At 72.2% G+C, this 56,704-nt stretch carries 51 protein-coding genes, 1 pseudogene and 1 riboswitch (1 of these 53 running past the window's edge); of the genes and pseudogenes, 34 read left to right on the forward strand and 18 right to left on the reverse strand.

What is annotated here, in order from left to right; translation table 11 throughout:
• Both metK and ADK65_RS03695 read left to right on the forward strand, forming a co-directional pair.
• Positions 1-7 carry the 3' end of a methionine adenosyltransferase gene (gene metK, locus ADK65_RS03690; RefSeq protein WP_053668327.1) on the forward strand. The gene continues 1,202 nt to the left of window position 1, outside the view, so only the last 7 of its 1,209 coding nucleotides appear in the window; its start codon lies off the left edge, out of view; it ends in the stop codon at positions 5-7.
• A 132-nt stretch (positions 8-139) separates the two neighbouring features.
• Positions 140-2,308 carry a primosomal protein N' gene (locus ADK65_RS03695; RefSeq protein WP_053668328.1) on the forward strand — a complete coding sequence of 723 codons (2,169 nt, stop codon included), beginning with the start codon at positions 140-142 and terminating at the stop codon, positions 2,306-2,308.
• A 253-nt stretch (positions 2,309-2,561) separates the two neighbouring features.
• Here the strand turns inward: ADK65_RS03695 and ADK65_RS03700 are convergent, their stop codons facing one another.
• Positions 2,562-3,107 carry a hypothetical protein gene (locus ADK65_RS03700; RefSeq protein ID WP_053668329.1) on the reverse strand — a complete coding sequence of 182 codons (546 nt, stop codon included), beginning with the start codon at positions 3,105-3,107 and terminating at the stop codon, positions 2,562-2,564.
• Between the two features lie 328 nt (positions 3,108-3,435).
• On the opposite strand from ADK65_RS03700, the gene fmt reads away from it, so the two are divergent.
• Positions 3,436-4,368 (forward strand): methionyl-tRNA formyltransferase, encoded by a 933-nt coding sequence (fmt, locus tag ADK65_RS03705; protein ID WP_053668330.1) that lies wholly within the window; start codon positions 3,436-3,438, stop codon positions 4,366-4,368.
• A gap of 98 nt (positions 4,369-4,466) precedes the next feature.
• The gene (locus ADK65_RS03710) at positions 4,467-5,885 is read left to right on the forward strand and encodes an RsmB/NOP family class I SAM-dependent RNA methyltransferase (protein ID WP_053668331.1); all 1,419 of its coding nucleotides are present in this window, start codon (positions 4,467-4,469) and stop codon (positions 5,883-5,885) included.
• Here the strand turns inward: ADK65_RS03710 and ADK65_RS03715 are convergent.
• On the reverse strand, positions 5,866-8,007 hold the full coding sequence (locus ADK65_RS03715; protein ID WP_053668332.1) for an MMPL family transporter: 2,142 nt from the start codon (positions 8,005-8,007) through the stop codon (positions 5,866-5,868). The genes ADK65_RS03710 and ADK65_RS03715 overlap by 20 nt on opposite strands.
• A gap of 155 nt (positions 8,008-8,162) precedes the next feature.
• Between ADK65_RS03715 and rpe the strand changes: the two genes are divergently transcribed.
• The 7 genes from rpe to ADK65_RS03750 all read left to right on the forward strand — a co-directional run bounded on the left by rpe (position 8,163) and on the right by ADK65_RS03750 (position 15,599).
• Positions 8,163-8,849 (forward strand): ribulose-phosphate 3-epimerase, encoded by a 687-nt coding sequence (gene rpe, locus ADK65_RS03720; RefSeq protein ID WP_053668333.1) that lies wholly within the window; start codon positions 8,163-8,165, stop codon positions 8,847-8,849.
• 78 nt (positions 8,850-8,927) lie between these two features.
• Entirely contained in the window at positions 8,928-9,971 is a 1,044-nt protein-coding gene (locus ADK65_RS03725; RefSeq protein WP_078955796.1) for a sugar-binding transcriptional regulator, read from the forward strand.
• Between the two features lie 3 nt (positions 9,972-9,974).
• Positions 9,975-10,346 carry a barstar family protein gene (locus ADK65_RS03730; protein WP_199825564.1) on the forward strand — a complete coding sequence of 124 codons (372 nt, stop codon included), beginning with the start codon at positions 9,975-9,977 and terminating at the stop codon, positions 10,344-10,346.
• Positions 10,347-10,454: 108 nt separating this feature from the next.
• Positions 10,455-11,897 carry a GuaB1 family IMP dehydrogenase-related protein gene (locus tag ADK65_RS03735; protein WP_053668397.1) on the forward strand — a complete coding sequence of 481 codons (1,443 nt, stop codon included), beginning with the start codon at positions 10,455-10,457 and terminating at the stop codon, positions 11,895-11,897.
• 435 nt (positions 11,898-12,332) lie between these two features.
• Positions 12,333-13,802 (forward strand): amino acid permease, encoded by a 1,470-nt coding sequence (locus ADK65_RS03740; protein ID WP_053668335.1) that lies wholly within the window; start codon positions 12,333-12,335, stop codon positions 13,800-13,802.
• A 10-nt stretch (positions 13,803-13,812) separates the two neighbouring features.
• Entirely contained in the window at positions 13,813-14,265 is a 453-nt protein-coding gene (locus tag ADK65_RS03745) for an Lrp/AsnC family transcriptional regulator (RefSeq protein WP_053668336.1), read from the forward strand.
• A gap of 137 nt (positions 14,266-14,402) precedes the next feature.
• Positions 14,403-15,599, forward strand: a complete 1,197-nt coding sequence (locus ADK65_RS03750) for an MFS transporter (RefSeq protein WP_053668337.1) — start codon at positions 14,403-14,405, stop codon at positions 15,597-15,599.
• Here the strand turns inward: ADK65_RS03750 and ADK65_RS03755 are convergent.
• On the reverse strand, positions 15,568-16,107 hold the full coding sequence (locus ADK65_RS03755; protein WP_053668338.1) for a hypothetical protein: 540 nt from the start codon (positions 16,105-16,107) through the stop codon (positions 15,568-15,570). The two genes, ADK65_RS03750 and ADK65_RS03755, sit on opposite strands and share 32 nt — an antisense overlap.
• A gap of 309 nt (positions 16,108-16,416) precedes the next feature.
• Here ADK65_RS03755 and ADK65_RS03760 point away from each other — a divergent pair, with 309 nt between their 5' ends.
• Both ADK65_RS03760 and ADK65_RS03765 read left to right on the forward strand, forming a co-directional pair.
• Positions 16,417-17,205: a carbon-nitrogen hydrolase family protein gene (locus ADK65_RS03760; protein WP_053668339.1), complete on the forward strand. Its 789-nt coding sequence runs from the start codon at positions 16,417-16,419 to the stop codon at positions 17,203-17,205.
• Positions 17,206-17,252: 47 nt separating this feature from the next.
• Entirely contained in the window at positions 17,253-18,950 is a 1,698-nt protein-coding gene (locus ADK65_RS03765; RefSeq protein ID WP_053668340.1) for a flavin monoamine oxidase family protein, read from the forward strand.
• A 4-nt stretch (positions 18,951-18,954) separates the two neighbouring features.
• Here the strand turns inward: ADK65_RS03765 and ADK65_RS03770 are convergent, their stop codons facing one another.
• Positions 18,955-19,665: a DUF5995 family protein gene (locus ADK65_RS03770; RefSeq protein ID WP_053668341.1), complete on the reverse strand. Its 711-nt coding sequence runs from the start codon at positions 19,663-19,665 to the stop codon at positions 18,955-18,957.
• A 175-nt stretch (positions 19,666-19,840) separates the two neighbouring features.
• Here ADK65_RS03770 and ADK65_RS03775 point away from each other — a divergent pair, with 175 nt between their 5' ends.
• Entirely contained in the window at positions 19,841-20,983 is a 1,143-nt protein-coding gene (locus ADK65_RS03775; protein WP_053668398.1) for a glycoside hydrolase family 6 protein, read from the forward strand.
• Here the strand turns inward: ADK65_RS03775 and ADK65_RS03780 are convergent.
• Together ADK65_RS03780 and ADK65_RS03785 are read right to left on the reverse strand one after the other, a co-directional pair.
• Entirely contained in the window at positions 20,947-22,341 is a 1,395-nt protein-coding gene (locus ADK65_RS03780) for a uracil-xanthine permease family protein (protein WP_053668342.1), read from the reverse strand. The two genes, ADK65_RS03775 and ADK65_RS03780, sit on opposite strands and share 37 nt — an antisense overlap.
• Positions 22,342-22,443: 102 nt before the next feature.
• Positions 22,444-23,649 (reverse strand): MFS transporter, encoded by a 1,206-nt coding sequence (locus tag ADK65_RS03785; protein WP_053668343.1) that lies wholly within the window; start codon positions 23,647-23,649, stop codon positions 22,444-22,446.
• Positions 23,650-23,785: 136 nt separating this feature from the next.
• On the opposite strand from ADK65_RS03785, the gene ADK65_RS03790 reads away from it, so the two are divergent.
• Positions 23,786-25,030, forward strand: coding sequence for an ROK family transcriptional regulator (locus tag ADK65_RS03790; protein ID WP_053668344.1), 1,245 nt, complete (start codon positions 23,786-23,788; stop codon positions 25,028-25,030).
• 38 nt (positions 25,031-25,068) lie between these two features.
• Here ADK65_RS03790 and ADK65_RS03795 read toward each other — a convergent pair whose 3' ends face one another.
• Both ADK65_RS03795 and ADK65_RS03800 read right to left on the reverse strand, forming a co-directional pair.
• Positions 25,069-25,845, reverse strand: coding sequence for an SDR family oxidoreductase (locus ADK65_RS03795; protein ID WP_053668345.1), 777 nt, complete (start codon positions 25,843-25,845; stop codon positions 25,069-25,071).
• A gap of 102 nt (positions 25,846-25,947) precedes the next feature.
• Positions 25,948-26,832, reverse strand: coding sequence for an RNA polymerase sigma-70 factor (locus ADK65_RS03800; protein ID WP_053668346.1), 885 nt, complete (start codon positions 26,830-26,832; stop codon positions 25,948-25,950).
• A gap of 304 nt (positions 26,833-27,136) precedes the next feature.
• Positions 27,137-27,267: riboswitch (FMN riboswitch) on the forward strand.
• Positions 27,268-27,411: 144 nt separating this feature from the next.
• Here ADK65_RS03800 and ADK65_RS03805 point away from each other — a divergent pair.
• From ADK65_RS03805 to ADK65_RS03845, 9 genes are all read left to right on the forward strand, one after another.
• Positions 27,412-28,020, forward strand: a complete 609-nt coding sequence (locus tag ADK65_RS03805) for a riboflavin synthase (RefSeq protein ID WP_053668347.1) — start codon at positions 27,412-27,414, stop codon at positions 28,018-28,020.
• Positions 28,017-28,658, forward strand: a complete 642-nt coding sequence (locus ADK65_RS03810; protein WP_053668348.1) for a nicotinamide mononucleotide transporter family protein — start codon at positions 28,017-28,019, stop codon at positions 28,656-28,658. The genes ADK65_RS03805 and ADK65_RS03810 overlap by 4 nt, the downstream gene beginning before the upstream one ends.
• Entirely contained in the window at positions 28,655-29,944 is a 1,290-nt protein-coding gene (locus ADK65_RS03815; protein ID WP_053668349.1) for a bifunctional 3,4-dihydroxy-2-butanone-4-phosphate synthase/GTP cyclohydrolase II, read from the forward strand. The genes ADK65_RS03810 and ADK65_RS03815 overlap by 4 nt, the downstream gene beginning before the upstream one ends.
• A gap of 19 nt (positions 29,945-29,963) precedes the next feature.
• Positions 29,964-30,449 (forward strand): 6,7-dimethyl-8-ribityllumazine synthase, encoded by a 486-nt coding sequence (ribH, locus tag ADK65_RS03820; RefSeq protein ID WP_053668350.1) that lies wholly within the window; start codon positions 29,964-29,966, stop codon positions 30,447-30,449.
• A 34-nt stretch (positions 30,450-30,483) separates the two neighbouring features.
• A complete protein-coding gene (locus tag ADK65_RS03825; RefSeq protein WP_019983911.1) occupies positions 30,484-30,756 on the forward strand; it encodes a phosphoribosyl-ATP diphosphatase in 273 nt (90 codons plus the stop codon).
• 47 nt (positions 30,757-30,803) lie between these two features.
• A complete protein-coding gene (hisG, locus tag ADK65_RS03830; protein ID WP_053668351.1) occupies positions 30,804-31,652 on the forward strand; it encodes an ATP phosphoribosyltransferase in 849 nt (282 codons plus the stop codon).
• Between the two features lie 14 nt (positions 31,653-31,666).
• Entirely contained in the window at positions 31,667-32,122 is a 456-nt protein-coding gene (locus tag ADK65_RS03835) for a PH domain-containing protein (RefSeq protein WP_053668352.1), read from the forward strand.
• A gap of 247 nt (positions 32,123-32,369) precedes the next feature.
• Positions 32,370-33,704, forward strand: a complete 1,335-nt coding sequence (locus tag ADK65_RS03840; protein ID WP_053668353.1) for a hemolysin family protein — start codon at positions 32,370-32,372, stop codon at positions 33,702-33,704.
• Positions 33,701-34,777 carry a hemolysin family protein gene (locus tag ADK65_RS03845; protein WP_053668354.1) on the forward strand — a complete coding sequence of 359 codons (1,077 nt, stop codon included), beginning with the start codon at positions 33,701-33,703 and terminating at the stop codon, positions 34,775-34,777. Before ADK65_RS03840 ends, ADK65_RS03845 begins: the two co-directional genes overlap by 4 nt.
• A gap of 120 nt (positions 34,778-34,897) precedes the next feature.
• Here ADK65_RS03845 and ADK65_RS03850 read toward each other — a convergent pair whose 3' ends face one another.
• Together ADK65_RS03850 and ADK65_RS03855 are read right to left on the reverse strand one after the other, a co-directional pair.
• On the reverse strand, positions 34,898-36,757 hold the full coding sequence (locus ADK65_RS03850; RefSeq protein ID WP_053668355.1) for an AAA family ATPase: 1,860 nt from the start codon (positions 36,755-36,757) through the stop codon (positions 34,898-34,900).
• Positions 36,758-37,189: 432 nt separating this feature from the next.
• Positions 37,190-37,847: pseudogene (locus ADK65_RS03855) on the reverse strand (uridine kinase family protein).
• A 193-nt stretch (positions 37,848-38,040) separates the two neighbouring features.
• On the opposite strand from ADK65_RS03855, the gene ADK65_RS03860 reads away from it, so the two are divergent.
• The 3 genes from ADK65_RS03860 (at position 38,041) to ADK65_RS03865 (ending at position 40,384) form a co-directional block, all read left to right on the forward strand.
• On the forward strand, positions 38,041-39,420 hold the full coding sequence (locus ADK65_RS03860) for a peptidase C39 family protein (protein WP_053668357.1): 1,380 nt from the start codon (positions 38,041-38,043) through the stop codon (positions 39,418-39,420).
• 91 nt (positions 39,421-39,511) lie between these two features.
• Positions 39,512-39,652: an SCO1431 family membrane protein gene (locus tag ADK65_RS37860; protein WP_107092206.1), complete on the forward strand. Its 141-nt coding sequence runs from the start codon at positions 39,512-39,514 to the stop codon at positions 39,650-39,652.
• 75 nt (positions 39,653-39,727) lie between these two features.
• The gene (locus ADK65_RS03865) at positions 39,728-40,384 is read left to right on the forward strand and encodes a TetR/AcrR family transcriptional regulator (RefSeq protein ID WP_078955797.1); all 657 of its coding nucleotides are present in this window, start codon (positions 39,728-39,730) and stop codon (positions 40,382-40,384) included.
• Positions 40,385-40,431: 47 nt separating this feature from the next.
• Here ADK65_RS03865 and ADK65_RS03870 read toward each other — a convergent pair whose 3' ends face one another.
• Positions 40,432-41,700: a glycoside hydrolase family 18 protein gene (locus ADK65_RS03870; RefSeq protein ID WP_053668359.1), complete on the reverse strand. Its 1,269-nt coding sequence runs from the start codon at positions 41,698-41,700 to the stop codon at positions 40,432-40,434.
• A 332-nt stretch (positions 41,701-42,032) separates the two neighbouring features.
• Between ADK65_RS03870 and ADK65_RS03875 the strand changes: the two genes are divergently transcribed.
• A complete protein-coding gene (locus ADK65_RS03875) occupies positions 42,033-43,205 on the forward strand; it encodes an acyl-CoA dehydrogenase family protein (protein ID WP_053668360.1) in 1,173 nt (390 codons plus the stop codon).
• Positions 43,206-43,619: 414 nt separating this feature from the next.
• Here the strand turns inward: ADK65_RS03875 and ADK65_RS03880 are convergent, their stop codons facing one another.
• Entirely contained in the window at positions 43,620-44,048 is a 429-nt protein-coding gene (locus ADK65_RS03880; protein ID WP_053668361.1) for a hypothetical protein, read from the reverse strand.
• Positions 44,049-44,317: 269 nt separating this feature from the next.
• On the opposite strand from ADK65_RS03880, the gene ADK65_RS03885 reads away from it, so the two are divergent.
• From ADK65_RS03885 to fxsA, 4 genes are all read left to right on the forward strand, one after another.
• Entirely contained in the window at positions 44,318-44,758 is a 441-nt protein-coding gene (locus ADK65_RS03885; RefSeq protein ID WP_006136660.1) for an Lrp/AsnC family transcriptional regulator, read from the forward strand.
• A gap of 96 nt (positions 44,759-44,854) precedes the next feature.
• Positions 44,855-46,456: an amidohydrolase gene (locus ADK65_RS03890; protein ID WP_053668362.1), complete on the forward strand. Its 1,602-nt coding sequence runs from the start codon at positions 44,855-44,857 to the stop codon at positions 46,454-46,456.
• Positions 46,457-46,988: 532 nt separating this feature from the next.
• Entirely contained in the window at positions 46,989-47,792 is an 804-nt protein-coding gene (locus ADK65_RS03895) for a polyprenol monophosphomannose synthase (RefSeq protein WP_053668363.1), read from the forward strand.
• Positions 47,793-47,880: 88 nt separating this feature from the next.
• Positions 47,881-48,456 carry an FxsA family membrane protein gene (gene fxsA, locus ADK65_RS03900; protein ID WP_053668364.1) on the forward strand — a complete coding sequence of 192 codons (576 nt, stop codon included), beginning with the start codon at positions 47,881-47,883 and terminating at the stop codon, positions 48,454-48,456.
• 150 nt (positions 48,457-48,606) lie between these two features.
• On the opposite strand, the gene ADK65_RS03905 is transcribed toward fxsA, so the two are convergent.
• From ADK65_RS03905 to ADK65_RS03920, 4 genes are all read right to left on the reverse strand, one after another.
• The gene (locus ADK65_RS03905; RefSeq protein ID WP_030247095.1) at positions 48,607-48,981 is read right to left on the reverse strand and encodes an RNA polymerase-binding protein RbpA; all 375 of its coding nucleotides are present in this window, start codon (positions 48,979-48,981) and stop codon (positions 48,607-48,609) included.
• 266 nt (positions 48,982-49,247) lie between these two features.
• A complete protein-coding gene (locus ADK65_RS03910; protein ID WP_053668365.1) occupies positions 49,248-50,594 on the reverse strand; it encodes an MFS transporter in 1,347 nt (448 codons plus the stop codon).
• 48 nt (positions 50,595-50,642) lie between these two features.
• Entirely contained in the window at positions 50,643-51,410 is a 768-nt protein-coding gene (locus ADK65_RS03915; protein ID WP_053668366.1) for a glycerophosphodiester phosphodiesterase, read from the reverse strand.
• Positions 51,407-52,060 (reverse strand): YczE/YyaS/YitT family protein, encoded by a 654-nt coding sequence (locus tag ADK65_RS03920; RefSeq protein WP_053668367.1) that lies wholly within the window; start codon positions 52,058-52,060, stop codon positions 51,407-51,409. The genes ADK65_RS03915 and ADK65_RS03920 overlap by 4 nt, the downstream gene beginning before the upstream one ends.
• 99 nt (positions 52,061-52,159) lie before the next feature.
• Between ADK65_RS03920 and ADK65_RS03925 the strand changes: the two genes are divergently transcribed.
• Entirely contained in the window at positions 52,160-53,659 is a 1,500-nt protein-coding gene (locus ADK65_RS03925; protein WP_053668368.1) for a PLP-dependent aminotransferase family protein, read from the forward strand.
• Positions 53,660-53,735: 76 nt separating this feature from the next.
• On the opposite strand, the gene ADK65_RS03930 is transcribed toward ADK65_RS03925, so the two are convergent.
• The gene (locus ADK65_RS03930; RefSeq protein ID WP_078955799.1) at positions 53,736-55,475 is read right to left on the reverse strand and encodes a hypothetical protein; all 1,740 of its coding nucleotides are present in this window, start codon (positions 55,473-55,475) and stop codon (positions 53,736-53,738) included.
• Between the two features lie 52 nt (positions 55,476-55,527).
• Positions 55,528-55,722, reverse strand: a complete 195-nt coding sequence (locus ADK65_RS03935) for a hypothetical protein (protein ID WP_030843336.1) — start codon at positions 55,720-55,722, stop codon at positions 55,528-55,530.
• Between the two features lie 297 nt (positions 55,723-56,019).
• On the opposite strand from ADK65_RS03935, the gene ADK65_RS03940 reads away from it, so the two are divergent.
• Positions 56,020-56,412, forward strand: coding sequence for an ankyrin repeat domain-containing protein (locus ADK65_RS03940; protein WP_053668369.1), 393 nt, complete (start codon positions 56,020-56,022; stop codon positions 56,410-56,412).
• Positions 56,413-56,704 lie beyond the last annotated feature (292 nt).

The following is a 56,704-nucleotide window of genomic DNA, read 5'->3' on the forward strand; positions in this document are numbered from 1 at the left end:
GCTGTAGGTCCCGGATCTGCCGCGGGGCTGTAAGTCCCGGATGTGAGGCCCGGCCCCTCGGGGGCCGGGCTTTGCCGTGTCCCGCGGGTGCCCTCCCGGGAACCCCCGGTTGTCAGCGGGGTTTGGTAAGAATGCAAGCGTGAGCAGCGAGAACGAACAAGCGGGCGGGGGCGCGGAGGGTGCGCCGCCGCCCGAGCAGCTCGCGCTCATCCGGGACAGTGTGCGCAAGGCGAAGACACCCCGGGCCAAGCCGCGGACCTGGCGGGGGGCCGCCCTCGCCAAGGAGCTGCCCGTCGCGCGTGTCCTCGTCGACAAGGGCGTGCTCCATCTCGACCGGTACTTCGACTACGCCGTGCCCGAGGAGCTGGACGCGGAAGCCCAGCCGGGCGTGCGCGTGCGGGTCCGGTTCGGGGCCGGGCGGCACCGCGTGCGCGAAGGGCGGCGCGAGGGCGGCGGACTGATCGACGGCTTCCTCGTCGAGCGGCTGGCCGAGTCCGACTACTCCGGGCCGCTGGCCGCCCTCGCCCAGGTCGTGTCGCCCGAGCGGGTGCTGAGCGAGGAGCTGCTGGGGCTGGCCCGGGCGGTCGCCGACCGGTACGCGGGCAGCCTCGCCGACGTCCTGCAGCTCGCCGTCCCTCCGCGCAACGCACGGGCCGAGCAGCGCCCCTCACCCGACCCGTTGCCCCCGCCCCCGGCGCCCGAAGCCGGAAGCTGGCAGCGGTACGAGCGCGGGGCGGCCTTCCTGGAATCCCTGGTGTCCGGCGGAGCGCCCCGGGCCGTGTGGAACGCGCTGCCCGGGCCCCAGTGGAGCGAGGAGCTGGCCCGGGCCGTCGCCGCGACGCTGGCCTCCGGGCGCGGGGCGCTCGCCGTCCTGCCCGACGGACGGGCGGTCGCACGAGTCGACGCCGCGCTGACCTCCCTGCTGGGGAAGGGGCGGCACGCGGTGCTCACCGCCGACGCCGGCCCGGAGAAGCGGTACGCGCAGTGGCTCGCGGTGCGGCGCGGTTCCGTCCGGGCCGTGATCGGGACCCGAGCCGCCATGTTCGCGCCCGTCCAGAACCTCGGCCTGGTCGCGCTCTGGGACGACGGCGACGACAGCCACAGCGAGCAGCACGCCCCGCAGCCTCACGCCCGCGAGGTGCTCCTGCTGCGGGCCGCCCAGGACAAGTGCGGCTTTCTGCTGGGGAGCTGGGGCTGCACGGTGGAGGCCGCCCAGCTCGTCGAAAGCGGCTGGGCGGGGCCGCTCGTCGCAGGCCGGGACCAGGTGCGGGGGGCCGCCCCGCTCGTCCGGACCGTCGGGGACCAGGATCTCGCCCGCGACGAGGCCGCCCGGGCCGCCCGGTTGCCGACACTCGCCTGGCAGGCCGTCAGGGACGGCCTCAAGCACGGCCCGGTGCTGGTGCAGGTGCCCCGCCGGGGGTACGTCCCGCGCATGGCGTGCGCCCACTGCCGGGCGCCCGCGCGCTGCCGGCACTGCTCCGGGCCGCTGGAGGCGCCGGACGGCGGTGCCCTGAACTGCGGGTGGTGCGGACGCGAGGAGAGCGGCTGGCACTGCCCCGACTGCGGTTCCTTCCGTCTGCGCGCCTCGGTCGTGGGGGCTCGCCGGACCGCCGAGGAACTGGGCCGGGCCTTCCCCGCCGTCCCGGTGCGCACCTCGGGGCGGGAACACGTGCTCGACACAGTGCCGTCAGCGCCCGCGCTGGTCGTGAGCACGCCGGGGGCCGAGCCCGTCGCCGAGGGCGGATACGCGGCGGCACTGCTGCTCGACGGGTGGGCCATGCTCGGGCGGCCCGATCTGCGGGCCGGGGAGGACGCACTGCGGCGGTGGATCGCCGCCGCGTCCCTCGTCCGGCCGCAGCCGGCCGGGGGCACGGTGGTGGTCGTGGCCGAGCCGACGCTGCGGCCCGTGCAGGCGCTCGTCCGCTGGGACCCCGTCGGCCACGCGGTGCGGGAACTCGCCGAGCGGGCCGAGCTGGGGTTTCCGCCGGTGTCGCGGATGGCTGCCGTGTCGGGCCCGCCGGAGGCGCTGGCGGGATTCCTCCGTGCGGCCGCACTGCCGCCCGAGGCGGAGGTGCTGGGGCCGGTTCCGTTGCCGGTCACCGCGCCCGGGCGGCCTCGCCGGGCGGGGGCGCCGCCGCCCGGCGAGCAGTGGGAGCGGGCGCTGCTGCGGGTGCCGCCGGGCAGGGGCGCCGCGCTGGCCGGCGCGCTCAAGGCCGCGCAGGCCGCGCGGATGGCCCGGGGGAGTGGCGGTGGGGCGGGAACCGGCGCCGGGGTGTGGGTGCGGATCGATCCTGCCGACATCGGGTGAGCGTCGCCTCGGACCGGCACGGTGATGGGAGCCTCGCCTCGGACCGGCACGGTGATGGGAGCGGCACGAGAAGTGGGCCGGTACGAGGAGTGGGTCGGCACGAGAAGTTGCTGCAGGCGACATGCGGTCGGGCGCGCCGCTGACGCTCGATCAGGCGCCGCAGGTGGCGGCGGGAGCCGTCCAGCGAGTGCGGCCCGATGCGCGGCCGCCCTCCCGGGAGCGGTCCGGGAGGGCGGGGCGAAGGGCGCGGGCGTCAGCCGTTGCGCGGCCCCGGGAAAGCCGTCGGCCTGACCTCGTCGCGCAGAGCGGAGCTGCCTGCCGTCGGCTGCGTGGGCATGGAACGGGCCGCGGGGACCGTCGGAACCGAGGGCAGGCCGGTCGTCACATGGACCGAGCGGCCGACCGTCGGCTCCGGCGTGCGCTCGGGCTCGGGCGCGGCCGACTGGGTCGTGGCGCGGCGGGCGCCGTAACGGCGGTGGACCGCCTGCTTGGTGACTCCGAGCGCGGAGCCCACCGCGTCCCACGAGAAGCCGAGGGAGCGGTCGAAGTCCACGGCCGCGGTGACCAGGGTCTCGACACTGTCCCGCAGTTCCTGGGCGAGCCGTACCGTCGGGGCGGGAGCGCGTCCGTAGACGACGAAGCCCGTGGAGGGGCCGGAGCGGCGCGGGCGGTAGACATTGCCCAACTGGGCGGTGAGGGTGCGCAGTGCGTCCACCTGCCGGCGGACCCGCTCGATGTCCCGCACCAGCAAGTGCAGGCTGGCCCGAGCCTGGGCGTCGTGGGTTGCGTGGTCGGCCATGAACAAGCCTCTCGAACCGGCGTTGAAAGGAATTGGGCCGCGATCGCGGCCCGTTGTGGTCAACTCTGTCTTGACCAACGCGGATTCGCTCCGCGGGTCACGGTGTGGGGGCGCGGGATTAGATGTGTGCGCCTTTCTGCGCGGGGTGTGCGCCTCGGCCTCCGGCCGTTGGCTCGTGTCTCCCGCCCGCGCACCGCCCGTAACTGTCAGCCGACAGGCCCGGGTCTCCCGTGGGGGCCCAGCGCCGTCGGCGGCTTTCCGCTTCCGGCTCATAGACTTGGGCGTTGCCCGTTGTCGATCCCCGCCCCCGAGAGGCCCCCACCACCCCATGAAGCTGGTCTTCGCCGGTACACCCGAGGTCGCCGTTCCCGCTCTGGACGCTCTGCTCGCCTCCGGGCGGCACGAGGTGGCCGCCGTCGTCACGCGGCCCGACGCGCCGGCCGGGCGCGGACGCAGGCTCGTCGCGTCGCCCGTCGCCGAGCGGGCGGAGGAGGCCGGGATCGAGGTGCTGAAGCCCGCGAAGCCGAAGGACCCCGAGTTCCTGGAGCGGCTGCGTCAGATCGGGCCGGACTGCTGCCCCGTCGTCGCCTACGGGGCGCTGCTGCCCCGGGTGGCCCTCGACATCCCCGCGCACGGCTGGGTCAACCTGCACTTCTCCCTGCTGCCGGCCTGGCGCGGTGCCGCGCCCGTGCAGCACGCCATCATGGCCGGCGACGAGATCACCGGGGCGTCCACCTTCCTGATCGAGGAGGGGCTCGACTCCGGCCCGGTGTACGGGACGGTGACGGAGGAGATCCGGGCCACCGACACCAGCGGGGACCTGCTGACGCGGCTCGCCTTCGCCGGTGCCGGGCTGCTGGCGGCGACCATGGACGGCATCGAGGACGGCACGCTGAAGGCCGTACCGCAGCCGGCCGACGGGATCAGCCTCGCTCCCAAGGTCAACGTCGAGGACGCGCACCTGGACTGGAGCGCGCCCGCGCTGCGGGTCGACCGGATGGTGCGGGGCTGCACCCCGGCCCCCGGCGCCTGGACGACCTTCCGCGGTGAGCGGCTCAAGCTCATCCAGGTAGCCCCCGTGCCCGACCGGACGGACCTCGCCCCGGGGCAGATCGCCGCCCAGAAGAACAACGTGTACGCCGGCACCGGCTCGTACGGTGTCGAGCTGCTGTGGGTGCAGGCGCAGGGAAAGAAGCCGATGCGGGCGGCGGACTGGGCGCGCGGGGTGCGGATCGGAGAGGGCGAGCAGCTCGGAGGATGAGCCGGTGCGGGGCGGTCCCTGAGGCGGCCGGCGCCCGACCGTACCCGGCGGCGTAGGCTGGACGGCGCACTTCCTCTCACCACCGGAGCACCTTTTTCGTGAGCGAACAGCCCCGCCGAGCCCGCACTTCGGGCAAGCCCTACCGCAGGCCCAAGAAGGACCCCGTCCGCATCCTCGCCTTCGAGGCGCTGAGGGCCGTGGACGAGCGGGACGCCTACGCCAACCTCGTCCTGCCACCGCTGCTGCGCAAGGCGCGGGAGAACGGCGACTTCGACGCCCGGGACGCCGCACTCGCCACCGAGCTGGTGTACGGCACGCTGCGCCGGCAGGGGACGTACGACGCGGTCCTGGCGTCCTGCGTGGACCGGCCGCTCGGAGAGGTCGACCCGCCGGTGCTGGACGTGCTGAGCCTCGGCGCGCACCAGCTGCTCGGCACCCGTATCCCGACGCACGCTGCGGTGTCCGCCACCGTCGAGCTCGCGCGGGTCGTGCTCGGCGACGGACGGGCCAAGTTCGTCAACGCCGTGCTGCGCAAGGTCGCGCAGCACGATCTGGACGGCTGGCTGGAGCGGGTCGCGCCCCCTTACGACGAGGACCCCGAGGACCACCTCTCCGTCGTCCACTCCCATCCGCGGTGGGTCGTGTCCGCGCTGTGGGACTCCCTCGGCGGCGGGCGCGCCGGCATCGAGGAGCTGCTGCGCGCCGACAACGACCGGCCCGAGGTCACGCTCGTGGCCCGACCCGGACGGGCCACCGCGGAGGAACTGCTCGACGAGGACGCCGCCGTGCCCGGCCGCTGGTCGCCCTACGCCGTGCGGCTGACCGAGGGCGGGGAGCCGGGCGCCATCGCCGCCGTGCGGGACGGACGCGCGGGCGTGCAGGACGAGGGCAGCCAGCTCGTCGCGATCGCCCTCGCGGGCGCGCCCCTGGACGGGCCCGACCGGCGCTGGCTGGACGGCTGCGCGGGACCCGGCGGCAAGGCCGCGCTGCTCGGCGCGCTGGCCGCCGAGCGGGGCGCCCTGCTCGTCGCCTCCGAGAAGCAGACGCATCGCGCCGGCCTCGTCGCGAAGGCGCTGGACGGCAATCCAGGGCCCTATCAGGTGATCGCCGCCGACGGGACGCGCCCGGCATGGCGGCCCGGGAGCTTCGACCGGGTGCTGGTCGACGTGCCGTGCACGGGCCTCGGTGCCCTGCGCCGCCGTCCCGAGGCACGCTGGCGGCGCCGCCCCGAGGACCTGGAGGGCTTCGCGCCGCTGCAGCGCGGGCTGCTGCGCACTGCCCTGGAGTCGGTGCGGGTCGGCGGTGTCGTGGGCTACGCGACCTGCTCGCCGCACCTCGCCGAGACCCGGGCCGTCGTCGCCGACGTGCTCAAGCAGCACCCGGACACCGACCTCGTCGACGCCCGGCCGCTGCTGCCCGGCGTACCGGACCTGGGCGAGGGGCCCGACGTGCAGCTGTGGCCGCATCTGCACGGCACCGACGCGATGTATCTCGCGCTCATTCGAAGGACCGGCTGACCCCCGCGGCCACGGCCGCCCGGTCCGGTGTGCCGCCGTCGTGGCGCGCCAGCCGGTGCGGCCACCACACCTTGCGCCCGACGTCCAGGAACAGCGACGTCACCAGGACCGAGCGGACGATGAAGGTGTCGATGAGGACGCCGAGGGCCACCGTGAAGCCGATCTCGGCGAAGGCGACCATCGGCAGGGTGCCGAGGGCGGCGAAGGTACCGGCCAGGACCAGCCCGGCGGAGGTGATGACCGCGCCGGTGGCGGCGAGTCCCGTGACCACACCCGGTCTGGTGCCCTGGCGGGCCGCCTCCTCGCGGATGCGGGTGGTCAGGAAGATGTTGTAGTCGATGCCCAGGGCGACCAGGAACACGAAGACGAACAGCGGGAAGTCGGTCGCCTCGCCCGCGTAGTCGAAGACGTACCGGAACGCGAGCGCGCTGATTCCGAGTGCCGCCGCGAACGACAGGATCACCGTCCCGACCAGCAGCAGCGGCGCGATCAGGGCACGCAGCAGGCCGCACAGGATCAGCAGGACGACCACCAGCACCAGCGGGATGATCAGCACGTTGTCGTGCCGGGTCGCCTCGTCCATGTCCAGCAGGGCCGCCGTACCGCCGCCCACCTTGGCGTCGGCGTCCGGAACCGCGTGCACGGCGTCGCGCACCCGCTCGACCGTCTGCTTGGCGGCCTCGCTGTCCGACGGGGCGGTCATCGTGGCCTCGAAGAGGACCTTGCCCTCGAAGGCCGGTCTGGTACCGGGCGGCAGACCGAGGGACTGGGGGACCACGCCCGGCGTCCCGGCGACGGCGCGGCCCACCTGCACGGCCTGTGCCTGGTTGCTGACGATGACCAGGGGGTCGCCGCTGCCCGCCGGGAAGTAGCGCGCCGACACCTCCTGGCCGGTGATCGAGTCGGGTTTCCCGGTGAACGCGTCCGCGTTGCCGATGCCCTCCGCGCGCAGCTGGATCAACCCCAGCGAGCAGATCGCCAGCGCGAGCGCCGTCACGGCCCAGATCATCCGCGGGCGGCGGGCGATACGGCGTCCCGTACGGGCCCAGACCCCGCGCTCGGTCGGGTCGGCAGTTCCGTAGCGCGGCACCACCGGCCAGAAGATCCACCGGCCGAAGATCACCAGCAGGGCCGGGAACAGGCTCATCATCGCCACCAGGGCGACGGCGACACCGATCGCGGCCACCGGACCCAGGCCGCTCGTGGAGTTCATCTCGGCGGCCAGCAGGACCAGCATGCTCAGCACGACCGTCGCGCCGGAGGCGAGCACGGCCGGGCCGGCGCGGTGCAGGGCCAGGGCCATCGCCTCGTGGCGGTCCTCGTGCCGGCGTAGTTCCTCCCGGTAGCGGGCCACCAGCAGCAGGGCGTAGTCCGTCCCCGCCCCGAAGACCAGCACCGTGAGGATGCCGGCGCTCTGGCCGTTGACCGTCAGGCCGCCGTGCTCGGCCAGCAGGTAGATCAGCGCCTGAGCGGTGAACAGGGCACAGACCACCGCGATCAGGGGGACCAGCAGCAGGGTCAGGCTGCGGTAGGTGATGAGCAGCATGACGATGACGACCGCCATCGCCGAGAGCAGCAGGGTCGAGTCGATGCCCTCGAAGGCCTCGGCGAAGTCCGCGGACGTGCCGCCCGGGCCCGTGATGTGCACGGTCATCCCGTCGCTGCCGGTGCCGACGTCGTCCCGGATCGAGTCCACGGCGGGCGAGATCCGTTCCCAGCCCTCCTCGTCCATCATGATCGGCACGAAGACCTGGGCCGCGCGCGGATCGGCCTGCCGGTCGAACACCGGCCCCCGCGTCTGCTCCCCGATGATGCCGTGGTCGCTCAGCTGCTTCAGCTGCCGCACGTCCTCGGCGATCTGCGCCCGGTCCTGCGCCGTCAGGCCGCTGTCCCGCGCGTAGATCACCACCGCCGGGATCTGCTCCGGCCGGAAGTCCTCGGAGATCTGCAGCACCTGCGTCGACTCCGCGGACCCCGGCAGCCAGGACGCCGCGTCGTTGTCCTGAGCATCGGTGAGCTTCATGGCGAGCGGCGCGGCGACGACCAGCACGACCACCCAGAAGACCAGCACGAGCCACTTGGCCCGCCGCCCGCAGACGAGATGCGCGACGCCCCGCTTCATGACGTCCCCCTCCGCGAGGACGCCCGGTGGGGGGCGCGGGGCGATGACATCGGCGGCTCCGCCGCGTGGGCGCGACGAGCCACATGAGTCCCGCACCCGGCGGACCACCGGGGTCCGATGCTCACAACCCCCACAGGGCATGGCAGTCTTAGGACATGGCCGCGCAGATCAACCCCAGCATCCTGTCCGCAGACTTCGCCCGCCTCGCGGACGAGGCGAAGGCCGTGGAAGGAGCCGACTGGCTCCACGTCGACGTCATGGACAACCATTTCGTCCCGAACCTCACGCTCGGGGTGCCGGTCGTGGAGTCGCTGGCCCGCGCGACGGACACCCCGCTGGACTGCCATCTGATGATCGAGGCCCCCGATCGGTGGGCGCCCCAGTACGTGGAAGCGGGGGCCGGTTCGGTCACCTTCCACGTCGAGGCCGCCGCGGCGCCCGTCCGGCTCGCCCGGGAGATCCGTGCGAAGGGCGCCCGCGCCTCCATGGCGCTGAAGCCCGCGACCCCCATCGAGCCGTATGAGGACCTGCTCCCCGAGCTCGACATGCTCCTGATCATGACGGTCGAACCGGGCTTCGGGGGACAGGCCTTCCTCGACATCATGCTTCCGAAGATTCGCCGCACCCGCGAGTTGATCAGCAAGCACGGACTGGAGCTCTGGCTCCAGGTCGACGGCGGAGTCTCGGCTTCCACCATCGAGCGGTGCGCCGACGCCGGAGCCGACGTCTTCGTGGCCGGATCGGCGGTCTACGGGGCAAACGACCCGGCAGAAGCGGTACGTGCACTACGCACCCAGGCCGACGCGGCGACGGCGAAGGCCTCCTGGGCCTGCAACCACTGAGCCACAGCAAAGTGAACGGCTCTCATCAGGGCTGATCGACCGCGCCACATCTGCAAGGATGAACGGCGAATCCAGAGTGTGAACAGCAGTGAGGAGATCGCCGTGTCGGGTATGTCGGCGGGCCGGTCAGCCATGCGGATGGGACCCGCTGAGCTGGTGCAGGCGGCGGCCATGGCCCGCCGCTTCTACCTCGAGGGCAAGTCCAAGATCCAGATCGCGGAGGAGTTCGGCGTCAGCCGCTTCAAGGTGGCCCGGGTCCTGGAGACCGCCCTCGAACGGGATCTCGTACGCATCGAGATCCGTGTGCCGGCCGAACTGGACGCGGAGCGCTCGGACGCGCTCCGCGCCCGCTACGGCCTCAGGCACGCCGTCGTGGTCGAGTCCCCGGCCGAGGCCGAGGAGACGCCCGACCCCGAGAACCTGGGAGAAGTGGCCGCCGACCTGCTCGGCGAACTGGTCAGCGAGGGGGATGTGCTGGGCCTGGCCTGGGGCCGCTCCACCATCCACATGGCGGCGGCGCTCGACCGGCTGCCGCCCTGCACCGTGGTGCAGCTGACCGGTGTCTACGACGCCGGGACCGCCGAACGCGGCTCGGTCGAGGCCGTGCGCCGCGCGGCCCAGGTGTCCGGCGGGGACGCCCACCCCATCTACGCCCCCATGCTGCTGCCCGACGCGGCCACGGCCACGGCACTGCGCAACCAGACGGGGATCGCCCGGGCCTTCGAGCACTTCGACAAGGTCACCGTCGCCTGTGTGTCCATCGGCTCGTGGGAACCGGGCATCTCCACGGTGCACGACATGCTCAGCGACGAGGAGCGCGCGCACTACGCCTCCCTCGGTGTCGCCGCCGAGATGTCCGCGCACCTCTTCGACGCCGAGGGCCGCCGGGTCGGCCGCGACCTGGGCGAGCGGTGCATCACCGTGAAGGCGGACCAGCTCCGCCGGATCCCCGAGGTCGTCGCGATCGCGGGAGGGCAGCGCAAGGGGCCCGCGATCGACGCGGTGCTGCGGTCCGGGCTCGTCACCAGCCTGGTGACGGACACATCGGCCGCCGACTACCTGATGACGGCCGGACCGGCGCCGAAGTCCGCCCTCAACCGGTCCGACCCGGACGGGGTCTGACGGGTGGCCGGACAGGCGCACGAGGTGCACGACCCGGCGGGCCGGATCGTGCTCGTCCTGGATCTGGGCGGGGTCACGGACAAGGCGGGCCTCATGGACCGCTGCGCCCGTGACCTGGCCCTGCCCGACTGGTTCGCGCGCGACTGGGACGCCCTCGCGGACTGCCTGTCCGACCCCGCCCTCTGGCCCGAGGGGGCCGGGGAGCGGGGGCTCCTCGTCGTCGTGCAGGGCTGGCGGGCGTATGCCGAGACGCGGCCCGAGGAGTGGCAGGTCGCCGAGGAGATCTTCGCCGAGGCGACCGACAGGGGCCCGGGGCTGTTCGTGACCCTCGGCCTTGGAGAATCCTCCGAGAGGCCCCCTGACCAGCCTGGATGATCCGCTGGGGGTCGACCGGGTGTCCGGCATGGGAGAATGAAGTACGTGCTCTTTCCCCCTGGCCGGCCGGTCCGGGGGTCACCTCTGATCGACTGGGATGTGCAGCACGTGCGTTTCCTCAATGACATCCAGCCCGGGTACGACCTGACGTACGACGACGTCTTCATGGTGCCGAGCCGCTCCTCGGTGGGCTCGCGGCAGGCCGTCGACCTCAGCTCCCCGGACGGCACGGGCACCACCATCCCGCTCGTCGTCGCCAACATGACCGCCATCGCCGGCCGCCGCATGGCCGAGACCGTGGCACGCCGCGGCGGCCTGGTGGTGATACCCCAGGACATCCCGATCGACGTGGTCACCGACGTCGTCACCTGGGTGAAGAGCCGGCACCTGGTGCTGGACACCCCGATCATCCTGTCGCCGCACCAGACGGTCGCCGACGCGCTGGCCCTGCTGCCCAAGCGCGCACACAACGCCGGTGTCGTCGTCGACGGCGACCACAAGCCGGTCGGCGTGGTCACCGACGCCGACCTGTCCGGCGTGGACCGCTTCACACAGCTCGCCGAGGTCATGTCCCGGGACCTGCTGCTCATCGAGGCGGACATGGACCCGGGCGAGGCCTTCGGCACCCTCGACCACGCCAACCGCCGCTACGCCCCCGCGGTCCACCAGGACGGCACGCTCGCCGGCATCCTGACCCGCAAGGGCGCCCTGCGCGCCACCCTCTACACGCCGGCCACCGACGCCCGGGGGCGCTTGCGCATCGCCGCCGCCGTCGGTATCAACGGCGATGTCGCCGGCAAGGCCCAGCAGCTGCTGGACGCGGGCGTCGACGCCCTCGTCATCGACACGGCGCACGGCCACCAGGAGTCGATGATCAGCGCCCTGAAGCTGGTGCGCGACCTCGACCCGCAGGTGCCGGTCGTCGCGGGCAACGTGGTCGCCGCAGCCGGCGTGCGCGACCTGATCGAGGCCGGCGCGGACATCGTCAAGGTCGGTGTCGGCCCCGGTGCCATGTGCACCACGCGCATGATGACCGGCGTCGGACGGCCGCAGTTCTCCGCCGTCCTGGAGTGCGCCGCCGAGGCGAGGAAGTACGGCAAGCACGTGTGGGCCGACGGCGGTGTCCGCCACCCCCGTGACGTGGCGATGGCCCTCGCGGCCGGTGCGTCCAACGTGATGGTCGGCTCCTGGTTCGCCGGCACCTACGAGTCCCCGGGCGACCTCCAGCACGACGCCCAGGGCCGGGCCTACAAGGAGTCCTTCGGCATGGCGTCCGCCCGGGCCGTGCGCAACCGCACCTCGGAGGAGTCGGCGTACGACCGCGCCCGCAAGGCGCTGTTCGAGGAGGGCATCTCCACCTCCCGGATGTTCCTCGACCCGGCCCGCCCGGGCGTCGAGGACCTGATCGACTCGATCATCGCGGGCGTCCGCTCGTCCTGCACCTACGCCGGCGCCGGCTCCCTGGAGGAGTTCGCCGAGAAGGCCATCGTCGGCGTCCAGAGCGCCGCCGGCTACGCGGAGGGCAAGCCCCTGCACGCCAGCTGGAGCTGACGCCCCGGCGCGCCTTCGTACGGCCCCCGTCGACCCGCCCCGCGGGTAGCGGGGGCCGTTCGGCGTACGCGGGCGGCGCATGGAGATCGCCGAGTGCAGAACCAGGGCATCGAGGCACCGGAGCCACCGTCGGATCCACCTGACCGCCCGCGGCGTTCGACGGGAGCGGGCCGATCGCTGTGTTCCTCGTGAAAGCCCTCCGACGGCTCCTGATGCAACACTCGACAGCCGCCCCGCAACGAACACCCGCCCATTCCCCGGTAACGCAATGATCTTGCACATATGCGCAAGGTTGCTGCATTTCACCAGCAACGCCGATGCTCGTAGGCTGTCGCCTCGTACGTGGCGTGGCGGGGACTCCGCTCGGTGGGTCCCTGCTCAAAGGGTGCCCGCGGTCCCCGCCGCCCTGACCGGCAGCGACAAGGAGCCAAGCGCGTGCTCGACCAAGGCGCACCCCCGCAGAACCCAGGCCCTACGGCGGCCTCCGCACCCCCCGGCCTCGGCGCCCGCCTCATGCGCCGCAAGCCGGTGGAACGCCTGGTCGCGGAGGGTGGCCAGGGCGAGGGTGGGTCACTGCGCCGCACCCTCGGGCTGTGGCAGCTGACCATGATCAGCATCGGCGCCACGCTCGGCACCGGCATCTTCGTCGTCCTCGGCGAGGCCGTCCCGAAGGCGGGCCCCGCCGTCACCCTCTCCTTCGTGATCGCCGGTCTCACGGCCCTGTTCTCGGCCCTGTCCTACGCCGAGCTGGCCGGCACCATCCCGGTCTCCGGCTCCTCGTACTCGTATGCGTACGCAACGATGGGCGAGCTGATCGCCTGGATATGCGGCTGGTGCCTGGTCCTGGAGTACGGCGTGTCGGTGGCCGCCGTCGCCGTCGGCTGGGGCGAGTACCTCAACGAACTGCTCGACGGCACCATCGGCGTCACCATCCCGGCCGCCCTGTCCGCCCCGCCCGGCGACGGCGGCGTGTTCAACCTGCCGGCGCTGATCGTCGTGCTGCTCGCGATGGCGTTCCTGCTGGGCGGCGCCCGCGAGTCCGCCCGCGCCAACACCGTCATGGTCGTCGTGAAGATCGCCGCGCTGGTGATGTTCTGCGCGATCGGCGTCCAGGGCTTCCGCTCCGGCAACTACGACAACTTCATGCCCCTCGGCATGGCGGGCGTCAGCGCCGCCGGTGCCACGCTGTTCTTCTCCTACATCGGCTTCGACGCCGCCTCCACCGCCGGTGAGGAGGCCAAGAACGCCCAGCGCGACCTGCCCCGCGCGATCATGCTGTCGCTGGTCATCGTCACCGCGCTGTACGTCCTCGTCGCGGCCGTCGCCGTCGGCGCCAAGCCCTGGAAGGGCTTCACCGACTCCGAGGCCGCCCTCGCCCAGATCATGCGCGAGGTCACCGGGCAGACCTTCTGGGGCACGCTGCTGGCGTTCTGCGCCGTCATCGCCATCGCGAGCGTGGTACTGACCGTGCTGTACGGCCAGACCCGCATCCTGTTCGCGATGTCCCGCGACGGTCTGGTGCCGAAGGTGTTCGCCCGGGTCCACCCGAAGACCGGCACCCCGCGCGCCAACACCCTGATGGTGTCGCTGTTCTGCGGTGTCCTGGCCGCCGCGATCCCGCTCGGACAGCTCGCCGACGCCACCAGCATCGGCACGCTGTTCGCCTTCGCGCTCGTCAACGTGGCCGTCGTCGTGCTGCGCCGGACCAAGCCGGACATGCCGCGCACCTTCCGGGTGCCGCTCTCGCCGGTCCTGCCCGCGTTGGGCTTCGCCTTCTGCGTGTGGATGATGGGCAGCCTGTCGACCATCACGTGGGTGGTCTTCGGTGTCTGGATGGCCGCCGGTCTCGTGTTCTACTTCGGGTACGGCTACCGCCGTTCCCGACTCGCACCATCCGAGAAGTGATCAACCCACTGTGCTGAACGATCTCGACGAACGCATCGTGCACGCCCTCGCCGAGGACGCCCGCCGCTCCTACGCCGACATCGGCCAACTCGTCGGCCTGTCCGCGCCCGCCGTGAAGCGGCGCGTGGACCGGCTGCGGGCCACCGGAGCCATCACCGGCTTCACCGTCCGCGTGGACCCGGGCGCCCTGGGCTGGGAGACCGAGGGGTTCGTCGAGATCTACTGCCGGGGCAACACGTCCCCGGAGACCATCCAGCGGGGTCTGGAGCGGTACCAGGAGGTCGTGGCCGCGTCCACCGTCACCGGGGACGCGGACGCGATCGCCCAGGTTTTCGCCTCCGACATGCGCCACTTCGAACGGGTCCTGGAACGGATCGCCGGCGAGCCGTTCGTCGAACGGACCAAGTCCGTGCTCGTGCTCTCGCCGCTGCTGCGGCGCTTCTCGTCGGGTTCGCCCACGTAACTCCGTGGCCCGCCGCACGCGGCGCCTCTAGCCTGGGTGTCATGACCCGGCGACATTGATCCACCAGCCGTGCCTCCCGAGGACCGCCTCGGCCGCCGTACCTCCGGCGTCCGATCCGTCCTTTCCGGGAAGGCCCCATGACACTCTCACCCGCACGCGTGCACGCCACCGGTGTCCGCCGCCTGACGCGCACGCTGTACGGCTACGCGTTCCTCGACGACTTCGTCCTGCTCTACCCGGTGTACGCGCTGCTCTTCGCCGACACCGGCATGTCGCTGTGGCAGATCTCCTCCCTGTTCGCCCTGTGGTCGATCACCGCGGTGGTGCTGGAAGTGCCCTCGGGCGCCTGGGCCGACTCCGTGTCGCGTCGGAGGCTGCTGTGGATCGGCCCGCTGCTCACCGCCGCCGGTTTCGCCCTGTGGGTGGCCGTCCCCTCGTACGCGGCCTTCGCCGCCGGCTTCGTCCTGTGGGGCGCGGGCGGAGCGCTCGGCTCCGGCGCGCTGGAAGCGCTCGTCTACGACGAGTCGGAGCGGCTCGGTGCCGCCGGCCGGTACGCGCGGGTCATGGGCCGGGCCCGGGCCGCGCGGCTGGTCGGCACGGTGGCCTCCATCGGCCTGGCGGGGCCCGTCCTCGCCCGGGGCGGTTACCCGGCCGTCGGTGCCGTGAGCGTCCTGGCCTGTGTGCTGGCCGCGGTCACCGCGACCCGGTTCCCGGAGCACCGGGTGCGGCCGGAGAGCGCCGACGACGGCTGGGCGACGACCGTCCGGGCCGGGTTCGCCGAGGTCCGAGGGGACCGTGCGGTGCGCGGCGCCGTGCTGCTGGTCCCGGCCGTGGCTGCCGTCTGGGGCGCACTCGACGAGTACACACCGCTGCTGATCCGGCAGATCGGCTTCGCCGAGGCGACGGTGCCCTACCTGATGATGCTGATCTGGGCGGGCGTCACCGTCGGCGGTCTCCTCACCGGCCCGGCCGAGCGCCTGGGCACGGCCGGGCTCGCGGTGCTGCTCGCGGGCGCCGCTTTCGCCCTCGCGGTGGGAGCCCTGGCCCGGTCCCTGACCGGAGTCGTCCTCCTGGGCCTCGCCTTCGCCGGGTTCCAGCTGGCCGAGGTACTGGCCGACGTCCGGCTGCAGCACCGCATCGACGACTCCCGCCGGGCCACGCTCACCTCTGTGGCGAGCCTGGGCACCGAGCTGGCCACGGTCGCCGCGTTCGGCGTGTACGCGCTGCTCGGCACCGGCATGGCGCACAGCACGGTCTTCGCGGTGTTCGCGGTTCCCTACCTGGTGACGGCCGTGGCCCTGGCTAGAGTTCGGGCTGCCACGGCACGACCGTGAAGTCGCCCGTCCCCTTCCCGACCTTCTCGAAGGGAGCGGAGGCCACGCACGGGGGCGGCTCGTTCCCCTCGCCGGGGCTGCCCGACATCATCCAGCTGTAGCCCAGCCGGTCGTGGCTGCCGAGGTCGTGGACGGAGACTCCGACCCGCCTGCCCTCGGCGCCCGCCAGGTCGGAGTCGGTGATGACGCCGGAGACGACGGCCACCTTGCCACCGGTCGCCAGGCAGTCGACCTTCACCTTCGCCCAGGCGCCCTTGCCGTCCCGGTGGTGACTGAACTCGAAGGTACCGGTGGCCTGCGACGGGTCTGCGGTGTCTCTCGCCGCCAGATGCGCGTCGAACGAGAACGTCATGTCGTCACCGCCCGAGCGGTACAGCTTGGCGGTGCCGGTGAGGGCCGCGGCCTCCCGGGACGGCCGGGTCGCGTCCGACGCGGTCGCGGCCGAGGCCGCCCCGGTCGTGAGGAGCAGTGCGGTGCCGAGCACGACGATCTTCGTACGGCGCTTCATTGTGTTCCCTTTCGCAGGCCGTGTGGACAGCTCTCACTCTTCCGGCCCGAGGTGCCGGGAACATCGCGCTCGGGGTGGGACCGCGCCTCCACCGTACGGCGGGGGAGGCCGCGCACGGCTGCGCTCCGGGGAGGAGCGCGGGTCCGACCCCAGTCGCACAACGAATCGCCGCCTGGCCCTCCACGCACGCAACGAACCGTTCACCGGCGCGCAACGGCTCCGGCTTGTCCGCCCTGGTCAGCCGCCCGTACCGTCTACATGGCCCCACAAAAGGCCCCCAACCACCCTTCCGCCCGGTGAGGACCACGCATGCGCACCGCCCTGCTCCAGAGCTCCGGCCGACCCGGCTCCACCGTCGAGAACCTCAAGGTCCTCGACGAGGCCGCCGGCCGGGCCGCCGCCGCGGGCGCCGGGCTGCTGGTCACGTCCGAGCTGTTCCTGACGGGGTACGCGATCGGCGACGACATCGGCCGGCTCGCCGAGCCCGCCGACGGCGACTGCGCCGACACCGTCGCCGAGATCGCGACGAGCCACGGCCTGGCGATCGCCTACGGCTACCCTGAGCGGGACGGCGAGGCCGTGTTCAACTCCGTCCAGCTGATCTCCGCCGACGGCTCCCGTCTCGCCAACCACCGCAAGACGCACCTCTTCGGCTGCTTCGAGCGAGACCACTTCACCCCCGGGGACCTGCCGGTAGCCCAGGCCGAGCTCGACGGCCTCCGGGTCGGCCTCCTGATCTGCTACGACGTGGAGTTCCCCGAGAACGTCCGCGCCCACGCCCTGGCCGGCACGGATCTCCTCGTCGTCCCCACCGCGCAGATGCACCCGTTCCAGTTCGTCGCCGAGTCGATGATCCCGGTGCGCGCCTTCGAGAACCAGATGTACGTCGCGTACGTCAACCGGGTCGGCCGGGAGGGCGAGTTCGAGTTCGTGGGGCTGTCCACGCTCGCCGGGCCCGACGGGGTCGCCCGGACCCGGGCCGGACTCGGGGAGGAACTCGTGCTCGCCGACGTCGACCCGGCCTTCCTGGCCGCCTCGCGCGAGAACAACCCGTATCTGCGGGACCGGCGGCCCGGCCTGTACAACTCGCTCGTCTGACACCCCCTCAACCGCCCGAACGTCTCTGTGCAAGGAGTCCGTACCCCATGACGTCCACCGTGCCCAACGCCGTCGAGCACGCTGACGCGCAGCAGCCGCCGATCACCATGTTCGGCCCGGACTTCCCGTACGCCTACGACGACTTCCTCGCGCACCCGGCGGGCCTTGGGCAGATACCCGCGACCGAGCACGGCACGGAGGTCGCGGTCATCGGCGGCGGCCTGTCCGGCATCGTCGCCGCGTACGAGCTGATGAAGATGGGCCTCAAGCCGGTCGTGTACGAGGCCGACCAGATCGGCGGCCGGCTGCGCACGGTGGGCTTCGACGGGTGCGACGACTCCCTCACCGCCGAGATGGGCGCGATGCGCTTCCCGCCGTCCTCCACGGCGCTGCAGCACTACATCGACCTGGTCGGCCTGCAGACCCGGCCGTTCCCCAACCCCCTCTCCGAGGCGACCCCGTCGACCGTCGTCGACCTCAAGGGCGAGTCGCACTACGCCGAGACGATCGAGGACCTGCCCCAGGTCTACCGGGACGTCGCCGAGGCCTGGGGCCGGTGCCTGGAGGAGGGCGCCGACTTCTCCGACATGAACCGGGCCCTGCGCGAGCGGGACGTGCCGCGCATCCGCGAGATCTGGTCCAAGCTCGTCGAGAAGCTCGACAACCAGACCTTCTACGGCTTCCTCTGCGACTCCGAGGCGTTCAAGTCGTTCCGCCACCGCGAGATCTTCGGCCAGGTCGGCTTCGGCACGGGTGGCTGGGACACCGACTTCCCGAACTCCATCCTGGAGATCCTGCGCGTCGTCTACACCGAGGCCGACGACCACCACCGCGGTATCGTCGGCGGCTCCCAGCAGCTGCCGCTGCGCCTGTGGGAGCGCGAGCCGCAGAAGATCGTCCACTGGCCGCTCGGGACCTCGCTCGCGACCCTGCACGAGGGCGGCGAGCCCCGCCCGGCGGTGACCCGGCTGCACCGCACCGCCGGCAACCGCATCACGGTGACCGACGCGCACGGCGACATCCGCACCTTCCAGGCGGCGATCTTCACCGCCCAGTCCTGGATGCTGCTGTCCAAGATCGCCTGCGACGACTCGCTCTTCCCGATCGACCACTGGACGGCGATCGAGCGGACCCACTACATGGAGTCCTCGAAGCTGTTCGTGCCCGTCGACCGGCCCTTCTGGCTGGACAAGGACGAGGAGACCGGCCGGGACGTCATGTCGATGACGCTCACCGACCGTATGACGCGCGGCACCTACCTGCTCGACGACGGCCCGGACAAGCCCGCGGTCATCTGCCTTTCCTACACCTGGTGCGACGACAGCCTGAAGTGGCTGCCGCTGTCCGCGAACGAGCGGATGGAGGTCATGCTGAAGTCGCTCGGCGAGATCTATCCCAAGGTCGACATCAGGAAGCACATCATCGGCAACCCGGTGACGGTCTCCTGGGAGAACGAGCCCTACTTCATGGGCGCGTTCAAGGCCAACCTGCCCGGCCACTATCGCTACCAGCGGCGCCTGTTCACGCACTTCATGCAGGACCGGCTGCCCGAGGACAAGCGCGGCATCTTCCTCGCCGGCGACGACATCTCCTGGACGGCCGGCTGGGCCGAGGGCGCGATCCAGACCGCCCTCAACGCGGTCTGGGGCGTCATGCACCACCTGGGCGGCACGACCGACCCCACCAACCCGGGCCCCGGCGACGTCTACGACGAGATCGCGCCCGTCGAGCTGCCGGAGGACTAGGCAACTAGCGACACCGGGGCTCGGTGAGGGGCGTGAGCAGCATGCGCCCCGCGAAGCCCACCGCCGTGTCCAGGCGTTCCGTGAACTCGTCGGCCACATCGGGGAGTTCACGCAGGACCCACAGAGCCCGGGCCGCCGTCCACGCGGCGTCCCGGGCGCGCTCCAGGCTCCAGGAGCCGAGCAGGTGGGTCAGCGGGTCGGCGATCCGGAACAGGTCGGGCCCCGGCATCAGGTCGTCGCGGATGCGCTCCTCCAGCGAGAGGAGGAGATCGCCCACCATGTCGAACTCGTCCTCCAGATCGACGGGTGCGCAGCCGAGCGTACGGCAGGTGTCCACGACGGCCAGCGCGAGATCGTGCCCGATGTGGGCGTTGATGCCCGCCAGCGCGAACTGCAACGGCCGTACCCCGGGATGGCGGCGGAACTGGAACAGCGGCCGCCAGCAGGCGGGCGGGCGCCGCTCGTCCGCCGCCGACTCGACGGCCGTCAGGTACCGCTGCGCGAACCGTACGTCCAGCGTGATCGCGGCGTGGGCATCCTTGAACCGGCCCGCGTCGACGTGCCGGTCCACCGCCTCCGTCACGGCGAGGTAGACGCGGTTGAAGACCGCCACCCCGTCCCGCGGGTGCAGGGCCGCGTCGAGGGCGCGCATGCGGGAGATCACGGCGTCGACCGGAGTGTCCAGGGCTGGGGGGAGATGTTCGCATCGCGGCATGCGGGCAGAGTCGCAGCTCTAGGCTGGCGGAAGTACCGGCGGGCCCGGCGCTTCCCCGAAACGGGGGAACACCGCCCGCCGCCGGGGGAGGAGGTGCAGCACCGTGACAGGCTCGCGTGCCCGGCGCCTGGCCGCCCGCAGGGCCGGGCGCAGCCGCGCCGCCCGGCGCGGCGCGATGGTCGTGGCGGCCTCCGTCGTGGTCGCGGCCGGCGCCATCGCGGGCGTCCTCCCCGCGTCCGGCGACGGACGGGCCACGGACGAGGCCGTGCCCGCCGAGGTGTCGCCCTCGCCCCGCCTGGCGCCCCTGCCGGCCGTGCCGTCGCCGTCCGCGCCGGCCACCACCGAATACTCCTCCTCGCCGATGCCGTCCGCGCGCCCTTCTCGGAGTCCCTCGCCGCCGAGGACCGGGACGAAACGGGAGCACACCGCCACCGTGCCCGGACGGCTCTACCGCCACCCCGACTCCCAGGTGCTGGAGTGGGTCCGCTCCCACTCCGGCGATCCGCGGCACGCGGTCATCGCGTCCCGCATCGCGGCACAGCCGGCGGCCGTCTGGTTCGCCGACTACTCCCCGCGGACCGTCACCGCCCGGGTCGCCGCGGTGACGTCTGGCGCCGCCGCGCAGGGCCGGGTCCCGGTCGTGGTGCCGTACGCGATCCCCGGCCGGGACTGCGGCGGCCACTCCCAGGGCGGGGCGCCCGGCCTGGACGCCTACGACGCCTGGATCGAACGGTTCGCGGCGGGGCTGGGCTCCGGTGAGGTCATCGTGGTGCTGGAGCCGGACTCGGTCGCCCAGACCGAGTGCCTCTCCGCGGCGGAACGCGCCGACCGCTTCGCCTCACTGGCCCGGGCCGGCCGCGTGCTCAAGGCCGCCAACACCCGGGCCCGGGTGTACTTCGACGCGGGGCACTCGGGCTGGAACGCGCCCGCCCGGCAGGCGGCCTGGCTGCGTCAGGCCGGTGCCGCCTCGCCCGAGTCGTCCGACGGCATCTTCAGCAACGTCTCCAACTTCCACACCACCGCCGACGAGATCGCCTACGACCGGCGGGTCCTCGACGCGCTCGGCGGCCCGGCGAACCTGGGCGCGGTCATCGACACCAGCCGCAACGGCAACGGCGCCCCGCCCGACGGTGAGTGGTGTGACCCGTCCGGCCGGGCACTGGGGCGGGCCCCGAGCCTCGGCACCGGCGCATCGCGCATCGACGCCTACCTGTGGGTGAAGCTGCCGGGGGAGTCGGACGGCTGCAAGGGCAGGCCGGGGACGTTCACGGCCTCGTACGCCTACGACTTGGCGTCGTCCGACGCGGGGTCGCCGTAGGAGGAGGTGCCCTCGTCCAGCAGCGGCGCCTGCGTCTTCAGATGGGCCGGGGCGAAGGCCCGCAGGGCGTGGTAGCCGGTGATGACGACCACCGTGCCGAGCGCGATGCCGCTCAGCGAGAACGTGTCGGAGAACTTCAGGGAGACGTTGCCGACGCCGATGATGATGCCCGCCGCGGCCGGGACCAGGTTCAGCGGATTGCGCAGATCCACCTTGGCGTTGATCCAGATCTGCGCGCCCAGCAGGCCGATCATGCCGTACAGGATGACGGTGATGCCGCCGAGCACCCCGCCCGGGATCGCCGCCACGACCGCGCCGAACTTCGGGCAGACGCCGAACAGCAGGGCGAAGCCGGCGGCCGCCCAGTACGCGGCCGTCGAGTAGACGCGGGTCGCGGCCATCACGCCGATGTTCTCGGAGTACGTGGTGTTGGGCGGGCCGCCGACCGCGGTGGACAGCATCGACCCGACGCCGTCGGCCGCGATCGCCGTGCCGAGCTTGTCGTCCAGCGAGTCACCGGTCATCTCACCGACCGCCTTCACATGCCCGGCGTTCTCCGCGACCAGCGCGATGACGACCGGCAGGGCGACCAGGATCGCCGACCACTCGAAGGACGGGGCGTGCAGCGTGGGCAGCCCGATCCAGTCGGCCTTGTCCACGCCGGACAGGTCCAGACGCCAGTGGTCGGTCGTCCTGCCGCTCGCGTCCACCGAGTGGATCTTGCCGAAGACCAGGTCGGACACCCAGGAGATGCCGTACCCGAAGACCAGCCCGAGGAAGATCGCGATCCGGGACCAGAAACCCCGCAGACAGACCACCGCCAGGCCGGTGAACAGCATCACCAGCAGCGCCGTCCACTGGTCCTGGGGCCAGTACGTCGAGGCCGTCACCGGCGCCAGGTTGAAGCCGATCAGCATCACCACCGCGCCGGTCACGATCGGCGGCATCGCGGCGTGGATGATCCGCGCCCCGAACCGCCGCACGGCGAGCCCCACCAGGAACAGCGCGCCCCCGACGACGAACACCGCTCCCGTGACGGTCGCGCTGCTGCCGCCCTGCGCCCGGATGACCGCCGCAACGCCGACGAAGGAGAGCGAGCAGCCCAGGTAGCTGGGCACGCTGCCGCGGGTGGCCAGCAGGAACACGACGGTCGCGACGCCCGACATCATGATCGCGAGGTTCGGGTCCAGGCCCATCAGAACCGGTGCCACGAAGGACGCACCGAACATCGCCACGACGTGCTGGGCGCCGAGTCCGGCCGTGCGCGGCCACGAGAGCCGCTCGTCGGGGCGGACCACCGCGCCGGGCGCCGGGGTGCGTCCGTCGCCGTGCAGTTTCCAGCGGACGCCGAGATCCATGGTGCGGTTTCGCTTTCGTCGTGCGTGCGAGTGTCCGGACCATTGTCGGGGTGCGCCGGAGAGGATCGTGACGGGGGCCGACCAGGACGGTCGTGTGTCCGCTCAGGGCCGGGGGCCGGGAACCACCGCGTCCGTCCGGCCGATCCTCGTCCGCTCGCCGGGCCGCAGCACTCCCGCGAACGCCACCAGGCCGCACGACAGCGCCGTCACCAGGCAGAACGACACCATCAGGCTCGTCGCCTGCGCCAGCATCCCGATCGCGCTGGGCGCGATCAGCCCCGAGGTGTACGTGATGGTCGCGACGCCCGCGATGGCCATGCTCGGGTTGGAACCGCTGCGGCCGGCGGCGGCGAAGCACAGCGGCACGACGACGGCGATGCCCAGTCCCATCAGCGCGAACCCGCTCATCGCCACCGCGGGATGGCCGGCGAGCACGATCAGCAGTCCGCCCAGGACGGCGAACACCCCGCTCGCCCGCACCGTCCGCACGGCACCGAAGCGGTCCACGATCTTGTCTCCGGCGAGCCGGGCGACGGCCATGGTCAGCGTGAAGCCCGTGGTGCACGCCGCCGCCAGACCGGCCGACGTCTCCAGCTGCTCCCGCAGATAGACGGCCGACCAGTCCAGGCTCGCTCCCTCGGCGAACACCGCGCAGAACCCGATCAAGCCGATGAGCAGCGCCGAGCGGGGCGGCAGCGCGAACCGCGGTGGCGGCTCCTCGTCCTCGGCGGGCTGCAGGTCGAGCACCCACTGGCAGGACAGCACACCGATGACGGTGAGGACCGCGGCGGCGAGGGCGTGGTGCAGCCGGGCATCCGAGCCGAGGTGCGCGGCGAGCGTGCCGGCCGCCGAGCCGATCAGGGCGCCCACGCTCCACATGCCGTGCAGTCCGGACATGATCGACCGCCCCAGGCGGTTCTCCACCTCGACGCCCAGCGCGTTCATCGCCACGTCCGTCATGCCGGCCGTCGCGCCGTACGTGAACAGGGCCAGACAGAGCGCCGGCAGGTTCGGAGCCAGAGACGGCAGGACCAGCGACAGCGTCCACAGGGCGACCAGTCCGCGCAGCGCGCTCCGGGCGCCGAAACGGTGCATGACGCCGCCGGCGAGCGGCATCGCCACGGACGCGCCGAGCGCGGGAAAGGCGAGCGCCAGCCCCAACTGGCCCGCGCTGACGCCGGCGTGGTCCTGGATCCACGGCACGCGGGTCGCGAACGAGCCGGTCACGGCGCCGTGCACGGCGAAGACGGCGGCCACGGCGTACCGGGACCGCCTCACCTCGCGTTGTTCGTCGACCACGTTGCCCATTCTGCGGTCCCCCTCCGGGTCTGTGCCGTGTGCCGTGACCGGTGCGCGCGTAAACTATCAGGAACCCTGCCTGATAATAAGAGTGTTTTTCGCTGGCCATGGCCGACGGCCCCCGTCGATCTGGGAGGATCCGCGCATGCCCGCATCCCCGAGCACCGCCCGGGCCATCAACGACCGGCTGGCCCTGCGCCTGCTCCAGCAGGAAGGCCCCCTGACGGCAGGGCGGTTGAAGCAGCTGACCGGTCTGTCCCGGCCGACCGTCGCCGACCTCGTCGAGCGCCTCAGCGCCGCCGGACTGATCGCGGTGGTCGGCGAGGCGGGGGAGCAGCGGCGCGGCCCCAACGCGAAGGTCTACGGCATCGTCGCCGACCGGGCGTACCTGGCCGCCCTCGACGTCCGCACCGAGGGTGTCGCCGTGGCCGTCGCCGACCTGGTGGGGCGGGTGCTGGCCGAGGCGTCGGTGCCCATCGGCGGCGACACCGGCACGGGCCCCGCCGTGGAACAGGCGGTCACACTGGTCGAGCAGGCGGCGAAGGAGGCCGGTGCCGACCGGTTGCACACCGTGGGGATCGGTGCGCCCGGCCTGATCGACCCCTCCAGCGGCGAACTCCGCGATTCCACCGGCCTGCCGGAGTGGCACCGCCGGCTCGTCGCCACCCTTCAGGAGCGGCTGCCCGAGGCCCGCGTCAGCGTCGAGAACGAGACCAACCTCGCGGCGCTGGCCGAGCAGCGCGACGGGGCGGCCCGGGACCGGGACACCTTCGTCCTGCTGTGGCTCGGCCACGCCCCGGGAGCGGCGGTGGTCCTCGACGGCGCCCTCCGCCGCGGCGCCTCCGGCGGCACCGGCGAGATCGGCTTCCTCCCGGTCCCGGGCACGGCCGCGCTGCCGACGTCGACGGACTGTGAGGGCGGCTTCCACTCGCTGGCCTCGTCGGCGGCGGTCGTCGATCTCGCGGCGGAGTTCGGGATACCGGCGGCGGTGTCCGAGGCGGGAGTGGTGCGGGCGGCCGTGGGTGTGGTGCGGGCGGCGGTGGACGAGGATCCCGGAGCCGAGGCGTCACTGCCCACGGCCTCTGCCGCCGCCCGCTTTCTGGACGCCCTCGCCGATCGTCTCGCCGTCGGAGTCGCATCCGTCGTGGCGATCCTGGACCCCGGGTGCGTCGTGCTCGGCGGCGAGGTCGGTCAGGCCGGTGGCGAGGAGCTCGCCTCACGGGTCCGTGACCGCATCGCCCGGATGACGCCCCTGCCCACGGAGGTACGGGCGACGACCCTGGGCGGCGGCGCGGTTCTGCGCGGCGCACTGCTGACGGCCCGGGACCGCGCCCAGGAGGAACTGTTCACCCCCGGAGAGCCCCGGCCCCAGGCCCCTCCGGGCTGGTAGGCCGTCAGGCCCGGGACCGTTCCCTCCGTCCTCCTCCCTCAGACCCCGGACCGCCCCCTCCCCGCCTGGACCCGGCCGCCCCCGGACCGCCTCTCCAGGTGCTCCTCGAACGTCCCCCTGCCCACCGCCCGTCGCGGCGCCAGATGGCCTCCGCTCCGGAAGCCCCGGTACGCCGCTCCCCACAGCGGCACGTTCACCACCGCTCGCCGGCGGCCCGACGCCTTCAGATACGCACGGGCGAAGGACTCCAGCGGCTGTACCTCCGGCCCGCCCATGTCCTCGACCCGCCCCGCCGGCGCGGCCGTCGCCAGTTCGACCAGCCGGTCCGCCACCTCGGCCACCTCCACCGGCTGGTCCCGCACGCCCGCCGGGAGGAACATCACCGGCAACTTCGACAGCCCCTGGAACATCATGATCAGCAGATCGTGGAACTGCGTCGCCCGCAGGACGGTCCAGCCGATCCCCGACTCCTCGACCAGCCTCTCCACCGCGAGCTTGCTCCGGTAGTACGGGAACGGCACCTCGTCGACACCCACGATCGACATATAGACAAGGTGACGCACGCCCGCACCGCGCGCCGCCCTGATCAGGTTCTGAGCCGCCTGCTCGTCCCCCTTCTGCCCCGAGGCGCAGTGCACGATCGTGTCCACACCGGCGACGGCCGCGTCCAGCGCGGCTCCGCCCGCCCGCAGGTCCACCGCGTACGGGTCGCTGTGCCGGCTGAGCACCCGCACCTCGTGCCCGCCCGCGCGCAACCGCTCGGCGACGAGCCGCCCCAGCGTTCCGGTGCCACCGGTCACCAGGATCGTGGTCATGTTGTTCAGCCCCTTCGACGCCGGGCGCTCCCGGGTGGAGCGCCCTTGCCGACTGAGACCGAACAGCCGCGCCGAATGTGACAGACGCGCCCGCCCGCGGTGCTACGGCCGGGTGAGCTGCCGCCGTGCGAACGCCAGCTTCTCCGGGTTGACCACGGCCCGCACAGCCGTGACCAGCCCGCCGCGCACCTCGATCACCGAGAGTCCGACCAGCGTGTCGCCCGCCCAGCTCGCCAGCCCCAGCGCCCCGTTGACCTCGGTCGGCACGAAGTCCAGGCCGCGCGCGAACTTCGGCCCGCCGCCCGCCAGGAAGCGGGCGATGCCGGGCCCGCCCTCGATGGGCCACCGCGCCGCGGTGACCTTGCCGCCACCGTCGCTCCACCAGGTCGCGTCGGCCGCGAGCAGCTTCTCCAGCCCGGCCAGGTCCCCGTCACGGGCCGCCGTGATGAACGACTTCACCAGCTCTTCCTGCCGCTCGGAGGCGGGCTCGAACCGGGCCTGCGGTTCGCCCACCCGCCGCACGGCACGCCGGTACAGCTGACGGCAGTTGGCCTCGCTCAGGTCCAGCACCCCGGCGATCTCCCGGTGCGCGTAGCCGAACGCCTCCCGCAGCACGTACACGGCCCGCTCGGTCGGCGTCAGCCGCTCCAGCAGCACCAGCATCGCCATCGACACGGCTTCCCGCTGCTCCGCGGACTCCAGCGGGCCGAGCGCGCCGTCCGAGGTGATCACGGGCTCGGGCAGCCAGGTCCCGACGTACCGCTCGCGCCGGGCCCGCGCGGAGGTGAGCCGGTTCAGGCAGAGGTTGGTGACGACTTTGGCCAGCCAGGCCGCCGGGTGCTCGATCCCCGCCCGGTCGGCGCCGCTGTAGCGCAGGTAGGCGTCCTGGACCGCGTCCTCGGCCTCCTCGGCGGAGCCCAGCAGCCGGTAGGCGAGCGAGAACAGCCTGGGCCGGTGGACTTCGAACTCCTCGGCTGTGGTGGTCATACGACTCACCCTGCCAGAGGGCGGTCCGCCCGGCGTGGGGAGGCCCGGCGGCGGGCAAGGGCCGTCGTCACCACCGCCGGGCCGGTCAGTGGGGGTGAGCCCACCCTGGCGATGACCCTAGAAAGGACTAGACCACTCCGTCAATAGGTGTGTACCAATGCCCGTACTCAAGGGGCCGCACGGAGGCGGAAGTTGGGGCGCCGGTCGCGCTCGGGAAGGGGTGCGACACAGTCTGTGAGGCAGCCCACACGCTCCGCCCCTATGCATGTCGATCAGGCGTGGCACACTGGCCGTGTACCAATAGCAGCGCACTCCGGGGTCGGTGAAAGTCCGAACCGGCGGTTACAGTCCGCGACCCGGTCGCCTCCAGCGACCGGTTGACCAGGTGAAATTCCTGGACCGACGGTTAAAGTCCGGATGGGAGGCAGTGCGCGGCGAGCGGGCATTCGTGCGCGCCGCCGAGAAGTCCGTCCTCGCGGCGGACTCCGTCCGGCGTCGTCCCCGGTGTTCCTGCTCGTATCCTCTGTCGTCATCGACAGCCCCGGAGTCCGTGCCCGAAGAGGCAGGAGGACCCGGGAAGTGTTCACCGGAATCGTCGAAGAGCTGGGCGAGGTCACCGCCGTCGAGACCCTCGACGACGCCTGTCGCTTCCGCCTGCGCGGACCGGTCGTCACCCAAGGCGCCCAGCACGGCGACTCGATCGCCGTGAACGGCGTGTGCCTCACGGTCGTCGACCACGAGGGCGACGAGTTCACGGCCGACGTCATGGCCGAGACCCTGAACCGCTCCAGCCTCGGCGCCCTGAAGGCCGGCTCCCGCGTCAACCTCGAACGCCCCATGGCCGTCGGCGAACGCCTCGGCGGGCACATCGTGCAGGGCCATGTCGACGGCACCGGCGAGATCCTGGAGCGCAAGCCCTCCGAGCACTGGGAGATCGTGAAGATCTCCCTCCCCGCGGACCTCACCCGCTACGTGGTCGAGAAGGGCTCCATCACCGTCGACGGCATCAGCCTGACCGTCGTCGACGCCGGCCCCGACCACTTCACGGTCAGCCTCATCCCCACCACCCTCGGCCTGACCACGCTCGGCCACAAGCAGCCCGGCGACCCGGTCAACCTCGAGGTCGACGTCATCGCCAAGTACGTCGAGCGGATGCTGGGCGACCGTGCGCAGGGGGCCGGCCGGTGAACACGCTGAACTCCGAGGCGTTCGTCCTCTTCGGCCAGCACATCCTCTGGTCCGACATGGTCGGCAACCTCTTCGGCCTGGCCGCCCTCGCCCTCGGCTGGCGGCGCTCCATCTGGACCTGGCCCGTGCAGTTCCTGGCCGGCCTCATCCTCTTCGGCGCCTTCTACGGCCATCTCACCGGCAGCGCGGGCAAGCAGGCGGTCGTCATGATCGTCGCCCTGTACGGCTGGTGGCAGTGGCAGCGCGGCAAGGGCCAGGGGGAAGACGGCCACATCGCCGTGCGGTTCGCCACCTGGCGCGAGCGCGCCGCGATGGTCGCGGCGGCGGCCGCCGGCACGGTCGCGGTGGCACTGCTGTTCACGGCGTACCCTGCCCTGTCCTGGGACCCCTGGCCCGACGCCTACATCTTCGTCGGCACCGTCGTCGCGATGTACGCCCAGGCCCGCGGCATGGTCGAGTTCTGGTTCGCCTGGCTCCTCGTCGACGTCGTCGGCGTCCCCCTGAACTTCGCCAACGGCTACGCCTTCTCCGGCTTCGTCTACGTCATCTACGGCGCGCTCGTCCTGTGGGGCCTGCGCGACTGGTGGCTGCGCTCGCGTCAGGCCGCGCGGCCCACCCTGGAAGGAGCGCCGGCATGAGCGCCACGACCACCCTGTACAGCACCGACGACATCGAGAACTTCGCGCTCGACCCCGTGGAACAGGCCATCGCCGACATCGCGGCCGGCCGCCCCGTCGTGGTCGTCGACGACGAGGACCGGGAGAACGAGGGCGACCTCGTCATCGCCGCCGAGAAGGCGACCCCGGAGATCGTCGCCTTCATGATGAGCGAGTGCCGCGGCCTGATCTGCGCCCCCATGGAGGGCGACGAACTGGACCGGCTGAAGCTCCCGCAGATGGTCGAGGACAACACCGAGTCGATGAAGACCGCCTTCACGGTCTCCGTCGACGCCTCCGCCGCCCACGGCGTCAGCACCGGCATCTCCGCCTCCGACCGCGCCACCACGCTCCGGCTGCTCGCCGACGGCGTCTCGGGGCCCGGCGACCTCGTCCGCCCCGGCCACATCTTCCCGCTGCGCGCCCGGCCCGGCGGTGTGCTCACCCGCAACGGCCACACCGAGGCCGCCGTCGACCTCGCCCGCCTGGCGGGCCTGCGCCCGGCCGGCGCGATCGTCGAGATCGCCGGCGAGGACGGCACCATGCTGCGCCTGCCCGAACTGATCCCCTTCGCCCGCAAGCACGGCCTGACGATCATCTCCATCGAGGACCTGATCGCCTACCGCCGCGGCAGCGAGCCCACCGTCCGCCGCGAGGCCACCACCCGGCTGCCCACCGCCCACGGCACCTTCACGGCCCACGGCTACCGCTCCACCGTCGACGGCGTCGAGCACGTCGCCCTGGTGCACGGCGAGATCGGCGACGGCCAGGACGTCCTCGTGCGCGTCCACTCCGAATGCCTCACCGGAGACGTCTTCGGCTCGGCCCGCTGCGACTGCGGTCCCCAGCTCGACGCCTCCCTGGCCCGCATCCAGGAGGAGGGCCGGGGAGTCGTGGTCTACCTGCGCGGACACGAGGGCCGCGGCATCGGCCTGATGTCCAAGCTGCGCGCCTACGAACTCCAGGAGCGCGGCCGCGACACCCTCGACGCCAACCTCGAACTCGGCCTGCCCGCCGACGCCCGTGACTACGCCGCCGGCGCACAGATCCTCGCCGACCTCGGCGTGCGCGGCGTCCGCCTGCTGACCAACAACCCCGACAAGACCGACGCGCTCGTCCGCCACGGCATCGCGGTCAGGGCCCGCGTGCCCATGCCCGTGAACGCCGGCGAGCACAACCTCCGCTACCTGCGCACCAAGCGGGACCGGATGGGCCACGACCTGCCCTGGCTGGACACGGCCCCCGTGCCGGCCTGCGGCAACCAGTAAGAGAGCACGAAGGAGAGACGTGAGCGGCAAGGGTGCACCGGAACTGTCCGTACGCAATGTGGGTGACCTCCGGGTCGCCGTCATCGCGGCACAGTGGCACGAGAAGGTGATGAACGGCCTGGTCGACGGCGCCCTGCGCGCCCTGCACGACCTGGGCATCGACGAGCCGACCCTGCTCAGGGTCCCCGGCAGCTGGGAGCTCCCGGTCGTCGCCAAGGTCCTCGCGGGCCGCGGCTACGACGCGATCGTCGCCCTCGGCGTCGTCATCCGCGGCGGAACCCCCCACTTCGAGTACGTGTGCCAGGGCGTGACCCAGGGCCTCACCCAGGTCTCCGTCGACACCGGCGTCCCCGTCGGCTTCGGCCTGCTGACCTGCGACACCGAGGAACAGGCCCTGGACCGTGCCGGGATCGAGGGCTCCAACGAGGACAAGGGGCACGAGGCGGTGACGGCCGCGGTGGCGACCGCGGCCACCCTCCGCTCAGTATCCGAACCCTGGCACTGACGAACGGCACACGTGGCATAGGCTGAGCGTCACCATGTCCAAGAAGACGTTCGAGGAGCTCTTCACCGAGCTCCAGCACAAGGCCGCCCAAGGCGACCCCGCCACTTCCCGCACCGCAGAACTGGTCGGCAAGGGCGTCCACGCCATCGGCAAGAAGGTCGTCGAGGAGGCCGCCGAGGTGTGGATGGCCGCCGAGTACGAGGGCAAGGAAGCCGCCGCCGAGGAGATCTCGCAGCTGCTGTACCACGTCCAGGTGATGATGGTCGCCCGAGGCATCTCCCTCGACGACGTCTACGCCCACCTCTGAGCCGCATCCCCGTCCCCGCACAACACCACGCAAAGGAAGCCGACCTCATGCTGCGCATCGCCGTCCCCAACAAGGGTTCCCTGTCCGGCCCTGCGGCGGAGATGCTGCATGAGGCCGGCTACCAGCAGCGCCGCGAGTCCAAGGAACTGCGGATCGTCGACCCGGTGAACGAGGTCGAGTTCTTCTATCTGCGCCCCCGCGACATCGCGATCTACGTCGCCTCCGGGCAGCTCGACATCGGCCTCACCGGCCGGGACCTGCTCATCGACTCCGGCGCCGAAGCCGAGGAGATCCTGCCCCTCGGCTTCGCCCGCTCCACCTTCCGTTACGCCGCCAAGCCCGGCACCATCAGCGGCCTGGCGGACCTGACCGGCAAGACGATCGCCACCTCCTACGAGGGCATCGTCGCCGCGCACCTCGCCGAGCAGGGCATCGACGCCTCCGTCGTCCACCTCGACGGTGCCGTCGAGACCGCCATCCAGCTCGGTGTCGCCCAGGTCATCGCCGACGTCGTCGAGACCGGCACCTCGCTGCGCAACGCCGGCCTCGAGGTCGCCGGTGAGCCGATCATGCAGTCCGAGGCCGTCGTGATCCGCCGCACCGGCGCCGACGCCGACGACCCCAAGGTGCAGCAGTTCCTGCGCCGCCTCCAGGGCGTCCTGGTCGCCCGGACGTACGTGATGATGGACTACGACTGCCGCGTCGAGCAGCTGGAGAAGGCCGTCGCCCTCACGCCCGGCCTGGAGTCCCCGACCGTCTCCCCGCTGCACAACGAGGGCTGGGTCGCCGTCCGCGCGATGGTCCCGGCCAAGGAAGCCCAGCGGATCATGGACGACCTCTACGACATCGGCGCCCGGGCCATCCTGACCACTGCCATCCACGCCTGCCGTCTCTGAGGGGCGTACGCCAGATGTCCGGTCTGCCCGCCCTGCCCGTCACGTTCCGGCCGGGCAGCACCCGCGTGGTGCTGCTCACCGCGGCCGTCGCCGTCTTCGTGGTGATCACGGCGGTCGCGATGCTGCTGAAGCAGCTCAGCCCCGCCGAACGCGTGAGCTTCGTCTTCACGGCACTCCTGCTGGACGCCGTGCTGCTCCTGCTGGCGCGACCCAAGGTCGTCGCCGACGAGGACGGCGTCACTGTCGTCAATCTCACGAACAAGCGCCGTCTGCAGTGGGCGGAGATCCTCCAGGTGACCCTCCGCCCCGGTGACCCCTGGGTGTTCCTCAACCTCAGCGACGGCACCAGCCTGCCTGCTCTGGGCATCCAGCCGGGCCTCGCCAAGCAGCGTGCGATCGCCGATGCCCGCGCCCTGCGGGCCCTCGTCGAAGCCCGTTCGGTGACGGACCCCGAGCGGCGTCAGGGCTGACTCGGGGAGATCCTCAGGGCGGTCACCCTGCCGCATCGGGCCATGTCTTGATTAATCTGTTTCCGGAGGCGCGAACGGACGCGCCTCCGCCCCTGCCGCCCCGCCCGGTGCGCCAGGGGCTCCTGCTAACCGAGGAGTGACCCCCTCCGGCGATGGACGGATCGTCCTGCAGTACCTGCGCCGCCCCCTGCCGACATAGCGCGTGCCTCGCATCCGAGGTGCGCGACCATGTGGAGGCGGCGGCATCATGACCACCCCCCTGCTGCTCCTGGCAGCCGCGTTCCTGCTGATTCTCGCCAACGGATTCTTCGTGGCGGCCGAATTCGGACTCGTGACGGTCGAGCGGCCCGAGGCCGAGAAGGCCGCCGCCGAGGGCGACCGGCGCGCTCACCGTGTCGTCGAATCGCTCAGGGAACTGTCCTTCCAGCTCTCCGGCACCCAGCTCGGCATCACCATCACCTCGCTCGTCGTCGGCATGCTCGCCGAACCGGCGCTCGCCGAGCTGCTGCACGGCCCGTTCACCTCGATCGGCATCCCCGAGGGAGCCGTCTCCGGTGTCACGGTCGTGGTCGGCATGCTGCTGGCCTCCGCCGTGCAGATGGTGATCGGCGAGCTGCTGCCCAAGAACTGGGCGGTGTCCCGGCCACTGCAGGTCGCGCGTTTCGTCGCGGGCCCGCAGCATGTCTTCGCCCGGCTGTTCCGCCCGGTCATCGCCGGCCTCAACGCCGTGGCGAACCGGCTCGTGCGCGCCCTGGGCATCGAACCCGCCGAGGAGCTGGCCTCGGCCCGCACCCCCGGCGAACTCGTCTCCCTGGCCCGCCACTCGGCCCTGGCCGGCGCCCTGGAGCAGGACACGGCCGACCTGTTCGTCCGCACCCTGTCGCTGGGCGAGCTCACCGCACAGCACGTGATGACGCCGCGTGTGAAGGTCAGCGCCCTGCAGTCCTCCGCCACCGCCGAGGACGTCGTCAACCTGACCCGCGCCACCGGCCTGTCCCGTTTCCCCGTCTACCGGGAGAAGATCGACGAGGTCGTCGGCATGGCCCACCTCAAGGACGCCCTGGCCGTGGCCGTCGGGGACCGGCTGCGCACCCCCGTCGGCCACATCGCCCGCCCGGCGCTGCTCGTCCCCGAGACGCTGCCCGTGCGGCCGCTCCTCGCCCGCCTGCGCAGCGAGCAGCCCATCGCGGTCGTCGTCGACGAGTACGGCGGCACCGCCGGTGTCGTCACCCTGGAGGACATCGTCGAGGAGATCGTCGGCGAGGTCCGCGACGAGCACGACGGCCACGACCTGCCCGAGCTGGCCGCCGCACCCCCCGAGGACGGCAGGCCCGCCTGGGACGTCGACGGCAGCTGCCGGGTCGACATCCTGCAGCGCATAGGCCTGGAGGTGCCCGAGGGCCCCTACGAGACCGTCGCGGGCCTGATCGCCGACCTGCTGGGCCGTATCCCGGCCGTCGGCGACAAGGCGGAGCTGCCCGGCTGGCGCCTGTCCGTGCGCCAGGTCGGCCACTACCGGGCGGAGCGGGTCCGGCTCGTGCGGACCGCCCCGGTGGTCTCCATGGCGGAGGCCGTCCGATGAGCGTGCTCCAGCTTCTCTTCGCCGCGCTGCTCGTGCTCGCCAACGGCTTCTTCGTCGGCGCCGAGTTCGCGCTGGTCTCCGTACGCCGCAGCCAGATCGAACCGCTCGGCACCGCCCGCTCCCGGCAGGTCCTCCACGGGCTGGAGCGACTGCCGCAGATGATGGCGGCGGCCCAGTTCGGCATCACCATCTGCTCGCTGACCCTGGGCGCGGTCGCCGAACCGACGGTCGCGCACCTGCTGGAGCCGGTCTTCGAGTGGATCCACCTGCCGCACGGCATGATCCATCCGCTGACGTACGTCATCGCCCTGGCCGCCGTGGTCTTCTTCCACCTCGTCATCGGCGAGATGGTCCCGAAGAACCTGGCGATGGCGGCCCCCGAGAAGGTCGCGCTGTGGCTCAGCCCCGGCCTGGTCTGGTTCGCGCGCTTCTGCAAGCCCATCACCGCCGCCCTCGGCGCCGTCTCGCAGGGCATCCTGCGGCTCTTCCACGTCGAGCCCAAGGACGAGGTGGAGGCCGTCTTCACCAGTGAGCAGCTCAACCGGCTGGTGGAGGACGCCGGCCAGGCGGGCCTGCTCGACCCCGAGGAGGCCGAGAGCCTGGAGGACGCCCTGGAGCTGGGCTCGCGCCCGGTGACGGACGTCCTGCTCAAGCGGGAGTCGCTGGTGACGGTCAGCCCGTCGGTCACGCCCGGGCGGATCGTCGAGCTCACCGCCCGCACCGGCTACTCCCGGTTCCCGGTCGCCGCGGACACCGGCGCGTTCATGGGGTACCTGCACGTCAAGGACGTCCTCGACCTGGAGGACTCCGACCGGGCCGTGCCGCAGCAGCTCTGGCGCCCCATGACGACCCTGCGGCCCGAGCTGCCGCTGGACGACGCGCTGACGGTGATGCGGCGCGCGGCGACCCACCTGGCCCAGGTGGCCGACGCGTCCGGGAAGGTGCTGGGCCTCGTCGCCCTGGAGGACGTGCTGGAGCTGCTGGTGGGTGAGGTGCGGGATCCGGCGCACCGGCAGGTGCACGAGGTGAAGCTGACCGAGCCGAGGTCGGGTGAAGAGGTGCTGGCGACCTAGCACCGTGGCTGCGGGCGCGTGGGGGCTGGTCGCGCAGTTCCCCGCGCCCCCAGGGCAGGGCACCCACCCAGGGGCGCGGGGAACTGCGCGACCAGCCCCCACCGGCCCGCGGCCGAGCACTCACATGGCCGACGGATCCTGCGGCCCCCGCCCCGACAAGACCTCCCCGTACGCCTGCATCAGATCCGGCAACCGCAACGTCGCCAAGTCGTCTCTGCCCAACGCCCCGGGATACACCGACAACCGCAGATCCCGGTACGCGCAGCTCTTCTCGTACAGCGTCCGCAGGAACCGCCCGTTGCCCAGTTCGTCGATCCATCCCTGGTCCACCACGTGCCCGGCGATGGACCGCAGCTCGTCCAGGGCCTCCTCGTCCCACAGGTCGCCGTTCTCGGCCGCCAGCACCCTGCCGATCTCGGTGAGTTCGAGCGGCCGGTACGAGGGGAAGTCGACGCGGGTGGTGAAACGGGACGACAGGCCGGGGTTCGCGGCGAGCAGGCGGTCCATGCCCTCCGGGTAGCCGGCCAGGATCACCACGAGGTGGTCCCGGTTGTCCTCCGCGCGCTTCAGCAGCACCTGCAGTGCCTCGTCGCCGTACGCGTCCCCCTTGCCGTAGCCCGAGTTGGACAGCGCGTAGGCCTCGTCGACGAAGAGGACGCCCCCGAGGGCCGAGTCGATCAGTTCGTTCGCCTTCACGGCCGTCTGCCCGAGGTACTCGCCGACCAGATCGGCCCGCTGCGCCTCGACGAGATGGTCGCCGCCGAGCAGCCCGAGGGCGTAGAAGACGCGGCCGAGGATGCGGGCGACGGTGGTCTTGCCGGTGCCGGAGGGGCCGGAGAAGACGAAGTGGCGTTTCGGCGGCTGAACGGGCAGACCCTGCCCGGCTCGCAGCCGGGCCATGTTCAACTGCGCCGACAGCGCCTTGACCTGGCGCTTCACCGGCTCCAGGCCCACCATGCGCTCGAGCTCGGCGAGGGCCTCCTCCAGTAACGCCGGGTCGGTGGGCCCGGCGGGCAGGGAGGGGGCGGGGCCCGTCCGCCGACGGACCGGCGGGCCGGTCACCGGAGGCAGGGGGGCGAGCGGCGGCTCGGGGTCGGGCAGCCGCAGATCGCGTCCTTCGAGGCCGAAGAGCGGATCGAACCCGTCCGTACCGGCCACGGCGTCCTGGCCCGCGCCGGTGAGCGTGATCGCCGCGAGGTCCGTGGCCTCGTCGTAGCCGTCGCCCTCGGCTATGGCGGCGAGCCGGGCGGAGGTGTCCATGAAGGCCGGGTCGACGCGGTGCACGGCGCGGTACAGGGGAAGCGCGGCGGCGCTGCGGCCGGTGCCCTCGTGGGCCCGGGCCAGCCAGTAGCGCAGCTCCTTGCGCTGGGGCTGCTCGCTGCGGCAGCGCATCAGCGCGGCGGACAGCAGGGGTTCGGCCTGGCCGTACATCTCCAGGCGCACCCGGGCCATACCGCCGAACAGGCCCGCCTCGATGCCGAGCATCGCGTCGTCGAGCAGGGGGTCGGTGTGGCGGACCAGCTGCTCCCAGTCCTTGACCAGATAGGCGCGGCAGGAGTGCAGGAAGCGGACCTGGGCATCGGTGTCCACGGGCGGCAACCCGGCGAGGGCCCGGTCCAGCTCGGGGACGTGACGGCCGTCCAGCCAGTGGGAGGCGTGCGCGAGCAGCAGGTCGCGAGGGCTCTCCAGTACGGGCTGCACCCACCAGCCGAGCCAGTACCAGGAGTTGAGCGTGCGGCGGTAGCGGGAGCGCTGCTCGCCGAAGCGGTCCCGGTGCCGGAACATCCGCAGCAGCGCGGTCGTCGTGTCGACGCGCAGCGCGTGCAGCCCGAGCCAGGCGTCGGCCATCCCGGCGTCCATCCGCACGGCGTCCCGGAACTCCTCCTCGGCCTGCGGATACGCGCCCATGGTGTAGGCGTCCACACCTCGCAGCCAGGCGAGGTCGGCCGGGGCCTGTGGGCCCTGCGTGCCGAAGTCCATCACGTCCCCCACGAACCGTGCCCCCGTCGGTATGCCAACGAGCCGTCCCCCGGCCGGCTGCCCTGCTCTCGAACCGCTGTGCCACGGACCGGAGTTGCACCGTGTGCGAAGCAACCGTCCGCAGGTCGCGACGAGGGCATCGTACCCGCGGCGGCGGCGCCCCCGTAGGGTGCCGCACGGGCCGTTCGGCGAGGTGGGAGCGGATGCGGCGGACGCGTGCGCGGTGACCCAGGGTGAGCGCTCGGCGTCACGCGGCGGGCGGAAATCCGGAAGAAGACAGAACGAAGCCCCCGATCACGGGGGAACAACCGGGGGCTTCGCGTCTGGGGGCGGCTCCGATGCCGCACATTGAGAACGTAAGACCTGTACGGCCCGGCGGTCAAGCCGAGTTGAAGCACTCCGGCAACTTCTCCCGCAAGGGCTTTCACAGGTTCAGCACACCGCGGGCGGCCCGTCACCGTGCGTGAGGGGGCTGGTCCGGTCCAAGGGTCCCGGCAGGTCCCGCGAGCACCTCGTATCCCTCTTCCCGCTGCAGTACCAGAAGGTCGGCGAACGGCCGCGAAGGGTCTTCGGCGAAATGCCGGCGTTCCGCGGGGACCCATCCGTCCCAGAACTCCCGCTGCGCCTCCCCGTCCCGGGACCGGCCCCGCATCCAGGCCTCCTCCCGCGGCAGCTCCATCCACAGCAGCAGGGCCAGGTGCGGACGCAGCGCACGGCGCCCCGCCCCGACGCCCTCGACGAGGATCACCGGCGCGGGCGGGAGCGAGCGCGGGGAGTCGAAGCGGCGGGCGCTCCAGTCGTAGGGGGCGTAGTGCGCGGTCCTGCCGCTCGTGAGCGGTGCGATCACCTGCTCCAGCAGGCGGCCGGTCCAGCCGAACAGCGCGTCGTGGCTGGCGACGTCGTCGAGGCGCAGCAGCGGCGCACCGGCCAGCGCCGCGGCCAACTGTGCGGCGAACGTGCTCTTTCCGGACCCGGCGTGCCCGTCGATCCCCACGAGCCGGACCGGGCCGCAAGAGGGGGAGAGGCTGCGGATCCGGGCGGCCAGATCATGGACGGCGGAGCCCGGTGCGGGGCGGAAGGACGGATTCATCTCGCTCAGCACCTTAACGACAGGGGTCTGCCGGGGGTGCCGCTGGTCGACGCCAATATTGGTGGGCGCGGCGCGCGTCGAAGTGCTGGCAGGACATGGCCGCCTGTGCTCATATGTGGCGCACGCACGGATACGACCAGCCGTGCACGGACCTGCTCGCACCTGTCCGACTCCGACATCCGGGGGCCCCGCCATGCGCAGTGCCGAACAGCCGTCCCGCCGAACCGTCCTGGCCGCCGCGGTCGCCGCCGCCGTCACCGCGAGCGCGGGCCCGGCGGCCGCCGACCCCGAGGCCCTCATGACGACCGACACCGCAGACCCCGCCCGGGCGGTCCCGGCCCGTACCGTCGACAACAGGTTCTGGGTCTCGTACGGCGACTGGTCCGGCGGCACGGCGAAGGGCACCCGGGCCGTCGCCGGCGCCCGCCCGGGCGTGGTCATCGCGAAGCCCGCAGGGACGGTCGACTACAGGGACCCGCACACCGGCACCACCGCCGCCTGGGAGTACGCCACCTGGACGTCCCCCGTCCACCGGCTCACCGTCCCCGCGACCGAGGCGATCGTCTCCTGGAACGCGCACACCCCCGCCGGCACCTGGATCCAGGCCGAGATCAAGGCCACCTACACCGACGGCTCCAGCACGCCCTGGTACGTGATGGGCCGCTGGGCCGCCGGCGACCGGGACATCCGCCGCACCTCGGTCGACGACCAGAGCGATTCCAAGAGCACGGTGTGGACCGACACGCTGGCCATCGACGACCCGTCGAGCGGCCTGCGCCTGGCCTCCTACCGGCTGCGCCTGACCCTCCACCGCAAGCCCGGCACCAAGGGCACCCCCACCGTGTGGCGGCTCGGCGCCATGGGCTCGGACGTGCCCGACCGGTTCACCGTCCCGGCGTCCGCACCCGCACTCGCGAAGGAACTGGCCGTCCCGCGCTACTCCCAGGAGATCCACAAGGGCCGGTACCCCGAGTACGACAACGGCGGCGAGGCCTGGTGCAGCCCGACCTCCTCCCAGATGGTCATCGAGTACTGGGGCGGCCGGCTCACCGCCGGGCAGCTGGCCTGGGTCGATCCCGCGTACGACGACCCGCAGGTGTGCCACGCGGCCCGCTTCACCTACGACCACCAGTACGCGGGCTGCGGCAACTGGCCCTTCAACGCCGCCTACGCGGCCACGTTCAAGGACCTCCAGGGCGTGGTCACCCGGCTCGGCTCGCTCACCGAACTGGAGACACTGATCGCCGCGGGCATCCCCGCCATAACGTCCCAGTCGTTCCTGAAGGAGGAGCTGACCGGCGCCGGGTACGGCACCGCGGGCCACCTGATGACCGTCGTCGGCTTCACCGCCGGCGGTGACGTGATCGCCAACGATCCCTTCTCGGCGACCAACGAGGCCGTGCGGCGCGTCTACCGGCGACGCGAGTGGGAAAACATCTGGCTCCGCACCAAGCGGTACAACGCCTCCGGCAAGGTCGTCTCGGGCACCGGCGGCGTCTGTTACCTGTACTTCCCGGCTCGCCCGAACGCGGCCCAGCGCACCGCACTGACGGCCGTGGGCGTCCGCGTGTGACCGACCTTACGGCCGCAAAAGCCGCTTCGGGTGGCAAGGTGGACGGAACTCCGGGGGGAGTCCGTCCACACCACCGAGCCAGAGAGCAGCCATGACCGCACAGTCAGCCACCGCCCACCGCGTCCGCACCGGCGGCCCCCGGGACGACGGACCGAAGATCGTCGAGCACCTCATGGGCTGGGCCCTGGTCGTGGTCGTCGCGATGCTCGTGACCCGGCTCGGGCTGCTGTGACCTGACCCACGACCCGACGGTGAGGCCTGCCATACTGCGGAGGTCCCACCCCGCCCGTTGAGACCAGGGTCGAAATTGAATATCAGCCCCCAGCCTGCCGCGCGCCCCAGGGCCCGCGGCACCGAGCGCTCGATGGCGCGCCGTGCCGAACTCATCGCCATCGGGCGGAGGTTGTTCGCCGACACGTCGTACGACGCCCTGTCGATGGACGACATCGCCCGGCAGGCGCACGTCGCCAAGGGGCTGATCTACTACTACTTCCAGTCCAAGCGCGGCTACTACCTGGCCATCGTCCAGGACTCGGTCACCGAACTGCTCACTCTCGCGGCGAGCGGTCCGCAACTGCCCCCGGTCGACCGGGTCCAGCGCACCATCGACAGCTACCTGCGCTACGCCGAGCACAACCAGGCCGCGTACCGCACGATCGTGAGCGGCGGCGTCGGCTTCGACACCGAGGTGCACGCCATCCGCGACGGAGTGCGCGAGGCGGTCGTGGCCACCATCGCCGAGGGGGCGTACGGCCGCGCCGACATCACCCCGCTGGCGCGGATGGGCCTGCTGTCCTGGGTGTGCAGTGTCGAGGGCGCCACACTCGAATGGATCGACCGTCCCGAGCTGCCCCGGGACACCATGTGCGAGCTGCTGGTGAAGACCCTCGGTGGCGCCCTGCGCGCGGTCGAGGAGCTGGATCCCGCCCACCCGGCCCCGCAGCCCGCACGCCGGGGCCTGTGAACGAGGGGCGGAGGGCCGCAGCGGGCCCCCGCCCCTGTGTCGGCGTCCTACTTGATTGCCTTGATCAGCTCCCCGTTCGCCGTGTCGCCGCTCAGCTCCCAGAAGAACGTGCCGCCCAGGCCCTGCTGGTTCTTGTAGTTCATCTTGGTGCCGATGGTCGCCGGGGTGTCGTAACTCCACCAGTTCGCACCGCACTTGGCGTACGCCGTGCCGGCCACGGTCCCGGTCGCCGGGCACGTTGTCCTGAGCACCTTGTAGTCCTCGATGCCCTGCTCGTAGGTGCCCGCCGCCGGGCCGGTCGCGGCGCCGCCGGGGGCCGCCTGGGTGACACCGGTCCAGCCGCGGCCGTAGAAGCCGATGCCGAGCAGCAGTTTCGAGGCGGGGATGCCGAGGCCCTTGAGCTTCGCGATGGTCGCCGAGCTGTGGTTGTCCGCCTTCGGGATGCCGGGGTAGGACGTCAGGGGCGAGTGCGGGGCTGTCGGACCGGCGGCGTCCCAGGCGCCGAAGAAGTCGTAGGTCATCGGGTTGTACCAGTCGACGTACGGGGCGGCACCCGCGTAGTCGGCCGCGTCGATCCTGCCGCCCGGGGTGGCGTCGGCGGTGATCGCCGCGGTGACCAGGTTCTTCGTGCCGAACTTGGCGCGCAGCGCCTGCATGAGGTTCCGGAAGGCCGCCCGGCCGCTGGAGTCGCAGGTGGCGCCGCAGGTGTTCGGATACTCCCAGTCGATGTCGATGCCGTCGAAGACGTCGGCCCACTTGGAGTTCTCGACCAGGTCGTAGCAGGACTGCGCGAAGGCGGCCGGGTTCCTCGCGGCCTCCCCGAAGCCGCCGGACCAGGTCCAGCCGCCGAAGGACCACAGGACCTTGAGGTTCGGGTGCTTCTGCTTGAGCTTGCGCAGCTGGTTGAAGGTGCCGCGCAGCGGCTGGTCCCAGGTGTCGGCCTTGCCGTCGACGGACTCGGCGGCGGTGTAGGCCCGGTCGGTGGCGGCGTAACCGTCGCCCATGGCGCACCTGCCGCCGGTGACGTTGCCGAAGGCGTAGTTGATGTGGGTGAGCCTGGCACCCGAACCGGACGTCTCGATGTTCTTCACGTAGTACTTGCGGTCGTAGGTGCCCCATTCGGTGAAGTACCCGATGACCTTGGAGCCGGCGGCCCTGGCGTCAGCGGGCGCGGGCTTCGCGCTCGCGGCGGCCTCCTGAGCCGAGGCCGCCGCGGTGGCGGGGGTGCCCGCGCCAACCAGCAGACCGGCGCCGAGGGCGGCGCTGCAGGCCGCGGACAGGATGGTCCGGAAGCGGGAACGGTGGGGGGTGTGCATCCGGTGTCTCCTCGTGGGGAGAGGGGAACGCGCGCCGGTTGGCATGAACGCGGTGAATCGGTGGAGCGAAACAGTAGGAGGACTAGACCAGTTGGGTCAATGGTGCGGACCAATTTCGCCGCCCCGGACGCACTCGGCCATTTCTTGAAGTAAGCGGTCGTTAACTGGTGACTCGATGCCTCCGATCGGGCATACTCACAGCGCACAGCCGCTGGTCAGCAGCTTCCGAGACCCGGGACTGCAAGCATCGGCAAGGCACCAGAACGACCCGGCGGCGCCGCCCCCACCCATGGGCCCGTCCGCCAGTGCCCGACAGGGAGGAGAGCGTCGCCATGCCCGACCGCGCCCCGCAGCCGGTGGACCGACAACTGCCCACGGAGGAGGCCCGGGACCTGATCTCACTCGTGCGCGACATCGCACAGCAGGAGATCACCCCGAAGGCGGCCGACGAGGAGGACGCCGGCCGCTTCCCGCGCGAGCTGTTCACACTGCTCTCCCGCTCCGGACTGCTCGGCCTGCCCTACGACTCCGAATACGGCGGCGGGGACCAGCCCTACGAGGTCTATCTCCAGGCCCTGGAGGAGCTCGCCGCGGCCCGCCTCACCGTCGGCCTCGGCGTCAGCGTGCACTCCCTGGCCTCCTACGCCCTCGCCGCCTACGGCACCAAGGAGCAGCAGGTCGAGCACCTGCCTGCGATGCTCGGCGGAGGCCTGCTCGGCGCCTACTGCCTCTCCGAGCCGCACTCCGGCTCGGACGCGGCCGCCCTGCGCACCAAGGCCGTGCGGGACGGCGACGACTGGGTGATCACCGGCACCAAGGCCTGGATCACCCACGGCGGGATCGCCGACTTCTACACCGTCATGGCCCGCACCGGCGAGGAGGGCCCGCGCGGGATCACGGCCTTCCTGGTGCCGGGTGACGCGGAGGGCCTGAGCGCCGCCGTGCCCGAGAAGAAGATGGGCATGAAGGGCTCGCCCACCGCACAGGTGCACTTCGACGGCGTCCGGGTGTCCGACGATCGGCGCATCGGCGAGGAGGGGCAGGGCTTCGCGATCGCCTTGTCGTCGCTTGACTCGGGGCGGCTCGGCATCTCGGCGTGCGCGATCGGAGTGGCCCAGGCCGCGCTCGACGAGGCGGTGGCCTACGCGGCTGAGAGGCGCCAGTTCGGCAAGCCGATCGCCGACTTCCAGGGGCTGCGGTTCATGCTCGCCGACATGGCGACGCAGATCGAGGCGGGCCGTGCGCTCTACCTCGCGGCGGCACGGCTCAAGGACGCCGGCCGGCCGTTCGCGAAACAGGCCGCCATGGCCAAGCTGCACTGCACCGACACGGCGATGCGCGTCACCACCGACGCCGTGCAGATCCTCGGCGGCTACGGCTACACCGCGGACTTCCCGGCCGAGCGCTACATGCGCGAGGCCAAGGTGCTGCAGATCGTGGAGGGCACCAACCAGATCCAGCGGATGGTCATCGCGCGCCATCTCGTGGGTCCAGAGGGACGCTGAACTGGTCGAGGCCCCGCCAGGGAGCCGCGAGCCGCATCCACTCCGGGTCGTGCCGACCCGGCAGGGTGCGGCCGCCCTCGGCCCAGGTCCGCATCAGGTCGCGGTAGATCGGCGGGTCCTGGTAGCGGGGCGGAGCGGGCCGAACCGATTCTGCGGGCGGCGGGACGTACAGGAGGCGCTGACGCCCGGTCGCTGAGGAGATGGGGGTCATACCAGGGCAACGCGCAACGCCGGGGCAGGTCACCGGCGCGTGGAATCGGGCGTGCGTTCAGAGGCGTCCGGGTCCCCGCGCGCAACGGCCGGATCGAACCGGCCGGTGCCGCGTGCCGGGGCGCGCCGAACCCGCACCACGGCGGTCTGCCGAGCCGCGGTGCGGGTGCGGTCGCGCAACGGGAGCGCGGGAAAGGGCGGCGCTCAGGCCGCGCGGCGCATGACCGGGACCCTGATGGGGCGCGAGCCCGGGCCGCCGACGTGCGAGAAGGGCTGGGTCCGCCAGTCGAGACCCTGAGGGAGCGTCAACAGCAGGGCGGTGTCCTGCTCCTGGGGTTCCACGGACTCGTCCGCCGGGCGGGCGTCCGTGGCGCTGCGGCCGGTGCCGGCGCAGACCGTCAGTCCGAAGGGGTTCCACGGCGAGGCGCACAGCGCGTGCTCCGGCAGAACCTCCTCGTCCGCCAGCAGGGCGATGGGCTGCGCGCAGTCCGGGCAGATCACCCGGAACATCTCGAACGTGTCGTAGGCGTCGAGTTCCTCGTCGAGGGCGTCGCGTTCGACGCCCTCCGGCTCGGGCTCGACGACGAGCTGCCGCTTGGGTGCGGTGCGACCAGGGCGCTTAAGACTCTGCATTGGGTTCTCCCCCTCGGGCTGGGCCGTATCAGGCACTGCGGCCTCGACCACAGCAAGCACTTCCCGTCCCCCCTGGGCGGTAATCACGAGAACATTACGGAGACTGTTCGATCCCTGTGGCGTTCATCACATACCCCGCCCGGGTGTCCGCTGCGGTGCGTTTGTCCCCCGGACGGCTGACCCTCGGCTCCCGGACACATCACGAACCGGGCATGACCTGGGCTGCTCAGGTATCGGAGGAGATCAACCGCCCTGTAGGTTCTTGCGCCATGGAGGAGCTGGACCGACAGATCGTGCAGCTGCTCGTCAAGGACGGGCGGATGAGCTACACCGACCTGGGCAAGGCCACCGGGCTGTCCACGTCTGCCGTGCATCAGCGGGTGCGGCGGCTGGAGCAGCGGGGCGTCATCCGGGGCTATGCCGCGGTCGTCGACCCCGAGGCCGTCGGGCTGCCGATGACGGCGTTCATCTCGGTGAAACCGTTCGATCCCAGTGCGCCGGACGACATCGCGGACCGGCTGGCCGGCGTGCCCGAGATCGAGGCCTGTCACAGTGTCGCGGGCGACGAGAACTACATCCTGAAGGTGCGGGTGGCGACGCCCCACGAGCTGGAGGAGCTGCTTGCGCGGGTGCGGTCGCTGGCGGGGGTGTCGACGCGGACGACTGTCGTTCTGTCCACGCCGTACGAGGCGCGACCGCCGCGGATCTGACCGTCCGATGCCGGTTGCGGGTGGTGCGGAGTTGTTCGCGCGCTTCCCCGCGACCCTGACGCGGGTGTCGGCCCCGCCCCTGTGAGACTGTGCTCCATGAGTGAGTCCACCGCCCCGCCCAAGACCGTCCTGCTCCGTCGCGGAGAGGTCCACAGCCCTGCCGACCCCTTCGCCACCGCGATGGTCGTGGAACGCGGGCAGGTCGCCTGGGTCGGGTCCGAGGGGGCCGCCGACGCCTTCGCCGAAGGGGTCGACGAGGTGCTCGACCTCGACGGGGCACTGGTCACCCCCGCCTTCACCGATGCGCATGTGCACACCACCGCGACGGGCCTCGCTCTGACCGGGCTCGATCTGTCCGGCGCCCCCTCCCTCGAAGCGGCCCTCGCCCTCGTACGCGACTTCGCCGCCGCGCGTCCCGGCGACCGCGTCCTGCTCGGACACGGGTGGGACGCCGCCCGCTGGCCCGGAGGCCGGCCCCCTACGCGTGCCGAACTCGACGAGGCCGCCGGGCACCGGCCCCTCTACCTCAGCCGGATCGACGTCCACTCGGCGGTCGTCACCACGGCCCTGCTCGACCTGGTCCCCGATGCCCCCCGGGTCGACGGCCCGCTCACCGCCGACGCCCACCATGCCGTTCGCGCCGCCGCGTTCGCCGCCGTCACGCCGCAGCAGCGCGGCGACGCCCAGCGCGCCGCGCTCGCGCACGCCGTCTCGCTCGGGATCGGCACGCTCCACGAATGCGCCGGGCCGGAGATCTCCTCAGAGGACGACTTCACCGGCCTGCTGCGCCTCGCGGGTGAGCAGCCCGGGCCGCGGGTCGTCGGCTACTGGGCCGAGCAGGACGTCGCCAAGGCACGGGCGCTGGGCGCGGCCGGCGCCGCGGGAGACCTGTTCGTCGACGGCGCACTCGGCTCGCACACGGCCTGTCTGCACCAGCCGTACGCCGACGCCGCGCACCACGGCATCGCCTACCTGGACGCCGACGCGGTCGCGGCGCACGTCGTGGCCTGTACCGAGGCGGGCCTGCAGGCCGGTTTCCACGCCATCGGCGACGCGGCCGTGGACGCCGTGGTGGAAGGGGTGCGCGCCGCCGCCGAGAAGCTCGGGCTCGGCCGGGTCCGAGCCGCCCGGCACCGCGTCGAGCACGCCGAGATGCTCACCCCGGAGAGTGTCGCCGCCTTCGCCGAACTCGGCCTCACGGCATCGGTGCAGCCCGCCTTCGACGCCCTGTGGGGTGGTGAGGAGGGCATGTACGCGCAGCGCCTGGGCGCCGAGAGGGCCCGTGGTCTGAACCCCTTCGCGGCCCTGCTGCGCGCCGGTGTCCCGCTCGCCTTCGGCTCCGACAGCCCGGTGACCCCGCTCGACCCATGGGGCACGGTCCGGGCCGCCGCCTTCCACCGCACACCGGAGCACCGGGTCTCCGTGCGCGCCGCGTTCACGGCGCACACGCGTGGCGGCTGGCGGGCTGTGGGACGGGACGACGCGGGCGTTCTGGTCCCGGGCGCTCCCGCCGACTACGCCGTCTGGCGCACCGGCGAACTCGTCGTCCAGGCGCCGGACGACCGCGTCGCCCGCTGGTCGACGGACCCCCGCTCCGGCACCCCGGGTCTCCCCGACCTCACTCCGGGCCACGACCTGCCCGTCTGTCTGCGCACCGTGGTGGGCGGGCGCACGGTCTTCGTACGGCCGGGCGAGTGATCTACGGGGGTGGCGCGCATCGAGTCATGCGCCGCACCCCCGGGGCGCGACCTGCGTATCCTCGGCGCTGACCAGGGCTTTGCCGCGATGTGTGCAGGTCAGGCGGCTGTTGACAGGCGGCCGCACGGGGCCGGTAGGTTCGGCCGAGTCCACCACCGGACGCCCGACCGGGGAACGTCCGAGCACTCGCCGCGGCGCCGCCGGGTCAGGGACGGTGTGCCGCACCGGGCACCGCCACTGGGAGCCAGGCTCAGGCCGGCGCAGCGCCGAGGGAACGTTCCGGCCGGTCGGGGAGGTGCGACCCGGGTGGGGCCCGCGCGCTCAGTAGACAACGGCTTTCGGTCGATCCGCAGCCAGCGGATCCCAGGTCGGCCCGAAGGGCGCCGGGCCCCCATCCGCCGCACGCGCGCACCGCGGGCGCGCTCTTACCCCCGTCTTCCGGATTCGCCACCACTATTCGAACGTCCTGTCACGTCACCGCAGGCCGCGCCCACTATGGTGGACCCCTGCGTATGAACATGAAGGGGCAGCAGTGAACGACGGCGACGGAACCCTCGCGGCAGAAGCCGGGGTGAGGAAGTTCGGCCCGCTCGGCACGGCCTTGGTGATCATCCCGACCTACAACGAGGCGGAGAACATCAAGAGCATCGTCGGCCGGGTACGCGAGGCCGTCCCCGAGGCGCACGTACTCGTGGCCGACGACAACAGCCCCGACGGCACGGGCAAGCTGGCCGACGAGCTGGCCGTCGAGGACGACCAGGTCCATGTGCTGCACCGCAAGGGCAAGGAAGGCCTGGGCGCCGCCTACCTCGCGGGCTTCCGCTGGGGCTTGGAACGCGACTACGGCGTGCTGATCGAGATGGACGCCGACGGCTCCCACCAGCCCGAGGAGCTGCCTCGTCTGCTCACCGCCCTCAAGAGCGCCGACCTGGTGCTGGGCTCGCGCTGGGTGCCGGGCGGCCGCGTGGTGAACTGGCCGAAGTCCCGCGAGGTGATCTCCCGGGGCGGCAGCCTCTACTCCCGGCTGGCGCTCGATCTGCCGCTGCGCGACATCACCGGCGGCTACCGGGCGTTCCGCCGCGAGACCCTGGAAGGCCTCGGCCTCGACGAGGTCGCCTCCCAGGGGTACTGCTTCCAGGTCGACCTCGCCCGCCGCGCCGTCAAGGCCGGCTACCACGTGATCGAGGTGCCCATCACGTTCGTCGAGCGCGAACTCGGCGACTCCAAGATGAGCCGCGACATCCTCGTCGAGGCGCTGTGGCGCGTCACGGCGTGGGGCGTGGGGGAGCGGGTCGGCAAGATCACCGGGCGCGGCGGCACGTCCTCGAAGACCTGAGAGCGTGCCGCTCGCCGGGCGGTCGCTCACAGAAACAGCTGATGGCGGCCTTATCCCGCGCTGAGCCGGGGCCAGGCACACTGGAGGCATGACGACTGGCGCTCAGACCCCGCTGTCCCCTGCCCGGCCCAAGCGCTCCCGGCTGCGTACGTTCCTGCCGCTGGGCGTCGCCGCGTGGCTCGTGCTGGAGATCTGGCTGCTCACCCTGGTCGCGGGCGCGAGCAGTGGGCTGGTGGTCTTCCTCGTTCTGCTCGCGGGGCTCGTCCTGGGCTCGGTCGTCATCAAGCGGGCCGGACGGCGGGCCTTCCGCAAGCTCTCCGAGGCGGTGCAACAGCAGCAGAGCGGTGCGGTGCCCGAAGCGGGCCGTTCCAGCAGCGAGGGCAACGGCCTGATGATGCTGGGCGGCCTGCTCCTCATGATCCCCGGCCTGGTGTCGGACGCGGCGGGCCTGCTCCTGCTGCTGCCGCCGGTGCAGAAGATCGTGAGCCGCTCTGCGGAGCGCACCTTCGAGCGCAAACTCCGGGAAGCCGGCGCGGGCGGTCTGGGCGGTGCCTTCCAGCAGGCCCGTATGCACCGCCCCGACGGCAAGGTCGTCCAGGGCGAGGTCATCAAGGAGGAGCCGGGGGACGCCCCGCAGCCGCCGCGCCCGCCGCTGACGCACTGAGCGCTTCCGGCCGGGAAGCGCGGAGCCGAGTGGGCGTTCCCCGGCCCGCGCGCCCGGGTGCCGGACACGCACGAGACCGCGGGCACCGTACCTCACGTACGGCGCCCGCGGTCTCGTGCTGCGCTGTTGTTCGGGCCAGGCCCTGGGGGACTAGGCCGACTTGCGGCTGTCACGGGGATGAACAGCGATGTTCATCGCTCCCGAACGCAGAACCGCCAGGCGCTCCTCGAGGACCTCTTCGAGTTCCTCACGGGTGCGCCGCTCCATCAGCATGTCCCAGTGCGTACGCGCGGGCTTGCCCTTCTTCTCTTCAGGGACATCGCCGTCCACGAGGAGTGCCTGGGCCCCACAGACCTTGCACTCCCACTCCGGCGGGATCTCCGCCTCGACCGAGAAGGGCATCTCGAACCGGTGCCCCTTCTCGCATGCGTACTCCACGGCCTGGCGCGGGGCCAGGTCGATGCCGCGGTCCGTCTCGTAGCTGGTCACCACGAGGCGCGTGCCGCGAAGAGCTCGCTCACTCATGAATCGTGCCTCCCGGGCTTGTCGCCCACAGGACAGGTGTCGCTGTCGTCGTCATCCGGTCAACGTCCGGTCGGCAATAAAGATTCCCGTTCCGGGTCCCGTTCCGGGTCATGCGTCGCCGTCGTAGCCGCCCTTGTTGTACCCACCAGCGCCCGGTTTGTCACATCTGATAACAGATATAACCCAGCGTTTCGGCATCTTTGACGCGCAGTAACGGTACGCCTGGCAGGCCAAACGCGTACACTACAGCCCTTTCGCTCCGAGTGCTAAATCCGGTCAGGAACCGGATTCCCCGCTTCGCCGATCGCACGCCGTACCGGGACCCGGGAGAGCAGGGCGAACCCGAGGACGAAGAAGGCCACCAGCGAGATGATCGCGTCCCGGTAGCTCCCCGTCAGTTGGTAGGTCACTCCGAACAGCAGCGGCCCGAGCCAGCTCATGCCGCGGTCGCTCATCTCGTACGCCGAGAAGTATTCGGCCTCTTTGCCCGGCGGGATCAGATGGGAGAACAGGGACCGGGACAGCGCCTGGCTGCCGCCGAGGACCAGGCCGATCCCGCCGGCCAGGACGAAGAACCACACCGGCGCCCCGGCCGGCAGGAAGTACCCGGCCGCCAGTGTCACCGTCCAGGCGACCAGCGAGCCCTGGATCGTGCGCTTGGCCCCGTACACCCGGGCCAGCCGGCCCATGGCCAGCGCGCCCGCCACCGCCAGCACCTGCACCAGCAGGACGGCGCCGATGAGCGTGGACTGCCCGAGGCCCAGTTCCTCGGAACCGTAGACCGAGGCCTGGGAGATCACCGTCTGGATGCCGTCGTTGTAGACGAGGTACGCGAGCAGGAAGGCGAGCGTCAGCGGATGGCGGCGCATGTCGCGGACGGTCGCCGCCAGCTGCCGGAAGCCGGGGAGGGACGCCTCCCGCCCGCCGGTCGCGCGATCGCGCAACCGGCGCAGCGGGACGATGGCGAACGCACCCCACCACAGGCCGGCCGACGCCAGGCAGATGCGGACCGCCGTGCTCTCGGTGAGGCCGAAGTCGTCGTGCCCGGAGTAGAGGACCAGGTTCGCGACGAGGACCAGCGAGCCCGCCGCGTAGCCGAAGGCCCAGCCGCGGGAGGACACCGCGTCCCGCTGCTCGGGCGAGGCGATCTGCGGCAGGTAGGAGTTGTAGAGCATCATCGCCACGGACTGCGCGGCGTTGGCGACCACCAGCAGGGCACCGCCCAGCAGATAGCGGTCGCCGTCCAGGAGGAACATGGCCGCCGTGGCCGTGGCGCCGGTGTAGGCGGCGGCCGCGAGGAGGGGCTTCTTGCGTCCGCTGCGGTCGGCCGCGGCGCCGACCAGCGGCATCACCAGGACGGCCACGATCACCGACAGGGACACCGAGTACGCGAAGAAGGACCCGGCCCGCACCGGGATGCCCAGGGGGTGGACGTAACCGCCGGCGTCCGCCGCCGACTCGGCGACCGAGGTCAGGTAAGGACCGAGGAACACGGTGAGCACGCTCGTCGAGTAGACGGAGCAGGCCCAGTCGTAGAAGTACCAGCCGCGCTGTTCGCGTCTCAGCTCCGCGGCCCCGTCGGCCGGTGGTGTCCGCACGGTGTCGTCGCCCACCCGTGCCCTCGCTTCCCCGTGAACGCGCGGAGGAAGGGGCCCGGGGTCTCACACCCAGATGCCACGGTCCTCCATGACCTTGCGCAGTGTGTCGATGTGATCGGTCATGATGCCATCCACGCCCAGGTCGAGGAGCCGGTGCATCGTGCCTGCGTCGTTGACGGTCCACACGTGCACCTGCAGCCCGCGTGCGTGGGCGGTCTGCAGGAAGCGCCGGTCCACGACCTGGATGCCGGACTGGATCTCGGGGACCTGCGCCGCCACCGCCGAGCGGCGCACCGCGGCCGGCAGCCCCCAGGAGCGCAGCCGCAGGTTGAGCACGCCCCGGGTGCCGTACGACGTGGCCAGGCGCGGACCGGCCAGCCGCTGGGCGCGCACCACCCGCGCGTCGGAGAAAGAGCCGAGACACACCCGGTCCCAGGAGTCCGTCCGCCCGAGCAGACCGAGGAAGGGCAGCAGGGCGCCCTCCGCCTTGACGTCCACGTTCCAGCGCACGTCGGGGAAGGTCTCCAGGAGCTCCTCGAAGAGGGGGAGCGGCTCCCGGCCCGCCACCCGGGCCTGCCGCACCTCGAGCCACGGCAGGTCGGCGATCCGGCCGCGGCCGTCCGTCACCCGGTCGAGCGTCGCGTCGTGGAAGGCGACGAGCTTGCCGTCCGAGGTGGTGTGGACGTCGGTCTCGATGTACCGGTAACCCGCTTCGACGGCGCGCCGGAACTGCCGCACGGTGTTCTCCAGCCCGTCCGCGGCGCCGCCCCGGTGGGCGAAGGCGATCGGACCGGGATGGTCGAGGTAGGGATGGCGTATCCGCGGGGTCACGAACGCAGTATCGCCCCTCGGGGTCGACCGGTGGCAACGGCCGTGCTGCCGCCGGATGCCGTGGGGACGGCGAACACCCGCAGGAACATCTGGGCGAGCGGGCCGATCGCCAGGGCGTACAGGAGGGTGCCGATGCCGACGGTGCCGCCCAGGGCGAAGCCGGTCGCCACGACCGTGAGCTCGATACCGGTGCGGACCAGGCGGATCGAGACGCCCGTGAGCTGGTGCAGCCCCGTCATGAGCCCGTCGCGCGGGCCCGGTCCGAAGCGGGCCGCGATGTACAGGCCGGTCGCGGCGCCGTTCAGGACGATTCCCCCCGTCATCAGCGCGATGCGCGTCGCCGGCCCGTGCGCGTCGGGCATCAGCGCCAGTGTCGCGTCCATCGCCATGCCGATGACCAGCACGTTGGAGATCGTGCCCAGGCCCGGCCGTTGCCGCAGCGGAATCCACGCGAGCAGCACCGCCGCGCCGACCAGGGTCAGCACGACACCGATCGACAGGCCGGTGCGCTCGGAGAGACCCTGGTGCAGCACGTTCCACGGCTCAAGGCCGAGCCCCGACCGGACGAGCAGCGCCGAACTCGCGCCGTAGAGCGCGAGACCCGCGTAGAGCTGGACGAGCCGACGGGCGAGGCGCCCCTGCGTGGCCATGTTGTGCCCCCAGTGGTGGTAGTGGACTGCTGCATGACACCCTGTGGCTTGGATGGAGAGGCCATCCATGGCCAATCTGGGGAAGGTGGACTGATTTCGATGGCGGAATGGACCTCGGCCGTGGGTGCGGCACAGCTCGCGCGGCTCCTCAGCTCGCAGCAGGAACGTCCGGCGGGACCGGGAACGCGTCGGCCGCCGGCCTACCGCGCGCTCGCCGACGGCATTCGTCTGCTGGTACTCGAGGGCCGCGTCCCGGTGGCGGCCCGGCTGCCCGCCGAACGCGAACTCGCGCTCTCCTTGTCCGTCAGCCGCACGACGGTCGCCGCCGCGTACGAGGCGCTGCGCGGCGAGGGGTTCCTGGAGTCCCGGCGCGGTGCGGGGAGCTGGACCGCCGTCCCGGCCGGGAACCCGCTGCCCGCGCGCGGTCTCGAGCCCCTGCCACCGGAGGCCCTCGGCTCCCTGATCGACCTCGGCTGCGCCGCGCTCCCCGCTCCCGAGCCCTGGCTCACCCGGGCCGTTCAGGGCGCCCTGGAGGAATTGCCGCCCTACGCGCACACGCACGGCGACTATCCCGCCGGTCTGCCCGCGCTGCGGGCGATGATCGCCGAGCGCTACACCGCCCGCGGGATCCCGACCATGCCCGAGCAGATCATGGTGACGACCGGCGCGATGGGCGCGATCGACGCCATCTGTCATCTGTTCGCCGGGCGGGGCGAGCGCATCGCCGTCGAGTCGCCCTCGTACGCCAACATCCTCCAGCTGATGCGGGAGGCCGGGGCCCGGCTGGTGCCCGTCGCCATGGCCGAGGGGCTCACCGGGTGGGACATGGACCGCTGGCGGCAGGTGCTGCGGGACGCCGCTCCCCGCATCGCCTACGTCGTCGCCGACTTCCACAACCCGACCGGGGCGCTCGCGGACGACGACCAGCGACGGCGGCTGGTGGACGCGGCACGGTCCGCCGGGACCGTGCTGATCGCCGACGAGACCATGAGCGAGCTGTGGCTCGATCCCGAGGTGCGGATGCCGCGGCCGGTGTGCGCGTTCGACCCGGCCGGGTCCACGGTGATCACGGTCGGGTCGGCGAGCAAGGCTTTCTGGGCCGGGATGCGGATCGGATGGGTGCGGGCCGCCCCGGACGTGATCCGCAGTCTGGTCGCCGCCCGTGCGTACGCCGATCTCGGGACGCCGGTGCTGGAGCAGCTGGCGGTGAACTGGCTCTTTGGCACCGGGGGTTGGGAGCAGGCCGTGGAGGTGCGGCGGGAGCAGGCCCGGGCGAACCGCGACGAGCTGGTGGCCGCGGTGCGGCGGGAGCTGCCCGCGTGGGAGTTCGAGGTGCCCCGGGGCGGGCTGACGCTCTGGGTGCGGACCGGTGGCCTGTCCGGGTCGCGGCTGGCCGAGGCGGGGGAGCGCGTGGGGGTGCGCGTGCCGTCCGGGCCGCGCTTCGGGGTGGACGGCGCCTTCGAGGGGTATGTGCGGCTGCCGTTCACCGTGGGCGGGGCGGTGGCCGAGGAGGCGGCCGTGCGGCTGGCCGCGGCGGCGGCACTGGTGGAGAGCGGTGCGGTGGGGAGCGCGGAGCCGCCGCGTACGTTCGTGGCGTAGGGCGGGCCGGGCGGACGCCGCGGGCCGGGCGGCGCTGCCGGCGGACTGCGCGCCCTCGGCGGCATGCGGTCCGCGCCTACGTCTCCTTGGCCAGAACCGGTACCTGGTCGGGCAGCGGCTCCTGGGCGAGGGAAGGTACCGGGTCCGGGAGAGGCCCCTCGGCGCGGGGCTCCTTCGTCAGGACCGGCACCACCTCCCGGGACTGGGCTTCCTCCGCAGGCTCCGGCACCGGTTCTTCCTCCGTCGATACCGCCGCCGCCCCGTCTTCCGGCGAGTCCTCTTCCGGGATGGTCTCGCCGTCCGCCGGGGCCGTACGCGGCGGCAGGAGGTCCAGGACCGCCTCGCAAAGGGCGTCGGGAGTGGCGTCGTCGTAGGGGTTCGGCGTGGCCGGGACCTGGAGGCGGTGGACCGGGCCCGTGCCCAGGCGGGCGTATCCGCGGCCCGGTGGGAGCTCGTCGATCAACGTGGTGTGCGGGCGCGCGCCCAGGACGGACTCGATCTGGTCCGCCGAGGCCGGGCCCAGGACCACACGGGCGCGGGTGTGCCGGCGCACCGGATCGCTCAGGGCGTCCATGCTGTCCAGCTGGTCGGCCACGACCACCGTCACGTTCGCCGGGCGGCCGTGCCGGAGGGGGACCTGGAGGAGGGACTGCGGGTCCTTGCGGCCGTCGGCGGCGGCCAGGTGGGTGAACGCCGTCGGGCGGTCCAGGAGGATCCACAGCGGGCGCTTGGTGTCCTCGGGCGGCGGTTCGCCCGCCTGGTGCGCGAGGTTGGCGGCGATGAGGCGGCGCTCGGTCTCGGCCGCTGCCCACTCCAGACTGGCCGTGACCCCGGCCGGCCCCGCCTCGACGGCCAGGACGCCGTCCCGGCCGGTCAGGCAGGCGTACTCGCCGGTGCCCCCGCCGTCGACGATCACCACGTCGCCGTGGAGCAGGGCCTGCAGAGCGATGGAACGCAACAGTGTGGAGGTGCCGCTGCCCGGCTGGCCGAGCGCGAGCAGGTGCGGCTCCGTGGAGCGCAGGCCGGTGCGCCAGACGACCGGCGGCACGTCCCGCTGCCGCTCCCCACTGGTGACGGGAAGAGTGCGCTGGACCCGGGTGGGGTCGGTGAAACCCAGGACGGTCTCGCCGGGGGTGGTGACGAAACGCTGGGCGGCGATGTCCACGGGCAGCGGCAGGAGCACACCGACCGTCAACTGGTTGCCCTCCTCGTCCCACGTGAAGTGGTATTCACGGCCCCGGCCGGACTTGGCCGCGAGGAGGTGCTCGATCCGGGCGCGGGCCTCGGGCTCGCCGTCGGTGAAGTACGCCGGGTAGCGCACCACCAGCTGCGAGATCCGGCCGCCGCCGTCGAAGGCGTAGGTGGGGAAGGCCTTGTCCCACGCGCCGCCGTGGGAGTACAGCGGCTCGGGGTCCTCGGCGGCGGAGAAGTACGGCACGAGTGCCTCGTACAGCGACTTCAGCCGCTGGGTCTGCGACTCGTCGGGCCCGTCCGACGCCGCCGTCGAGCGTTCCCTGCCCTGCCAGGCCGCCGCCGCCATCAGCGTGATGGCGGCGAGCAGCGGTCCGTACGGCACGAGCGCCACGACCAGGACGACGGAGGCCACCAGGAACAGCAGCGCCCCCCGTCGCTCCTTGGGGGTCTCGGTCCATCTGCGCCGCCCGGCCGCTGCCAGCCGGCGCAGACCCCGTGTGATCGTGATCAGCGGGTGGAGGACGTCGGTGGCACTGTCGGCGGCCGTCCGGGCCAGCTCCCGGCTACGGGCGAGCTGCGCGCTGCCGTTGCTCAGAATGCGGGGGAGGGGGCGCCGGGCCACTGCTGCCTCCAGAGAGTGCGGACGGGCGGGAAGCGTGCGGGGATCGGGGGCGTCAGAACTTGATGCCGCCGAGGAGGCTCGCCAGGCTTTCGCCGCCCGCCTTGATGCTCGGGGCGATGGCGGTGCTCGCCAGGTAGAAGCCGAACAGCATGGCGACCACGGCATGCGACGCCTTCAGCCCGTCCTTGCGGAAGAAGATGAAGACGACGATGCCGAGCAGGACCACGCCTGAGATGGAGAGGATCATTTGAGATCTCCTGGTTCGCGGGGACAGTCACCATGAGTACTTCCAGGCTCACAGCTTGTATCCATACGATAAAAGGTGCAACTGGGTGAAATTCGTACGATTTACCCGGCGCGGTGGGGTGGTCTCGTGTCGGGCAGGCTCGCGGTGTCGCGCATGTCCCGTTCTGCGCTGATCTTTACCGCGGGCGCATCGGGTCATGTGCGGCGCCAGCCAGTACTCTGGCGATTCACTCGTACGGCTGCGCCCTCGCAGGCGTACGGACCGGAGGCGATGCGTAGTGGAGAGGCGGTCCGTCCGATGACCGAAGTTCCCGACCCCGAGGTCGTGGAGCTGGCGACCAAGATCTTCGATCTGGCCCGGCGGGGACAGACCGAGCCGCTCGTGGCCTATGTGGACGCGGGTGTTCCGGCCAACCTCACCAATGACCGCGGCGACTCGCTCGTGATGCTCGCCGCCTATCACGGCCACTCCGAGGCCGTGCGCGCCCTGCTCGACCGCGGCGCCGAGGCCGACCGCGTCAACGACCGAGGCCAGACCCCGCTCGCGGGGGCGGTCTTCAAGGGTGAGACGGACGTGATCAAGGCCCTCCTGGAGGGTGGAGCCGACCCGTCCGCCGGCATGCCGTCGGCGGTCGACACCGCCAGGATGTTCGGCCGGACGGAACTGCTCGAACTGTTCGGCGAGCGCTGAGCCGACCGGTCTGACCTGGAACGACAACGAAAACGGGGGAGGCGGTACAGGGCCGCCGAAATTTCGGTCGCGGCAGACGGAAGTGCCGAGTCATCATGACGACGTGGTTCACGGACGTGATGGTTGGGCAGGTTTTGCCGCACCGCGCGGGCCGTGACGCGGTCCGCAAGGGCCACCGACGAGAGGCAGAGGAAGATGGTCTACAGCAAGCAGGAAACGGCGGGCGCTCCGACGTGTTGTCACGCGGCCAGGTAGTACACGTCCCCGGTTGCGTCGACGCTTGATGTGAGGC

The sequence above is a fragment of the Streptomyces sp. NRRL B-1140 genome (assembly GCF_001280065.1).
GTDB lineage: Bacteria > Actinomycetota > Actinomycetes > Streptomycetales > Streptomycetaceae > Streptomyces.

What these genes read in the sequence shown, in the direction of transcription:
- ADK65_RS03925 (WP_053668368.1), top strand. Translation starts at nt 52,160, where the DNA reads ATGGCGGAATGGACCTCGGCCGTGGGTGCGGCACAGCTCGCGCGGCTC.
- ADK65_RS03755 (WP_053668338.1), bottom strand. Translation starts at nt 16,107, where the DNA reads ATGAAGCGCCGTACGAAGATCGTCGTGCTCGGCACCGCACTGCTCCTC.
- ADK65_RS03750 (WP_053668337.1), top strand. Translation starts at nt 14,403, where the DNA reads ATGACACTCTCACCCGCACGCGTGCACGCCACCGGTGTCCGCCGCCTG.
- ADK65_RS37860 (WP_107092206.1), top strand. Translation starts at nt 39,512, where the DNA reads ATGACCGCACAGTCAGCCACCGCCCACCGCGTCCGCACCGGCGGCCCC.
- ADK65_RS03765 (WP_053668340.1), top strand. Translation starts at nt 17,253, where the DNA reads ATGACGTCCACCGTGCCCAACGCCGTCGAGCACGCTGACGCGCAGCAG.
- ADK65_RS03875 (WP_053668360.1), top strand. Translation starts at nt 42,033, where the DNA reads ATGCCCGACCGCGCCCCGCAGCCGGTGGACCGACAACTGCCCACGGAG.
- ADK65_RS03905 (WP_030247095.1), bottom strand. Translation starts at nt 48,981, where the DNA reads ATGAGTGAGCGAGCTCTTCGCGGCACGCGCCTCGTGGTGACCAGCTAC.
- ADK65_RS03845 (WP_053668354.1), top strand. Translation starts at nt 33,701, where the DNA reads ATGAGCGTGCTCCAGCTTCTCTTCGCCGCGCTGCTCGTGCTCGCCAAC.
- ADK65_RS03770 (WP_053668341.1), bottom strand. Translation starts at nt 19,665, where the DNA reads ATGCCGCGATGCGAACATCTCCCCCCAGCCCTGGACACTCCGGTCGAC.
- ADK65_RS03860 (WP_053668357.1), top strand. Translation starts at nt 38,041, where the DNA reads ATGCGCAGTGCCGAACAGCCGTCCCGCCGAACCGTCCTGGCCGCCGCG.
- ADK65_RS03940 (WP_053668369.1), top strand. Translation starts at nt 56,020, where the DNA reads ATGACCGAAGTTCCCGACCCCGAGGTCGTGGAGCTGGCGACCAAGATC.
- ADK65_RS03935 (WP_030843336.1), bottom strand. Translation starts at nt 55,722, where the DNA reads ATGATCCTCTCCATCTCAGGCGTGGTCCTGCTCGGCATCGTCGTCTTC.
- ADK65_RS03760 (WP_053668339.1), top strand. Translation starts at nt 16,417, where the DNA reads ATGCGCACCGCCCTGCTCCAGAGCTCCGGCCGACCCGGCTCCACCGTC.
- ADK65_RS03780 (WP_053668342.1), bottom strand. Translation starts at nt 22,341, where the DNA reads ATGGATCTCGGCGTCCGCTGGAAACTGCACGGCGACGGACGCACCCCG.
- ADK65_RS03775 (WP_053668398.1), top strand. Translation starts at nt 19,841, where the DNA reads ATGGTCGTGGCGGCCTCCGTCGTGGTCGCGGCCGGCGCCATCGCGGGC.
- ADK65_RS03880 (WP_053668361.1), bottom strand. Translation starts at nt 44,048, where the DNA reads ATGCAGAGTCTTAAGCGCCCTGGTCGCACCGCACCCAAGCGGCAGCTC.
- fmt (WP_053668330.1), top strand. Translation starts at nt 3,436, where the DNA reads ATGAAGCTGGTCTTCGCCGGTACACCCGAGGTCGCCGTTCCCGCTCTG.
- ADK65_RS03870 (WP_053668359.1), bottom strand. Translation starts at nt 41,700, where the DNA reads ATGCACACCCCCCACCGTTCCCGCTTCCGGACCATCCTGTCCGCGGCC.
- fxsA (WP_053668364.1), top strand. Translation starts at nt 47,881, where the DNA reads ATGACGACTGGCGCTCAGACCCCGCTGTCCCCTGCCCGGCCCAAGCGC.
- hisG (WP_053668351.1), top strand. Translation starts at nt 30,804, where the DNA reads ATGCTGCGCATCGCCGTCCCCAACAAGGGTTCCCTGTCCGGCCCTGCG.
- ADK65_RS03835 (WP_053668352.1), top strand. Translation starts at nt 31,667, where the DNA reads ATGTCCGGTCTGCCCGCCCTGCCCGTCACGTTCCGGCCGGGCAGCACC.
- ADK65_RS03920 (WP_053668367.1), bottom strand. Translation starts at nt 52,060, where the DNA reads ATGGCCACGCAGGGGCGCCTCGCCCGTCGGCTCGTCCAGCTCTACGCG.
- ADK65_RS03890 (WP_053668362.1), top strand. Translation starts at nt 44,855, where the DNA reads ATGAGTGAGTCCACCGCCCCGCCCAAGACCGTCCTGCTCCGTCGCGGA.
- ADK65_RS03815 (WP_053668349.1), top strand. Translation starts at nt 28,655, where the DNA reads ATGAGCGCCACGACCACCCTGTACAGCACCGACGACATCGAGAACTTC.
- ADK65_RS03840 (WP_053668353.1), top strand. Translation starts at nt 32,370, where the DNA reads ATGACCACCCCCCTGCTGCTCCTGGCAGCCGCGTTCCTGCTGATTCTC.
- ADK65_RS03800 (WP_053668346.1), bottom strand. Translation starts at nt 26,832, where the DNA reads ATGACCACCACAGCCGAGGAGTTCGAAGTCCACCGGCCCAGGCTGTTC.
- ADK65_RS03785 (WP_053668343.1), bottom strand. Translation starts at nt 23,649, where the DNA reads ATGGGCAACGTGGTCGACGAACAACGCGAGGTGAGGCGGTCCCGGTAC.
- ADK65_RS03795 (WP_053668345.1), bottom strand. Translation starts at nt 25,845, where the DNA reads ATGACCACGATCCTGGTGACCGGTGGCACCGGAACGCTGGGGCGGCTC.
- rpe (WP_053668333.1), top strand. Translation starts at nt 8,163, where the DNA reads ATGGCCGCGCAGATCAACCCCAGCATCCTGTCCGCAGACTTCGCCCGC.
- ADK65_RS03790 (WP_053668344.1), top strand. Translation starts at nt 23,786, where the DNA reads ATGCCCGCATCCCCGAGCACCGCCCGGGCCATCAACGACCGGCTGGCC.
- ADK65_RS03850 (WP_053668355.1), bottom strand. Translation starts at nt 36,757, where the DNA reads ATGGACTTCGGCACGCAGGGCCCACAGGCCCCGGCCGACCTCGCCTGG.
- ADK65_RS03700 (WP_053668329.1), bottom strand. Translation starts at nt 3,107, where the DNA reads ATGGCCGACCACGCAACCCACGACGCCCAGGCTCGGGCCAGCCTGCAC.
- ADK65_RS03715 (WP_053668332.1), bottom strand. Translation starts at nt 8,007, where the DNA reads ATGAAGCGGGGCGTCGCGCATCTCGTCTGCGGGCGGCGGGCCAAGTGG.
- ADK65_RS03885 (WP_006136660.1), top strand. Translation starts at nt 44,318, where the DNA reads ATGGAGGAGCTGGACCGACAGATCGTGCAGCTGCTCGTCAAGGACGGG.
- ADK65_RS03825 (WP_019983911.1), top strand. Translation starts at nt 30,484, where the DNA reads ATGTCCAAGAAGACGTTCGAGGAGCTCTTCACCGAGCTCCAGCACAAG.